At 38.6% G+C, this 57671-nt stretch carries 52 protein-coding genes and 1 tRNA gene (1 of these 53 running past the window's edge); 19 read left to right on the plus strand and 34 right to left on the minus strand.

Annotated elements, in window-relative coordinates; genetic code table 11:
* Positions 1-684 precede the first annotated feature (684 nt).
* From B3317_RS05430 to folK, 6 genes are all read left to right on the plus strand, one after another.
* Positions 685-1488 (plus strand): cell division protein FtsX, encoded by an 804-nt coding sequence (locus B3317_RS05430; RefSeq protein WP_291109397.1) that lies wholly within the window; start codon positions 685-687, stop codon positions 1486-1488.
* 4 nt (positions 1489-1492) lie between these two features.
* Positions 1493-1750 carry a DUF3098 domain-containing protein gene (locus B3317_RS05435; RefSeq protein WP_291109399.1) on the plus strand — a complete coding sequence of 86 codons (258 nt, stop codon included), beginning with the start codon at positions 1493-1495 and terminating at the stop codon, positions 1748-1750.
* 20 nt (positions 1751-1770) lie between these two features.
* On the plus strand, positions 1771-2622 hold the full coding sequence (locus tag B3317_RS05440; RefSeq protein ID WP_291109402.1) for an undecaprenyl-diphosphate phosphatase: 852 nt from the start codon (positions 1771-1773) through the stop codon (positions 2620-2622).
* Entirely contained in the window at positions 2622-3311 is a 690-nt protein-coding gene (gene truB / locus B3317_RS05445; protein ID WP_291109404.1) for a tRNA pseudouridine(55) synthase TruB, read from the plus strand. Before B3317_RS05440 ends, truB begins: the two co-directional genes overlap by 1 nt.
* A gap of 67 nt (positions 3312-3378) precedes the next feature.
* Positions 3379-4428, plus strand: coding sequence for a tRNA preQ1(34) S-adenosylmethionine ribosyltransferase-isomerase QueA (gene queA, locus B3317_RS05450; protein ID WP_291109406.1), 1050 nt, complete (start codon positions 3379-3381; stop codon positions 4426-4428).
* Positions 4429-4914, plus strand: a complete 486-nt coding sequence (folK, locus tag B3317_RS05455) for a 2-amino-4-hydroxy-6-hydroxymethyldihydropteridine diphosphokinase (protein WP_291109408.1) — start codon at positions 4429-4431, stop codon at positions 4912-4914. It begins immediately after the preceding gene.
* Here the strand turns inward: folK and B3317_RS05460 are convergent.
* Together B3317_RS05460 and B3317_RS05465 are read right to left on the minus strand one after the other, a co-directional pair.
* Positions 4911-6362 carry a glycoside hydrolase family 10 protein gene (locus B3317_RS05460; RefSeq protein ID WP_291109410.1) on the minus strand — a complete coding sequence of 484 codons (1452 nt, stop codon included), beginning with the start codon at positions 6360-6362 and terminating at the stop codon, positions 4911-4913. The genes folK and B3317_RS05460 overlap by 4 nt on opposite strands.
* 3 nt (positions 6363-6365) lie before the next feature.
* Entirely contained in the window at positions 6366-7685 is a 1320-nt protein-coding gene (locus B3317_RS05465; protein WP_291109411.1) for a TldD/PmbA family protein, read from the minus strand.
* A 519-nt stretch (positions 7686-8204) separates the two neighbouring features.
* On the opposite strand from B3317_RS05465, the gene coaA reads away from it, so the two are divergent.
* Complete coding sequence (coaA, locus tag B3317_RS05470; protein WP_291109413.1) at positions 8205-9146, plus strand: type I pantothenate kinase; 942 nt, start codon at positions 8205-8207, stop codon at positions 9144-9146.
* Positions 9147-9224: 78 nt separating this feature from the next.
* Here coaA and B3317_RS05475 read toward each other — a convergent pair whose 3' ends face one another.
* Together B3317_RS05475 and B3317_RS05480 are read right to left on the minus strand one after the other, a co-directional pair.
* The gene (locus tag B3317_RS05475; protein ID WP_291109414.1) at positions 9225-10520 is read right to left on the minus strand and encodes an inositol-3-phosphate synthase; all 1296 of its coding nucleotides are present in this window, start codon (positions 10518-10520) and stop codon (positions 9225-9227) included.
* A gap of 222 nt (positions 10521-10742) precedes the next feature.
* Positions 10743-11468 carry an HAD family hydrolase gene (locus tag B3317_RS05480; protein WP_291109416.1) on the minus strand — a complete coding sequence of 242 codons (726 nt, stop codon included), beginning with the start codon at positions 11466-11468 and terminating at the stop codon, positions 10743-10745.
* A 333-nt stretch (positions 11469-11801) separates the two neighbouring features.
* On the opposite strand from B3317_RS05480, the gene B3317_RS05485 reads away from it, so the two are divergent.
* Positions 11802-12338, plus strand: a complete 537-nt coding sequence (locus B3317_RS05485; protein ID WP_291109417.1) for a hypothetical protein — start codon at positions 11802-11804, stop codon at positions 12336-12338.
* Between the two features lie 122 nt (positions 12339-12460).
* Here B3317_RS05485 and B3317_RS05490 read toward each other — a convergent pair whose 3' ends face one another.
* The 14 genes from B3317_RS05490 to lysS all read right to left on the minus strand — a co-directional run bounded on the left by B3317_RS05490 (position 12461) and on the right by lysS (position 25511).
* Positions 12461-12922: a hypothetical protein gene (locus B3317_RS05490; RefSeq protein WP_291109419.1), complete on the minus strand. Its 462-nt coding sequence runs from the start codon at positions 12920-12922 to the stop codon at positions 12461-12463.
* A 157-nt stretch (positions 12923-13079) separates the two neighbouring features.
* Positions 13080-13907 (minus strand): lysophospholipid acyltransferase family protein, encoded by an 828-nt coding sequence (locus tag B3317_RS05495; RefSeq protein ID WP_291109421.1) that lies wholly within the window; start codon positions 13905-13907, stop codon positions 13080-13082.
* A 43-nt stretch (positions 13908-13950) separates the two neighbouring features.
* On the minus strand, positions 13951-14886 hold the full coding sequence (locus tag B3317_RS05500; RefSeq protein ID WP_291109423.1) for a phosphatase PAP2 family protein: 936 nt from the start codon (positions 14884-14886) through the stop codon (positions 13951-13953).
* A gap of 4 nt (positions 14887-14890) precedes the next feature.
* Positions 14891-15637 (minus strand): CDP-alcohol phosphatidyltransferase family protein, encoded by a 747-nt coding sequence (locus tag B3317_RS05505; RefSeq protein WP_291109425.1) that lies wholly within the window; start codon positions 15635-15637, stop codon positions 14891-14893.
* Between the two features lie 54 nt (positions 15638-15691).
* On the minus strand, positions 15692-16252 hold the full coding sequence (locus B3317_RS05510) for a GtrA family protein (protein WP_291109427.1): 561 nt from the start codon (positions 16250-16252) through the stop codon (positions 15692-15694).
* The gene (locus tag B3317_RS05515) at positions 16237-16710 is read right to left on the minus strand and encodes a phosphatidylglycerophosphatase A family protein (RefSeq protein ID WP_291109429.1); all 474 of its coding nucleotides are present in this window, start codon (positions 16708-16710) and stop codon (positions 16237-16239) included. The genes B3317_RS05510 and B3317_RS05515 overlap by 16 nt, the downstream gene beginning before the upstream one ends.
* Before the next feature lie 122 nt (positions 16711-16832).
* The gene (locus tag B3317_RS05520) at positions 16833-17702 is read right to left on the minus strand and encodes a hypothetical protein (RefSeq protein WP_291109431.1); all 870 of its coding nucleotides are present in this window, start codon (positions 17700-17702) and stop codon (positions 16833-16835) included.
* Positions 17689-18399, minus strand: a complete 711-nt coding sequence (locus B3317_RS05525) for a sugar phosphate nucleotidyltransferase (protein ID WP_291109433.1) — start codon at positions 18397-18399, stop codon at positions 17689-17691. Before B3317_RS05525 ends, B3317_RS05520 begins: the two co-directional genes overlap by 14 nt.
* A gap of 60 nt (positions 18400-18459) precedes the next feature.
* Positions 18460-19542, minus strand: a complete 1083-nt coding sequence (pdxA, locus tag B3317_RS05530; protein ID WP_291109434.1) for a 4-hydroxythreonine-4-phosphate dehydrogenase PdxA — start codon at positions 19540-19542, stop codon at positions 18460-18462.
* 8 nt (positions 19543-19550) lie between these two features.
* The gene (locus B3317_RS05535) at positions 19551-20216 is read right to left on the minus strand and encodes a hypothetical protein (protein WP_291109436.1); all 666 of its coding nucleotides are present in this window, start codon (positions 20214-20216) and stop codon (positions 19551-19553) included.
* Positions 20213-21241 carry a 23S rRNA (adenine(2503)-C(2))-methyltransferase RlmN gene (gene rlmN / locus B3317_RS05540; protein WP_291109438.1) on the minus strand — a complete coding sequence of 343 codons (1029 nt, stop codon included), beginning with the start codon at positions 21239-21241 and terminating at the stop codon, positions 20213-20215. Before rlmN ends, B3317_RS05535 begins: the two co-directional genes overlap by 4 nt.
* 75 nt (positions 21242-21316) lie before the next feature.
* Positions 21317-22663 carry a glucose-6-phosphate isomerase gene (locus B3317_RS05545; RefSeq protein WP_291109439.1) on the minus strand — a complete coding sequence of 449 codons (1347 nt, stop codon included), beginning with the start codon at positions 22661-22663 and terminating at the stop codon, positions 21317-21319.
* A gap of 10 nt (positions 22664-22673) precedes the next feature.
* Positions 22674-23672, minus strand: a complete 999-nt coding sequence (locus B3317_RS05550; RefSeq protein ID WP_291109441.1) for an NAD(P)H-dependent glycerol-3-phosphate dehydrogenase — start codon at positions 23670-23672, stop codon at positions 22674-22676.
* Between the two features lie 93 nt (positions 23673-23765).
* Positions 23766-25511, minus strand: a complete 1746-nt coding sequence (gene lysS / locus B3317_RS05555) for a lysine--tRNA ligase (protein WP_291109443.1) — start codon at positions 25509-25511, stop codon at positions 23766-23768.
* Positions 25512-25787: 276 nt separating this feature from the next.
* On the opposite strand from lysS, the gene B3317_RS05560 reads away from it, so the two are divergent.
* Both B3317_RS05560 and B3317_RS05565 read left to right on the plus strand, forming a co-directional pair.
* Entirely contained in the window at positions 25788-27158 is a 1371-nt protein-coding gene (locus B3317_RS05560) for an MATE family efflux transporter (protein WP_291109445.1), read from the plus strand.
* Positions 27155-28585 (plus strand): TldD/PmbA family protein, encoded by a 1431-nt coding sequence (locus tag B3317_RS05565; RefSeq protein WP_291109447.1) that lies wholly within the window; start codon positions 27155-27157, stop codon positions 28583-28585. The genes B3317_RS05560 and B3317_RS05565 overlap by 4 nt, the downstream gene beginning before the upstream one ends.
* 62 nt (positions 28586-28647) lie before the next feature.
* Here the strand turns inward: B3317_RS05565 and B3317_RS05570 are convergent, their stop codons facing one another.
* Complete coding sequence (locus B3317_RS05570) at positions 28648-30954, minus strand: TonB-dependent receptor (protein ID WP_291109449.1); 2307 nt, start codon at positions 30952-30954, stop codon at positions 28648-28650.
* Between the two features lie 508 nt (positions 30955-31462).
* Positions 31463-32116 carry a PAQR family membrane homeostasis protein TrhA gene (gene trhA, locus B3317_RS05575; protein WP_291109451.1) on the minus strand — a complete coding sequence of 218 codons (654 nt, stop codon included), beginning with the start codon at positions 32114-32116 and terminating at the stop codon, positions 31463-31465.
* A gap of 279 nt (positions 32117-32395) precedes the next feature.
* Between trhA and sufB the strand changes: the two genes are divergently transcribed.
* From sufB to B3317_RS05595, 4 genes are all read left to right on the plus strand, one after another.
* On the plus strand, positions 32396-33853 hold the full coding sequence (sufB, locus tag B3317_RS05580) for a Fe-S cluster assembly protein SufB (RefSeq protein WP_291109452.1): 1458 nt from the start codon (positions 32396-32398) through the stop codon (positions 33851-33853).
* A gap of 224 nt (positions 33854-34077) precedes the next feature.
* Positions 34078-34830, plus strand: a complete 753-nt coding sequence (gene kdsB, locus B3317_RS05585; RefSeq protein ID WP_291109454.1) for a 3-deoxy-manno-octulosonate cytidylyltransferase — start codon at positions 34078-34080, stop codon at positions 34828-34830.
* A 155-nt stretch (positions 34831-34985) separates the two neighbouring features.
* Positions 34986-35627 (plus strand): TetR/AcrR family transcriptional regulator, encoded by a 642-nt coding sequence (locus tag B3317_RS05590; protein WP_006801401.1) that lies wholly within the window; start codon positions 34986-34988, stop codon positions 35625-35627.
* A 13-nt stretch (positions 35628-35640) separates the two neighbouring features.
* A complete protein-coding gene (locus B3317_RS05595; protein WP_291109457.1) occupies positions 35641-39888 on the plus strand; it encodes an acyl-CoA dehydratase activase in 4248 nt (1415 codons plus the stop codon).
* A gap of 105 nt (positions 39889-39993) precedes the next feature.
* Here B3317_RS05595 and B3317_RS05600 read toward each other — a convergent pair whose 3' ends face one another.
* The gene (locus tag B3317_RS05600) at positions 39994-40626 is read right to left on the minus strand and encodes an ExbD/TolR family protein (protein ID WP_291109459.1); all 633 of its coding nucleotides are present in this window, start codon (positions 40624-40626) and stop codon (positions 39994-39996) included.
* A gap of 362 nt (positions 40627-40988) precedes the next feature.
* Here B3317_RS05600 and B3317_RS05605 point away from each other — a divergent pair, with 362 nt between their 5' ends.
* The 4 genes from B3317_RS05605 (at position 40989) to B3317_RS05620 (ending at position 44602) form a co-directional block, all read left to right on the plus strand.
* Complete coding sequence (locus B3317_RS05605; protein WP_291109461.1) at positions 40989-42809, plus strand: LTA synthase family protein; 1821 nt, start codon at positions 40989-40991, stop codon at positions 42807-42809.
* A gap of 84 nt (positions 42810-42893) precedes the next feature.
* A tRNA-Arg gene (locus B3317_RS05610) sits at positions 42894-42965 on the plus strand.
* Positions 42966-43136: 171 nt separating this feature from the next.
* Entirely contained in the window at positions 43137-44033 is an 897-nt protein-coding gene (locus tag B3317_RS05615; protein ID WP_291109463.1) for a tyrosine-type recombinase/integrase, read from the plus strand.
* The gene (locus B3317_RS05620; RefSeq protein WP_324354276.1) at positions 44030-44602 is read left to right on the plus strand and encodes a DUF6642 family protein; all 573 of its coding nucleotides are present in this window, start codon (positions 44030-44032) and stop codon (positions 44600-44602) included. The genes B3317_RS05615 and B3317_RS05620 overlap by 4 nt, the downstream gene beginning before the upstream one ends.
* 256 nt (positions 44603-44858) lie before the next feature.
* On the opposite strand, the gene B3317_RS05625 is transcribed toward B3317_RS05620, so the two are convergent.
* The 3 genes from B3317_RS05625 to B3317_RS05635 are packed head-to-tail and all read right to left on the minus strand — an operon-like array spanning position 44859 to position 47001.
* On the minus strand, positions 44859-45854 hold the full coding sequence (locus B3317_RS05625; RefSeq protein WP_291109467.1) for a hypothetical protein: 996 nt from the start codon (positions 45852-45854) through the stop codon (positions 44859-44861).
* A 39-nt stretch (positions 45855-45893) separates the two neighbouring features.
* The gene (locus B3317_RS05630) at positions 45894-46763 is read right to left on the minus strand and encodes a DUF7687 domain-containing protein (protein WP_291109469.1); all 870 of its coding nucleotides are present in this window, start codon (positions 46761-46763) and stop codon (positions 45894-45896) included.
* Positions 46741-47001 (minus strand): helix-turn-helix domain-containing protein, encoded by a 261-nt coding sequence (locus B3317_RS05635; protein ID WP_291109471.1) that lies wholly within the window; start codon positions 46999-47001, stop codon positions 46741-46743. The genes B3317_RS05630 and B3317_RS05635 overlap by 23 nt, the downstream gene beginning before the upstream one ends.
* A gap of 84 nt (positions 47002-47085) precedes the next feature.
* Here B3317_RS05635 and B3317_RS05640 point away from each other — a divergent pair, with 84 nt between their 5' ends.
* Complete coding sequence (locus B3317_RS05640) at positions 47086-47952, plus strand: DNA adenine methylase (protein ID WP_291109473.1); 867 nt, start codon at positions 47086-47088, stop codon at positions 47950-47952.
* Between the two features lie 64 nt (positions 47953-48016).
* On the opposite strand, the gene B3317_RS05645 is transcribed toward B3317_RS05640, so the two are convergent.
* The 10 genes from B3317_RS05645 to B3317_RS05690 form a co-directional block, all read right to left on the minus strand.
* Positions 48017-48583: a hypothetical protein gene (locus B3317_RS05645; protein WP_291109475.1), complete on the minus strand. Its 567-nt coding sequence runs from the start codon at positions 48581-48583 to the stop codon at positions 48017-48019.
* A gap of 6 nt (positions 48584-48589) precedes the next feature.
* Positions 48590-49420 (minus strand): PD-(D/E)XK nuclease family protein, encoded by an 831-nt coding sequence (locus B3317_RS05650; RefSeq protein WP_291109476.1) that lies wholly within the window; start codon positions 49418-49420, stop codon positions 48590-48592.
* Positions 49421-49426: 6 nt separating this feature from the next.
* On the minus strand, positions 49427-49906 hold the full coding sequence (locus B3317_RS05655) for a hypothetical protein (protein WP_291109478.1): 480 nt from the start codon (positions 49904-49906) through the stop codon (positions 49427-49429).
* Between the two features lie 13 nt (positions 49907-49919).
* Positions 49920-50468 (minus strand): hypothetical protein, encoded by a 549-nt coding sequence (locus tag B3317_RS05660; protein ID WP_291109480.1) that lies wholly within the window; start codon positions 50466-50468, stop codon positions 49920-49922.
* Positions 50469-51464: 996 nt separating this feature from the next.
* Entirely contained in the window at positions 51465-51716 is a 252-nt protein-coding gene (locus B3317_RS05665) for a helix-turn-helix domain-containing protein (RefSeq protein WP_291109482.1), read from the minus strand.
* Positions 51670-52983, minus strand: a complete 1314-nt coding sequence (locus B3317_RS05670) for a site-specific integrase (protein ID WP_291109484.1) — start codon at positions 52981-52983, stop codon at positions 51670-51672. The genes B3317_RS05665 and B3317_RS05670 overlap by 47 nt, the downstream gene beginning before the upstream one ends.
* A 279-nt stretch (positions 52984-53262) precedes the next feature.
* On the minus strand, positions 53263-54144 hold the full coding sequence (folD, locus tag B3317_RS05675; RefSeq protein WP_291109486.1) for a bifunctional methylenetetrahydrofolate dehydrogenase/methenyltetrahydrofolate cyclohydrolase FolD: 882 nt from the start codon (positions 54142-54144) through the stop codon (positions 53263-53265).
* Between the two features lie 115 nt (positions 54145-54259).
* On the minus strand, positions 54260-55372 hold the full coding sequence (locus B3317_RS05680) for an Mrp/NBP35 family ATP-binding protein (protein ID WP_291109488.1): 1113 nt from the start codon (positions 55370-55372) through the stop codon (positions 54260-54262).
* Positions 55365-56126, minus strand: coding sequence for a tRNA (guanosine(46)-N7)-methyltransferase TrmB (trmB, locus tag B3317_RS05685; RefSeq protein ID WP_291109490.1), 762 nt, complete (start codon positions 56124-56126; stop codon positions 55365-55367). The genes B3317_RS05680 and trmB overlap by 8 nt, the downstream gene beginning before the upstream one ends.
* A 41-nt stretch (positions 56127-56167) precedes the next feature.
* Positions 56168-57671 carry the 3' portion of an ABC transporter ATP-binding protein gene (locus tag B3317_RS05690; RefSeq protein ID WP_291109492.1) on the minus strand. It continues 326 nt past the right edge of the window, so the window shows 1504 of its 1830 coding nt (coding positions 327-1830); its start codon lies beyond the right edge, outside the window; the stop codon is at positions 56168-56170.

Consider the following 57671-nt stretch of genomic DNA (forward strand, 5'->3'; position numbering starts at 1 on the left):
CCCGTCCGTGAAGCATACGGCGCTTGCTGACGCGTATTTATTCATCAAAGGGCTTGGCTTACTAAGGCGTCAGCGGATGCGCATTAGTGACGCAGGCGGGCACCTGTCCGGTGCAGTCGGCGTGGAAAGGGACTGGGCGATAGCCCGTTTGTCACTTTCAGCCGGCAAACCGTTGACAGGTCGCCGAGGAACGGAGCGCTAGCCTTTTGGTTCGTTTTGGGCAATGCCAAAATGAACATTCAAACGCAACGAAGTGTAGTCGATAATAATCCAACTTTTTTATCCTACAATAATCACTTCAACTACTGATTGCTATAAGTAGTATAAAAATAAGCTTAATTGCCGAAACAAATAAGCTGCTTGTGATGTTTCCTAAAAGGTATGAAGTTGTATATTTCGGTAAAAAGAAGTCTTATTTATTAAAAAAAACAAAAATAGTTCTAATACATGCTTTTATTTTGTTTCTTTGCAGCGAATTTGGGTGCGTTGTGCCCGCATGTAAGGACTGTTTCGAAATGAGGGCTATTTATACAGCATCATTTAATAATAACTGAGTTGTTACATGCAAAATAACAAATAGGTCTGTGACCTTTAATTGTCTCTGTACAGATGTCTGATAAACGGCAACCTAGAACAATATCTTTATTTACTTCAGGAGTAATATCTACTATAAGTATCACTCTTGTGCTTTTTTTATTGGGGCTGACGATATTAGTAGCCTTCACCGGAAAAGGCCTGGCAGCATATTTTAAAGAAAATATGGGTATGTCCATCGAATTGACCGGAAATATGGATGCAACTGCTATTCAGAAAACAAAGGAGAAAATAGAAGCTAATCCTTATGTTAAATCAACGACTTACATAAGTAAAGAGGAGGTAAAGAAGCAACTGGTAGATGATTTGGGCGGAGATCCCGAAGAAGTGTTAGGCTATGATCCCTCCCGGAGTTATTTCGATGTGTTCATCAAATCGGAGTATGTAAATACAGACAGTATAAAAAAAGTTGAAGCCAGCTTTAAGGATTTCAAATTGACCAAAGGTCTGTCTTTTAAAGAGGAAGATATTGCATTGGCTAATCAAAATCTCTCGAAAGTAGGCTCTATCCTTCTCATACTGGCTGTTATACTTATTCTTATATCTTTTACATTAATAAGGAATACAATACAATTAAATATATATTCGAAACGTTTCTTAATTAATACAATGCAACTCGTTGGAGCAACGAATGGTTTTATCAGGCGTCCGTTTATAATGAGCACGGTTGTTTCGGGTATAATAGCTGCTATCGTGGCTAATGTGGCCATAACCGGGGTTATATATTACTTTACGAATGAGTATCCCGAACTGATATCGATTGTAACCATGACAGAATTGTTAATTGTATATGGGCTTGTATTGATTTTGGGGATATTAATTACCGTTCTTGCTACCATATCTGCAGTGAACAGGTACTTAAGAATGACAACAAATAAACTTTATCACGTCTAAAAATATGGATAAGAAAGATTTTGCATTTGGCAAACAGAATTACATCATTTGTGCAGTATCTGTCGTTCTCATCATTGTAGGATTTATATTGATGACAGGGCCTGCATCGAGTGTTGAAGGAGGTTTTGAACCGGATATTTTCAGTACAAGGAGAATTGTTGTAGCGCCGATGATTTGTTTTGCAGGCTTTCTGCTCATGATTGTGGGTATTCTATATCCTCGTAAGAAAGAATTAACAGACGAGAAGAAAGAGCGCAACTAATCACAAAACTATAATTTATAATGAGCATTATTGAAGCAATTATTATTGCTATTGTGGAGGGCCTGACCGAATTTCTTCCTGTGTCTTCTACCGGACATATGATTATTGCCCAGAGTCTTCTGGGTGTTGAGAGTAACGAATTTGTAAAAGCTTTTACCGTAATTATCCAGTTTGGAGCCATCTTGTCGGTAATTGTATTATATTGGAAGCGTTTTTTTCGTTTCAGGGAAGTTCCCGTATCTGAGAATACTGGCTTATTGAAATATGTTTTATATAAATATGAGTTCTACTGGAAACTGTTGATGGGATTCATCCCGGCTGCCATCTTAGGATTCATTTTCAATGATATGATAGACGAACTGCTGGAAAGTGTATTGGTTGTATCCATTATGCTTGTTTTGGGAGGTATCCTTATGCTGTTTGTGGATAAGTGGTTTAACCGTCCTGAAGAAGGCCGGCAGGAAATTACATATAAGAATGCCTTTGTAATAGGTTGTTATCAGTGTATAGCCATGATACCGGGTGTATCTCGTTCTATGGCTACTATTGTAGGGGGTATGAGCCGCGGGCTCAGTCGTAAGAATGCGGCCGAATTCTCATTCTTTCTGGCTGTTCCTACTATGGCTGCCGCAACAGGTTATAAATTGCTGAAGCTGATAATGTCCGATACCGGATTCGAATTATTAAAAGATAATATAGGAGTACTGGTTATCGGTAATGTGGTAGCATTCATAGTCGCATTACTGGCTATCAAGTTCTTTATCGGTTTTGTAACTAAATATGGTTTTAAACTGTTTGGCTGGTATCGTATTATTATTGGTGGCATCCTGTTGGCTCTATTGCTTTCAGGACATGAATTAACTATCATTTAATGGATTTTATTTCAGGAGAGGTCTTATACATAAACAAACCGCTTAATTGGACATCGTTTGATCTGGTACGGAAATTGCGGAATAAGCTTTGTCGGAGACTGGGCGTTAAGAAATTGAAAGTAGGTCATGCCGGAACGCTTGACCCGCTTGCTACAGGAGTAATGATTATCTGCACCGGGAAAAAAACCAAGCTGATAGAAACATTCCAGTATCAGACCAAAGAATATATTGCAACCATAAGATTAGGGGAAACAACTCCGTCTTTCGACTTAGAGACAGAAGTAGACGCAATATATCCAACGGAGCATATAACCAAAGAGTTGGTTAATCAGATATTGACACAGTTTATCGGAGAGATTCAGCAGGTACCCCCTACATATTCTGCCTGTAAGGTGGAGGGAAAAAGGGCTTATGAATTTGCACGCGAGGGGCAGGAGGTTGAATTAAAGCCTAAACTGCTGGCAATAGATGAAATTGAACTTCTTGATTATACTATGCCTGAGATAAAGATCAGGGTAGTATGCAGCAAGGGTACATATATAAGGGCATTGGCAAGGGATATCGGTTTAGCATTAAACACCGGAGGGCATCTGACGGCATTGGAACGTACCCGGATAGGGGATATTACTCTCGACCTGTGTGTTGCAGGGGAACAGATAGAAGAAGTGGTGGACGCCCTTTTAGATTAGGATATCAGGATATATCCTTGTATGTTTGCAGATTATAATAGAAACTAAATTAATTTATATATAGAATATGAAACTTTCTCAATTCAAGTTTGATTTGCCTGAGGAATTGATAGCCTCTCATCCTGCAAAAAACAGGGATGAATCCCGTTTATTGGTTGTCAATCGCAAGACTGGAGAAGTTGAGCATAAGGTTTTTAAAGATATTATCGAATATTTCGATGATAAGGATGTATTTATCTTTAACGACACAAAGGTTTTTCCTGCCCGTTTATACGGGAATAAAGAAAAGACCGGAGCTACTATCGAAGTGTTTTTACTTAGGGAACTGAATGAAGAATTTCACCTGTGGGATGTATTGGTAGATCCTGCTCGTAAAATCCGTATCGGGAATAAACTATACTTTGGCGACGATGACTCAATGGTGGCCGAAGTTATTGATAATACAACTTCGCGAGGGCGTACACTCCGTTTCTTATATGACGGGCCTAGCGAAGAGTTTCGTAAGGCTCTTTATGCATTAGGTGAAACTCCTATACCTAAATATCTGAACAGAGGCGAAGAAGCTGAAGATAAAGACCGTTACCAGACTATCTTTGCCAAGAATGAAGGAGCTGTGGTTGCTCCTGCTGCCGGACTGCATTTTAGCCGTGAACTGCTGAAGCGTATGGAAATCAAAGGTATTGATTTCGCTTATATAACATTACATTCAGGTTTGGGTAATTATCGGGATATCGATGTGGAAGACCTGACCAAGCATAAGATGGATTCGGAACAATTGCAGATTACCGAAGAAGCTATTATTCATGTAAACAGAGCAAAAGATGCGGGGCACCGTGTTTGTGCAGTGGGTACATCTGTAATGCGGGCAATAGAGACGATTGTTAGCACAGACGGGCATTTGAAAACCAATGAGGGCTGGACAAATAAATTCATATTCCCTCCATATGATTTTGGTATTGCCGACTCAATGGTAACCAACTTTCATCTGCCTCAATCGACGCTATTGATGATGACCGCCGCTTTCGGAGGATATGACCGTATTATGGATATATACGATATGGCAGTGAAAGAGAAGTACCGCTTCGGTACATATGGTGATGCAATGCTTATAATCTAAATGTTACTGGATAAAGAGATTCAGCATGATGTATTCTTGGGCCTGGGCTCCAATATGGGAGACAGGGGAGAGAACCTTAATCATGCGATAAACAGAATAGAAGAGCGGATTGGTGAAGTTATTACCACTTCCGCTTTTTACGTTACCGAACCGGTAGGCTTCGAATCGGAGAACCGCTTCCTGAATGCCGTATGCGAAGTAAAGACCAGATTGCGGCCAATGGAGTTACTGCAACGGACTCAGGAAATCGAAAAAGAAATGGGACGTACAACCAAGTCCGAGAACAGGGTTTATGCCGATAGGATAATAGATATCGACCTGTTATTGTTCGACGATAAAGTGTATGCTAATGAAAAACTTATCCTGCCGCATCCACATTTACACGAGAGAGCCTTCGTCTTATTGCCTTTAGCAGAGATCGCAGGTGATTACATCCATCCTGTTTTACATAAGACAATCAATCAGCTCAAGACCGAATTGGGTTAATGTTCTTCTTCGGAATGCACGAAGTATGCGGGGAACGACTGTACACTCTCGTTGTGATACCTGTCGGAGGCTGTAACAAAGTAGTGGAACCCGAATTCACCAACCGTTACCGGAAATGAATAGCTGTTGGTATGTAATCCCGTAACCAGTATGTTGAGGGAATTGTTTATATCTATTTCTTCTGTTGAAGAGGCGTATATATTGTAGGTATAAGTTTCGTTATTATCGGGTGCATCCCATTTTATATTAAGATAACCTTCATCTTTATACACCTGCGTAATAACCGGAGAGTTAGGGGATATATTATCCAGCCAGGTCAAAGGTGGTAATTTAGCGGGAGTAGGGTAGTAGGTCTGAATAGAATCTCTGATACCTTTCAGGTTGCTTAAAATATTTTCGGTACGGAAGTACGCTTGTCCTTTTATATTATTGTCCCGTGTATATTTCATCTGGTTCAGGATATCCTCTAACGACCAGTTTTGCTCATCCATCTGATAAACGCCTAGTCCCGGCACAACAATCCGCCCGTTACTGTTTGCCACCCAATCGTCGAGAAATGGATAGAAACGGTGTTCTTTATAATACATCATAGGGAATACAAGGTCATGTTTTCCGCTTTTCATCCAGTGACCCGCATCCTGAAAAACTGTTTCATAAGCTGTCCAGCCATCGTTTGGTGCTACGTGCTGTAATACCCGGTACCGTCCCAGAGGAGAGCTGCTTATCTGCACCCAGGGCTTAACTGCTTTCACATTGTCGTAAATATCTGTAACCAATTGGTTTATGTTGTCTCTGCGCCAGTCGTGCAAGCCTTTCCCATTACCATATTTTTTGAAGGTATCATCGTCGGGAAACTTCTGAGTATTGCTGGGATAGCGTATATAATCGAAATGTATGCCGTCGACATCATAGTTCTTCACTATTTCGTCTACAATAGATGAGACTAACTGTTTTGACTCAGGTCTTCCGGGGTCCAGATACCATGTTCCGTTGACTTCTTTGTAATAATCGGGTTTATCTTTGACTACTGTCCCTCTCCGTCTTTTACCTTTTCCTGTATATTTCATCTTTGCTTTATCCATTGTATAGGTCACAAGCCAGGCATGACATTCCATGCCTCTTTTGTGGCATTCCTCAATGGCGAAGGCCAATGGATCGAAACCTTCCGACTGATTAAAATAGGTACTCAAAGGTTCTATTTTAGACCTGTAGAACACATAGCCTTGTGCCCGCGCTTGAAATAACACGACATTGAAATGTTCTTCTTGCAACTGGTCAAGTATATCTCTTAATTGTTTTTTCTGTGCTTCTACGCTGGTTCCTTGTTTAGGCCAGTCCAGTCCCCAGTTGGTAGTAAGCCATACGGCCCTTACTTCAGTGGAGGGTACTTGTGTAAAGATCGATAATGGAAATAAGAAGAATATGGAGAGTAATCTGAATAATTTCATGCTTTATAATCCGCTAAAATTTACATCGCTGAATAAAAGAGATGGTAACCGCCATGGCGAACTTTCACGCGGGTCATTCCCTACTTCTGCAAGATTTTTCCATAGAACAAGTATATTGCCTGTAATGTTCATCTCGTTTACCGGAGTAGTTGCTATTCCGCCTTCGATAAGGAAGCCCTCTATACCAAACGAAAAGTCGCCTGTTGTAGGGTTACTGTTGCCGCCGTTGAAGCCTGTTATCCAGACACCTTTTTGTACAGATCGTAATATTTCATCAGAATTTCGACTGCCCGGGGTAGTTTGTATAATGGATGGTGAAGCTATTGTAGGCTCTATATCCATTTTTAGCGAGTTGTATGTATCTATGAAGTATGTTTGTAATATGCCTTTGTCTATAATGACACGTTCTTTGGTAGCAACACCTTCACCATCAAACCATCTGGCACCGAACGCACGGGCAAGATGGGGGGTATCTGTGATAGTCAGCTTGTCGGATGTGATCTGCTGTCCCAGTTTGTCTAACAGGAACGAATTCTTTTGTTGCAATGCTGTTCCGTACATTGCACCCATTATTGGGGAAAACAAACGTGATGCAGTGGTGTTGTCGAGCAGCATATCGTATCTGCCCGATTTAATTTTTTGCTGGCCTATTTTCCGCAAAGCCCGTTCGAGAGCTATCTTCCCTATTCCGGTCTTTTTCAGATCATCCCAGTAAACAGAACTGTCGAACCAATACGATTCGGCCCGTGCATCGCCGTCTGTTTTCAGGGCTACTTCTATTGTCAGGTTGAAGGCCGAGTCTATGCTTTCCGCTTCAAATCCGTTACTGGCAATCATGTATTCGGCGCCTACCCCATCATCGTAAGATGAAGTGATGGAAATAATGCGCTTATCCGATCCGTATATTTCTTCAACCGCTTGCCGGGTGATATCCAGTTTCTTATCGGTACTGATATTATCAAAGGAGTTATCATATAAGTCCAGCCCCCTGCTATCACCTTTATAATACCTGTCAGAATTTGGAAGTTGACGGAAAGTATCCTTAGCCAGATATTTGGTAGATATGATTCCTTCTTTGATGAATGTTTCCAGCCCTGCCTTTTCTATGCGGTTGGTAGAAAATGTACCATATTTGCCATTAACAAATAGCTCTATATACAATTTGTTCTCGGAACTTTGATGCAACTTGTCCAGTTGTGTATTGCGGTATTCAAACGAATTATTATTTGCCGTGATAATCGAAACCCGGGCAGCCTGGCATCCGTTTTGCAAAGCAAGTTGCATAGCCCATTGCGCAGTATCTTTATGTTGTTCAGTAATCATATTGTAATGTTTTCGCATGCAAAAATACACAGAATAAGAGAAAGCAATTAATAATTAAGAATGAAAAATTAATAATTGGCTTGTCAGTTATCAGTTAACAATTAGAACTTCTTTATACTTTTTACTCAATACTTACTATTTTGAAAAGGTAACAAAGGTAACAATAAAATCAGTTAGCAGTTAACAGTCATCAGTCAACAACTTGCATCTCGTATCCCGTTTACTTGTAACTATTTTCAAAAAAGTAACAAAGGTAACACTTTTTTCAGTGAATAGTTAACAACTGGTATCCCGTGTCTTGTCTACTTGTAACTACTCCAAAAAAAGTAACAAAGGTTACAGCTTTTACGCATTTTAATTATTGAATCCTTAAACATTAAATTTTTAAATCCTAAATCCAATACTTCAAAGAACTCCAAAGCCATAAGCTTTACCTATAGATAAAATACTCATGTTATAATAACTCATAACTTGTAAGTTTTTCTACCTTTGTAGCATTCTTATTCTAAAAATGAAAGAATGGAAACATTTCCTTCGAGTCCTTACATTCAGTTTTCCCGTAATCAATGGGCTGCTCTTCGCGACTCGGAACCTATGACGCTCACATACGAAGAGTTATTGACCCTGCAAGGTATCGACTACGAGCTTTCTATTGATGAAGTAGAAGATATTTACCTTCCCCTTTCCCGTTTATTAAGTTATTACTTCAATGCACGCACCAGTCGCCAGTCGGTATTGACAAAGTTCCTCAATCAAAAATCGATGAAAGTACCTTTCATCGTTGGTATTGCAGGTAGTGTGTCGGTGGGTAAAAGCACCACAGCACGTGTATTACAGGCGTTACTTAGCCGCTGGAAAGAAAATACCCGTGTATCTCTGATAACCACTGATGGATTTCTATATCCGAATGCGATATTGGAAGAAAAGGGTATCATGCTCAAAAAAGGGTTTCCCCAATCATATGATATCAAGACATTATTGAAGTTCGTTACGGATCTGAAGGCAGGGAAAAGAAATATAAGGGTACCCAAATATTCGCATCTCATTTATGATATTATCCCGAACGAGTATCAGGTTATAGACCAGCCGGACATACTTATATTGGAAGGCCTGAATGTATTGCAGAGCGGGATGGACTATCCGAATGAGAAACCCCGCATATTTGTTTCCGATTTTGTCGATTTTTCCATATATGTAGATGCCGATGAGCAGAAACTGGAAGAGTGGTATATCTCTCGTTTTATGAAGTTCAGGAAAGGGGCATTTACGAATCCTGATTCGTATTTTCACAGCTTTGCCAAACTGGCTGACAAGAACGCGGTCAACACAGCAAAAACCATCTGGAGGGAAATAAACCGCAAAAATCTGCGTAAAAACATCCTCCCTACCAGAGAACGTGCCAGTTTGATACTACATAAGGGAGAAGGGCATGCCGTGGATTATGTGAGGCTAAGAAAATAGATTATCATTATAGGGTTAATACATAAAAAAGGAGACACCGGTATCGGTGCCTCCTTCTCATTTTATCCCGGGTAAAAATTAGTCGATAAAATCTACTGTTTCTTCTCCAATCATCTGACGAAGTGTATTTTTTAACTTCACGTATTGGATAAACAAGTCATGCTCCGCAACCTTATTAGGCTCGTGCATAGGGCTCTTGAAGTAGAATGACAACCAGTCCTGTATCCCGCTCATCCCTGCACGTTTAGCCAGGTCTGTAAACAGAACAAGGTCTAAGCAAAGAGGTGCTGCAAGGATAGAGTCTTTACAAAGGAAGTCAACTTTCATCTGCATTTTGTAACCTAACCATCCGAACAAGTCGATGTTATCCCATCCTTCTTTATCGTCGTTACGAGGCGGATAATAGTTGATACGAACCTTGTGGTAAACATTACCGTAAAGTTCAGGATAAAGTTCAGGTTGAAGAATATTATCAATAACCGAAAGTTTTGATTCTTCTTTTGTTTTGAATGAACCCGGATCGTCAAGAACTTCGCCGTCACGGTTACCAAGGATGTTTGTCGAGAACCATCCGTTAAGGCCAAGCATACGGGTCTTGAACATTGGAGACAATACAGTCTTCAACATTGTCTGACCTGTCTTGAAGTCCTTTCCGCATATCGGCGTCTGAGTCTTCTCTGCCAGTTCCCACATTGCAGGTATGTCTACAGTCAGGTTAGGAGCACCATTGATGTATGGTATTCCCATAGATACTGCTGCATATGCATAAACGTTTGAAGGAGCAATGTCTTTGTGGTTTTCTTTCAACCCTTTTTCTAAAGCGGCAAGAGTTTTGTGTACTTCACCCAGCGGAGTAAACACTTCAGTACTACCACACCAGATAACTACGATGCGATCGCAATTATTTTCTTTCTTGAAGTTTTCGATGTCTTGTTTTACTTGTTCCATCAATTCCCATTTTGTAGGGGCTGATTTTACCCAAGTGCCATGCAAGCGTTTCACAAAATCCTGATCGAATACAGCTCTCATCGGTTTGATAGCCTGCATTTCATCTTTAACCTTATCCAAGTCATCTTTTGTTAAAACATCTGCATGTTTTGCAGCCTCATAAGCGTCTTCTTCAAAAATGTCCCATCCACCGAATACGACATCGTTAAGATTTGCCAAAGGCACTGCATCTTTAATTTTAGGGAAGCGGTTTTCTTCTCTTTTCCCTAAGCGCATTGTGGCCAATTGAGTGATCGACCCTACAGGAACACCTTGCCCTTTACGTGTTAACAACGTTCCTGCCATGAAAGTTGTAGCAACAGCTCCAACTCCTACTGTAAGAATACCAAGTTTACCCTTGGCTTCTCCTACTTGTACTTTTCCCATTTTTAATTAAAATTTTAAGTTATACTGCAACCCGCAGCTTACATTAAATTCTGCTGTCTCATTAGACAACATATAATAGAATAGCATCAAGTGTACCCTCACTATCATTTTATTATCCCAACCCGATATTTTCCATCACAAGACATTTGTCCGGCAACTTCCATTATTGGTAGCAACAATACAGCTGGCACTATAATATCATCAAAAAACAAGGATTTCTTTTCAATCTAGCTGAAAAGCTGATTTCAACTCTATGAAATCGTCTATAATCAGGTCGGCTGTTGCACCTTCAGCATCTTCTTCCCATCCTGTACCTTTGAGCCAAATAGTATGGCAGCCAAGGCTGCGGGCGGGAACAATGTCTTTTGTATAAGAATCTCCGATAATCACTACCGAAGAAGCCGGAATACCCAGACTTTCAACTCCTAATCCAAATATAGCAGGATCGGGCTTTCTTACACCAACAACAGCAGATTCAATTATATCATCAAAATAATTCAGTAATCCAAAATCACTAAGTACTGATTGTACGTTTCCATAAAAATTAGAAACCAATACCATAGGATAACGACCCTTTAAAACTTCGAGTAAAGGCTTCTCCTTTTCTATTAAGCCCTTGACAAAGGTATAACATTGTGTCGAAATAGCAAGGCTATAGTCCTTTGTTTTATCATTTTCGTGTAAAAAACCTTTATTAATTAAGTAATTTACATGTAAATCTATCTTTTTTCTAAGTAAAACAAAAAAGTTATCTCCCGCTTCGATAACAGGATGTGTCGCCAGATAACGCTCTGCATATACATAAGCTTCGCGAAATTGTTCTTTCGAAACAGGTACTTTATTATCCGCATACGCATCCCAAAGCACTTCGGCCCAATGTTTACCATTGCTGTCGATAGTACCTCCGTAGTCGAAGATAATTCCTTTTATTTTACTTGTATCCAACATTCTTTTTCAAATCTTAAAAGGTAACAAAGGTAACACTTTTTTCAGTTAACAGTCAACAGTTATCAGTTAACAACTTGTAACTGCCTGCAAGGCGAAGTAACTTATAACTATTTCAAAAAGGTAACAAAGGTAACATAATTAAAGTCTTTTCAGAGTGTTACTTTTTAGTGAATCCCGTTGCTTTTACTTGTTCGATAATATAGATAAAGATAGATGGAAAATAAAGCAGATAATCTGATATTTATTTTGTAGCTCGAGTCCGGATTACTCCACGAAATAAATCCTCAGGCAGAAATGTTGGGGATTTTTATTTTATCTTTGGAAAAAAATATCATGGAAATACAAGATTGGTTTGTTGCAATTAGTGCTTTTGCTACTTTACTTATGGCGTTTGCCACGTTTTGGAGTTTAAGACAAAACAAAGAACAAGTTTCTGAGTTAAAAAGGCAATGGGAAGAACAAAATACCCCTAAAATAGTACCATTAATCCTAAGACAAAACAGATATATTATTTTGCGATTTAAAAACATATCTAATGTTACAGCTCATGATGTTATTCCCAAGATAAAAATTAAGACTCCACCCAATGAGCTTGAATGGCATTTTAATGTAGAAGAAAAAATAAATAATGAAATAAGATTATTAATAGAACCAAATGGATATAAAGATGTCATCATAAGTCAATATTGGGCGGAAACAAAATATCAAGGTAATATAGATGTTGAAATCCTTTATATGAATAGAGTACCTGAAAAGTTCAATATATCACTTACAGAACTAAATATAGTCCAAGCATATCAGGATATTGATGCTATATCTACAGAATTACGAGGAATTGCAGATGAGATACAACGTAAAAAAATTATATGATGTACCTATAAATTCTCCATAAAGCTAACAATTTTCTCAAAATCCTCACAAAAAGGATTCGATACTTTGGTGCTGTGCTCCATGAAATTTTAAAATCCTCAGACAATAATGTTTGAGGATTTCTATTTGATGGGTATTAAAGAATATTGTTTAGTATTTGAATTATAAATTATCTGATATGATGTCCCATCCATCAAATTAAGATAAGAGTAATTATTTCCTTTCCTTGATACTGAGAATTCTATTACATTTATAATCACTTTACCTTCTTCCCATTGTGCAGGTCGTACAGCTAATAAATTGATAGACTTCTTATTTTTTGTTTTTTCCTTGATATCTGACAATGATAGAACTTGAATCTTATTTTTATCAACAAAATCAGGAAATCCTTTAGTTGTAATAAAATCCTCCTCAATATAATATATACTTGCCATTCTCCATAAATCAGGACGTTTGCCATGTTGCTCCTCAATATATTCAAAATGCGATTTCAGAGTTTGATAGTATATGTTTTGTTTGTCAAATTCTTGGGCAAAGGAATGAATAGACATGAAGATAAATATACAAAAAAATAAAAGTCTCATAATTAGAGATTTAAAGTTTTGTAAATTTAGCAATTTTTTCAAAACCTTTATGAAAAGAGCTTGATATTTTGACATTGCATTTAACCAAAAGAAAAGCACCTGATTTCTCAGATGCCTTTATATCTTAATGTCGAAGAGTATGCCGGAATACGTTCAATTATCTTTTCTTCTTCATAGCATAAGTCTGTGCTTTCAGAAATTCGCCAAACTCTTTTATATCTGTGAATTTGGCTTGCTCCTCAACCGAAATCGGTTTACCAAAACGTACATAAATAGTCTTACCTCTTTTGTTAGTCGTTTCATGTAATAGACGTACAGTCCTTATTTTCCAGCTTATAAATCCTAATGTGCGATATATCCACGAATTGCTTCCATCTATATACATAGGAATGACCGGGACCTTTGCTTTCTTTATCAATTTAAGAACAGTTGGTTGCCATTCACGATCTTCGGTCTTAGTCAGATGATTGGTTGATACACCTCCTGCCGGAAACAGCCCCAACGGATGTCCGTCATGCAAATGTTCCAGGCATTGCTTTACACCTCCCAGACTCGATTTCAGATCTTTCATCTTATTTCCTTTAGCATAAGGATTGACTCCGATAAAATGCTCGTCCATCGTGTCTATCTGGCTCAGCATCCAATTTACCATCATCTTGTAGTCGCGGCGTTTACCTGCTACTGTACTAATAGCTATTATTCCATCTATATGACCTATTGGATGGTTCGAAACTGTGATGAACGGTCCTTCTTTAAACTGGTCGAGAACTTCATAATTCTCATATTTGCGGATGATCCCCATTTTGTCGAGCATATCATTCACAAATTCAAGACCTGTATACTGTTTGGAGGCATCGTAAATAGCATTTACCTTATTTAGTCCTCCCACACTAAATACAATATTTGTAAGGATGTTTCCAAAGCGTCCTCTGAATATAGGATGCAGGCTTTGTATCATATCCCTGCTTATTAATTTCTCTTTCATACGCCTTTTTTCAGTTATCAGCCGGCTGTGAACCTCCCGTAACTTACTTTATATAATTAAGATATTTGCTGTAAAATGATTTAAACCCGTTCAGCTTCATCAATACAAATTCGAACAAGGCAATCCCCACAACTGCGCAAAGGATACCTAGCAATACATCTATGATATAATGATGAGATGTATATACTGCTGTAAACCATATACCTACTAAGAATATTGTGACAACGGACAGAATGCCCCAGTTACATTTCTTCTTTACTGCATAAAAGAGCACCACTACCAGATATGCCGAATGCAGGGACGGAACTGCCGCAAATACATTAGCATTACGTCCATAGATAGAATTAAATAAAGGGAAACCTATCAGTTCATCGAAACGAACCAGGCCGGCCATGTTGCCGGGTGTATTCAATATCGGCTCAAATCCGTAATTCATCGCATACCAAGGTGGTGCCGCGGGATGAACATAGTAACAGGCAAAGCCAAGCAAATTGACAAAAAGGAAGACCATCGCAAAGCGGAGAAACATATCCCTGTCTTTTTTGAAATACAAATACAGACCGAATGCGACAGGTACAGGCACCCAGCCGAGATAAAAAATTCCCGCTAAAAAATCGGCTATTGCACTCGTATGCAGAGTAAAATATTCGCAAGGGATAAGGACTGCCCCATCCACAGTGATACCAAATAGGGCTTTTTCCAGATTATATAATCCTTCCACATCTATCGGGTTCACGAGATAATTGGGATATACGCGCATCCAGTCGTAAGAAATACCGAATATAAGAAAAGGTAATAATCCTACAGCTAATTTCCTGGTCTTGGTATTAACAAAAAACAACAAGAGAAAAAGGGCGATCAATAGAAAATGTTCGGGACGAAATCCTATGAATATACTTGTCAAAATAGAAAATAGGATGGTTATCCCAACAACAATAATGCTCTCTCTCAGAGTAGGTAAAGAAATCTGTGACTTCATCTAGTTATTCTCCTGCTTTTTCTTTTCGGTCTTGTTCCTGTAACACTCTTTTGCAATGTCTCAGGCGGTTAATAGCTGTAATATTGGAAAATATGGCAACAAAAGCAATCGGGATGACCATAATTAATATCGGTTCAAACAAAGGAATACTTTCTTTGTGAGGCACTGCAACACGATAATCAGGGAAGAAATATCCGAACAGTCCGCAAAGTATACATCCTACGGCGATAGTCACCACACGTTCGGGGCGTTGCATAAATCCTCCTTTGCATTCTATTCCCAATCCTTCGGCACGGGCTCGTACATAACTGACCATCATGGAGCCGATAAGAGCGATAAAAGCAAATAATGAACTAAAGAAGTATCCTTGCAGAATCAGATAATAACAGATACCGAACAAGACAATCAACTCACTGTAGCGGTCGAGTACCGAATCGAACAGTGCTCCGTAGCGGGAACTCATTTTTCCAATACGGGCAACCTGTCCGTCCATCATATCAAACAGTCCGGCAAATAAAATAACGAATCCACCCCAACCAACAAATGACAGGTCACCTGCATGGCCATAGGTGTGCCCGAAAAAGATTTTCCCCCGCATTGCCCCGCAAATAAAAATAATGCAGGCTACGATATTCAGAATCAGCCCCGTGGCTGTAATAAAATTGGGTGTAATACCGATCTTTACCATCCCTCTGACGAGAGGATCAATAATTTTATAAATTATCTGTTGAGCAATATCTCTAGCTTTCATTCTTATCCTTCCCCTTTTTTTAGATTTATATATATCACATACAGTGACACCTTTCTATATATCATCTGTATGTTTCTTTTCGCTTTCTATAATTTCTTCTTTCTTGTCGTTTTGTGTATTTTTTTTAACAAAATACTTTTTGAAATCCCTGTTCTTGTATACAAAAAGACGCTGCATATTGTAGTTCCATCCAAAACCAACAATAAGAGATACAATTATCTTCGGTATCAGGAACACATTATTGGCTATAATCTCCGGCAGGCTCTCCATCGGAAGCCATCTGGTTACCAGTTCTGTAACCAGTACAGTCCCTTCCCTGTTCAGGAACAGGTTGACCAGCCAAACCATCACGTATTTAATAGCAACGTGTTTTATCTTGCTGTCCTGAGCCTTGAATGTCCATTTATAGTTTATAATACAATTGACTACTCCTCCCGAAATATTACCGAAAAGGGTAGCATTGCCATAAAAGACACCAAAAATATTAGTGAGTAATATGGTTACCGTAAAGTCAGTCAAACTAGATATCTGTGAGGAGAACTGCGCCCGCACAAACATGAAAATCCCTCCTTTTTCAGAGACGGTTTTCGTGACCTTCTTTACCCAATCAGCCATTTTCCTCCAAATAATATTATAAAGCCGTACACTCCTGCAAGCACATCATCCATCATTACACCCCACCCGCCTTTCAGACTTTCCATCTTGCGGATACCCAATGGTTTCCATATATCAAATAACCTGAACAAGGCAAATGCAATCAGGGCATGATATATATTTCCGGCATCAGCAGCCAGAAGGGTAATCCATACACCTACCATTTCGTCGATAACAATCCGTGAAGGATCTTTGCCCCATGAGGGTTCAAGTACATTTGACGACCAAACGCCAAGCACTGTAAATATGATAATTAATGCAATGGTTATCAGTAATAAGGGGAGGGGAGAAACAAGAAAAGAAATGATAATCCATATAAGAGTAGCTAATGCTGCGCCCGCTGTACCGGGTGCAAACGGGGAGAAACCCGTACCGAAGCCTGATGCGATAATTATATGAAAGAGATTCTTTTGTTTCATTTTTTCAATAAAGGCACAAAGTTATCAAAAAATGCATTGATATCAAAGTGGTTAAAAATATATAATTTGGCTACATTTAATTTCTTGAAAATGGTTGTCCATACAACACTGTTTACATTTTATCAATGTGACATATTCGCTGATATCTTTTGCGAAATACGTTCTGCAATATACGGAACGGATGCTTCGCGACAAGGTGCAAAACTAGGCCAGTCATTAAAATCGATTATTTTGAATGAACCGTCGGCCGCAATGATGCAATCCCCGCCATATATATCTACATTCAGTACCTCTCCGGCTTTACTGCAAGTCTTCTTCAATGCGTCTAAATCGAATGGAAATTCTTTTGCATTTCCGTTTACAGCTTCCAATCCGAATTTGGTAAGGCTTAGATCGAAAGGATAGAACCAATAAAAGAAATCAGTACCATATACTCCATAAAACTTCACTAAGTCTCCGACAAGATGTTCGTTTATCACAGCATTGGGTATATCACGCAATGCAAATTCCTGCAAAATAGATTTTGCTTCCTCTATATTACGGGCATAGGTGACATCCTCACGATGAATCGTATGTGAATCGCCTCTTTTTATCCAGAAAGCACCGGCGTTCATTTTCTCCAGTTCTTCGGTAGGGTCGTCGGTCACATCTACGATTATACTTTCAGGATGTGGTATACTGTTATCCATCAGCAAACGTGTCATAGTAGTGCGGGTACAGTTTTCGATGCCAGTTCCGGGATTTATGATTATCGCACCGTCTGCCTCACATTGTTTCAACCGTTTGATTGTACTTTTATCGCGAGCCATATTAAAAATATACCTTTCGTTCTCCTCGCTCAGTACAAACTCGGATTCTGTATATTCCCTCACCTCATACCCCATACTACGCAGATATTCGGCCGTAAGATTGAATATCATACCATCGTTACCAATATGGTTCGGAGAAAATTTAGTATTCCTTTTGACTCCTGCTACTCTAATTTTTGACATCTTTATTCTTTACAAATTGCTCTGCCTTCTTTATATCTTCTGCATGATCTACATCAACAATCTTAACAAAAGGAAATGCTTTCAGATTCAGGTTATCAGTTACAAGTTGCCGCTGGAAATTACGCATCCGCGACTGTCCTGCTTCGAGGCAGGATTCTAATGTATCTATTGCTTTTGGGGTGAGTCCGTAGATTCCACCCGATATATACTTACAATTATCCGAATTATCAAGAAATCCCTTTATATTCATTTTACTGTCAACTTCCACATACAATGGTTTTTCATCGTCGATATAGTCCGTTACAGCCATCATTCCGTCATTATCCTCATCTGAGGTAAAAGCCTGTATAAAATTGCCGAATTCCTCTTCTTTGAATATGGTATCGACTGTTGTCAGGCAGAATTTTCCATCCCGTAGAAAATTTCGCAGTTCAAAAAAACTATGCATCGAACTGGGAGTGGATTTCACTACGACATTAAGCGGAACATCAAGCTTCAATCCGGATATATAATCCTGAACCTGTACCATTTCCTCGTTAATAATAATACTTATCGAAGAAGCATCATTTTTGAGGAAAATATCAATCAAACGGCGAATCATTTCCTTTCCATTTAGCTTAACCAAAGGCTTCGGCAAAGTAACACCTTCTTGAACCAGTCTGGAGCCTTCTCCTGCTGCTATTATAGCATAATTCATAAATATTAATATTTTTTGACTAAAGTCAATCAAAAAGGTTTAATCTGAAGGTGAAAAAAATTATTCTTCAGCAGTCAAATCGAGTACTTCGTTATCGCCGCCTCTTTCAACGTACAGCTTTTTCAATGGGTTCGCATGAGCCTTATCAAATTCCATCCTGTTGCCGAATGTATCTATGGCCATATAAACGGCCTGACGGAAAGACTCTTCCGATGCTTCATTTTTTCCGGCTATGCCATAGGCTGTTCCGTGAGCCGGAGATGTACGTATAATAGGTAATCCGGCTGTAAAGTTAACGCCGTCTTCCATAGCCAGGGTCTTGAAAGGTGCTAAACCCTGATCGTGATACATTGCCAGTATACCGTCGAATTTGGCAAATTCACCTGCACCGAAAAATCCGTCGGCAGGGTAAGGACCAAAACAAAGTACCTTTCTATCTTGTAACTCCTTTATGGCAGGAGTGATAATATCATTCTCTTCTGTTCCCAGCAAGCCGTTTTCTCCTGCGTGAGGATTAAGAGATAGTACTGCGATACGTGGCCGTCCAATTCTGAAATCGCGTTTCAGGCTGGCTTCGAAACGCATAGCAGCATCCATTATTTTTTCTTTGGTCAATGATTTCGGAACATCGGCCAACGGAATATGCCCTGTTACAAGAGCAATGCGAAGCGAGTCCTTGATCAGAATCATCAGGCTTTTGTCTCCGTCTTTACCGAAGCGCTCTTCAAGATATTCGGTATGCCCGGGAAAATGGAAATCTTCGCGCTGAATATTATGTTTATTGATAGGGGCTGTCACCAGAACGTCAATCAACCCGTTTTTGAGGTCGGCAACTGCTTTTTCAAGGGATTTATATGCTGCTTCCCCTGCGATCGCGGTCGATTGCCCGATTTCAATTTTAGTATCTTCATTAATACAGTTGATGATATTCACTTTGTTTATCACCGCATCTTTCGCATTATTTATCTGGTTGAAAGAAACAGGTTGTAACTCCATTGCTTTGCGATGGAAGGAAGCTACTTTTGCCGAGCCGTAAATGACAGGAATACACATCTCTGCCATACGAATATCTGCAAATGTTTTCAGAATAACTTCGTATCCTATCCCGTTTATATCACCTTGTGTTATACCTAATTTTATCATAGTTTGATTTAGTTTTTAGATTCTATTACCTGCAACCATTGTCCGGCTAGGATTTCGACAAAATCGACAAAGGTCGGGGCTTTATCGTATTGATAAATTGTACATAACGGATGACCTTTGTGTGGTGTGATCCCGAATGGTGAATAGTCGTCATGTAAATAAACGAAAACTTCTTTTGTTTTATGATTATAGAAGGTCGTATTTCCATTCGCTTCGAGAGCAAAAGTCAGAAAGTCGGACGTATCCATAGGTTCTATGCCCTGCGACTTGCATTCATCCGCATAATTCTCCTCCCATCCTCCGATGCCGACAGTAGAATCTACCAGGGAAAATGTAAACTGATTGTTATCTATGAAGCTTTCCGCCTCCATTGTATTGTCTTCGAGCCAATATTCTACTATTCCTCCCATATTTTGGGATAACAAAATATGTTCGGGTATAATATTACGTCCCTGAGGTACACAATGTTCCAGTTTACAAAGCCAGCCGATGGTATTTCCGCCGTTGAGAGTCCATATATACTGCCTGAACCGCTGATTGCCGTTCAGTGTAAATTCTATTTTATATGCTTTGTCTAATAACCGGGTCATTTTTGGGAAAAGAGTAGCAAATTCTTTCGGAAAAGTTATCTTCCCATCATGAATCCCATTAAATATAACCTGATTATTCTTCATTCTTTTTTACTTTTCATTGTCGACAACATACCGCAAGCCGCAAATATATCTTCACCACGCGATGCGCGTATGGTCGAAGTAACACCTTTACTAGTCAGATAATCCCTGAATGTTTCCATCTTTTCCTTTGTCGATGTTTTCAGATCCACATTCGGTATCGCATGGAAACGTATAAGATTTACCCTGCATTCGATTCCCCTGAGCATCTGCGCCAGTTCTTTGGCATGCACGAGTGAATCGTTGAAATTATCAAACATTATATATTCAAAAGACAAGCGCCGTTGCTTTGTCCAGTCATATTCTCTTAATAAGTCCATCACCCCGGCTATAGGGAAAGCCTTCTCGGCCGGCATAATGGATAACCGCTGTTCTTTCTCCGGGCTATGGATGCTGATTGCCAGATGGGCATTACTTTCATCCAGAAAACGCTTCAACTTGGGTGTAACACCGGTTGTAGAAACGGTTATACGCTTGGGACTCCATGCCATGCCATAATCGGCGGTCATAATTTCGAGTGTCTTTTTCAATTGTTCATAGTTATCCAAAGGCTCACCCATTCCCATAAAGACAACATTCGTCAAATCTTCGGCTTCACGAACCGAATAGAGCTGATTCAATATTTCGTTAGCAGTAAGATTGCCGTTAAATCCCTGTTTCCCTGTCATGCAAAACAGGCAGTTCATCTTACAACCAACTTGTGAAGACACACAAAGTGTAGCCCTGTCGTCTTCGGGTATCATCACGGCCTCGATAAGTTTATCGTTCTCCGTTTTGAATAAATATTTAACAGTGCCATCTACAGATTGCTGAAATTCGAGGGGGATATATCTTCCCACATCGTATTTCTCTGACAACAAAGCCCTGTTTGCGACCGAGATGTTTGTCATCTGGTCTATCGATGTTACTCTTTTCTTGTATACCCAATCGGCGATTTGCTTTGCTGCAAATCTGGGTAGACCGCACTCACCTGCCACTCCATAGAATTCATCCATGGTCATACCCAGTAAGTGTTTTTTTTCTATCATAAGTTGACAAGTAAACAAGATACAAGATACGAGTCCTAAACTTGTCTACTCGTATCTTTGTATCTCGTATCTATATTATAATCTTTTCTTAATAGTCTCGCTATCTTTTTCAAAACCCGGTTTGTCAAGAAGGGCGAACATATTTTTCTTATATGCTTCCACGCCCGGTTGGTCGAATGGATTTACACCTAGTATATATCCGCTGATACCGCATGCTTTCTCGAAGAAGTATAGCAACTGTCCGATACTGTATGCATCCAGTTTAGGCATCTCCACCTTGATGTTCGGTACACCTCCGTCAACGTGAGCCAGTTGTGTGCCCAACTCAGCCATTTTGTTTACAAAGTCCACACGTTTACCTGCAAGGAAGTTCAGTCCGTCAAGATTTTCTTCATCGGTAGGTACTGTCAATGTTTCATTCGGTTGAGCTACTGATATAACAGTTTCGAAGATAGAACGTTCACCTTCCTGTATCCATTGTCCCATAGAGTGAAGGTCGGCAGTAAAGTCAACAGCAGCATTGAAGATGCCTTTGTTTTCTTTGCCTTCGCTCTCTCCGTAAAGTTGTTTCCACCATTCTGCAATGTAGTGCAACTTAGGGTTGAAGTTGGCCAGGATTTCTATTTTCTTACCTTTTTTGTATAATTCATTACGTGTAACGGCATATATTTCAGCAATATTCTTTTCGAAAGGCACAGCCGGGGCAGTTTCTTTTTCCATATATGCAGCACCTGCAACCAACTGGCGGATATCGATTCCGGCCAAAGCTATCGGAAGTAATCCTACCGGAGTCAATACTGAATAGCGTCCTCCTACATTATCAGGAATTACATATTTCTTATATCCCTCTTTTGTTGCCAGTGTAAACAGTGCACCACGCGCAGCATCTGTAATAGCTACAATACGGTGTTTCGCTTCGTCCTTACCTACTGTTTTTTCCAGTTCGGCTTTAAGGATACGGAAAGCCAAAGCAGGTTCTGTTGTTGTTCCCGATTTGGATATATTGATGATACCGAAAGATTTACCTTTCAGGTATGCAAGTAATTCCACCAGATAGTCTTCACCGATATTGTTCCCAGCATAAAGGATTACAGGAGTTTTACGGTCACGTTGCAACCAGTCGAAGGCATTCGACAGAGAATCGATAACAGCCCTTGAACCGAGGTAGCTGCCGCCGATGCCGACAAGTACAATTACTTCGCATTTGGCCTGTAATGCTTTTGCTGTATCTTCTATATCTTTCAATTGAGCATCTGTAATAGATGAGGGTAAGTTCAGCCAACCCAAAAAGTCGTTCCCTTTACCTGAACCATCATGCAATACCTCATTGCATTTCTTTGCCAAAGCAGCCTGATTGTTGATGTCAGCCTGATTAATAAAACCTAAAGTCTTGCTAATGTCTAATTTGATAACCTTATCCATTGTTCTTTATTTATTTTAATATTTGTTCTCTCAATACCTTAACTCCCTCCCGCGCTGATGCATTTTCATATAATACGCGATACACCAGATCTGCAATAGGGATATTCACATTATATTTTTCGTTCATTTCCCTGATACATTTTGTACCATAATATCCTTCGGCAATCATTTCCATCTCTATCTGAGCGGCTTTTACGGAATACCCCTTTCCTATCATGGACCCGAATGTACGGTTACGGCTGAAACTTGAATAACAAGTAACCAATAGATCTCCGAGATATGCCGAATCCTGAATCCGTCTTTCTATCGGAGATACAATGTCTACAAAACGTTCCATCTCGGATATTGCATTCGATACCAACACCGCCTGAAAATTATCTCCATATTTCAGTCCGTGGCAAATACCAGAAGCAATGGCATATACATTTTTCAGCACAGCCGCCAGTTCGATACCTGATACGTCGTTCGATACAGATGCCCGTACAAACCTGTTGTTGAATATTCCGGCTATGGTACGTGCTTTTTCAATATCAGGACAAGCAATCGTAGGATATGTGAGACGCTCTAAGGCTATTTCTTCAGCATGGCAAGGCCCGCCGACGATAGCCATATTTTCGACAGGGATATCGTAGAATTGCGTCAGATAATCGGTAACCAGCAGGTTCTCGGGTGGGATAATCCCTTTGATGGCCGAAATAATAAACTTGTCGCTTATTTTAATTTTCAGTTTATCCAGATGGCTTTTAAGAAAAGGAGACGGGACAGCTAAGATCAGCGTATCGGAATTCTCAACAACCTGAGTAATATCAGAATAGAATGAAATTCTGTCCAGATTAAATTCAACTGTCGATAAATAAGAAGGGTTATGCCCTGTCTTTTTGAAGTCCTGTATCTGTTCCGGACGGCGCATGTACCAATTGATATGCTTTTCGTGATTCAGCATAATCTTGGCTAATGCGGTCGCCCATGTTCCACCACCTAAAATTGCAATCTTACCGGGAAAACTCATATATTTAACCACCCCTTCCTAACCTCCCCCAAAAGGGGAGGAAAAGGAAGCAGGAATTTTATTTGTTTTTAATATTCATGACTCATGGCTTGTTTAAGCCCCTCCTTTTGGAGGGGTTGGGGAGGTGAACCATCCCTCAATCACCTCTACCGATGGTAGAGACAACTCCAGTTTATGCTTTTTGTTGATATCTCCTAAATCCTGTCTTATCTTCTGCGGATTTACATCTTTCATTGCTTCCACAGTAAGGTATCCGGCTTTTTGGAGGATAGGAACCAGTTCTTCCGAAACTCCCAGTTCTGTATATTTTGCCACAGGATCTTTTTTTGCTACTTTTTCGGGGCGCATCTGAGGGAAAAACATCACTTCCTGAATACTTTCCTGTCCGGTCATAAACATTACCAGACGGTCCATACCGATACCGATACCGCTTGTCGGCGGCATGCCGTATTCCAACGCACGCAAGAAATCCTGATCGATAAACATCGCTTCGTCGTCCCCTTTTTCCGATAATTTCAGCTGGTCTTCGAAACGGGCACGCTGGTCTATCGGGTCATTCAGCTCCGAATAAGCATTTGCAAGCTCCTTACCATTTACCATCAATTCGAAACGTTCTGTAAGCTCCGGATTATTACGGTGTTTTTTTGTCAGCGGCGACATTTCTACAGGATAGTCTATAATGAATGTAGGTTGTATATAGTTGCCTTCACATTTGTCTCCGAAGATGGCATCTATCAGTTTTCCTTTACCCATCGTTTCGTCCTGTTCCACACCAAGCTGCTTGCAAACATCGCGAAGCTGAACCTCATTCATTCCGCTAATGTCTACACCTGTAAAATGCTTAATGGAATCTATCATAGTCACACGCGGGTAAGGCGCTTTGTAATCAATCTCATTTTTACCCATTTTCACTTTGGTAGTTCCATGCACATTCATACAGATTTTCTCCAGCATACGCTCGGTGAAATCCATCATCCAGTTGTAATCCTTATATGCTGCATAAAACTCCATTACCGTAAATTCGGGGTTGTGTGTCCTGTCCATACCTTCGTTGCGGAAGTTACGGGAAAACTCATACACTCCGTCGAAACCTCCGACTATCAGACGTTTCAGGTAAAGCTCGTTTGCGATACGCAGATACAATGGAATATCCAGTGCATTATGATGAGTAATAAACGGACGGGCAGTTGCACCTCCCGGTATGCTTTGCAGTACCGGAGTATCCACTTCTATATAACCGTGTCCGTTCAGGAATTCACGCATCGAATTGAAAACTTTTGTACGCTTGATAAATGTATCTTTTACACCCTCGTTGACGATCAGATCGACATAACGCTGGCGATAACGTTGTTCCGGGTCGGTAAATCCGTCGTAGGTAACCCCGTCTTTCACCTTCACTACAGGAAGCGGACGAAGCGATTTTCCTAACACCGTCAATTCTTCGGCATGAACAGAGATTTCACCCATTTGTGTACGAAACACAAATCCTTTAACGCCGATAAAGTCTCCTATGTCCAGTAACTTCTTGAAAACTGTATTATAAAGTTCTTTATCTTCGGTCGGACATAAATCGTCACGTGATATATATACTTGTATGCGTCCTTCCGCATCCTGCAACTCCACAAATGAAGCTTTACCCATGATACGGCGACCCATGATACGGCCGGCAATGGTTACCGGACGACGTTCTGCTTCGTCTTTGAAGCTTTCTTTTATCTCTTTTGAATATGCATTTACATCATACAGCGCTGCCGGATAAGGTTCTATCCCTAACGCTCTCAACTCTTCTAAACTTTGTCTACGAAAGATTTCCTGTTCGCTTAATTCTAGTATATTCATTATCAATCTATCTTCAGATTTTTTAATTTCAAAAATAAAAATTGGTTCGTATGTGAATAACCACGCAAAGTTAAAAAATATAATCACAAATACACATTTTGTATCCGGTTTAATAGACACCACACCTGAAAGCAGTACTCTTTTTAACAAAAAAACAAAAATTGCTATAAACAAAATCGGAGACCTTTACACATGAAATAAGTAATATAAATTGTACCTTTGCACCCTCAAAGATGGGAGGGCTACACTCCTTAACCGCATTAGAACAGATTAAAAATGTTGAAAACCGCAAACATAGATGAATTAGAGAACAAAAAGATAAGTAAACTACTTTGGCAATACGCGCTCCCGGCTATCGTGGGAACAATGGTCAACGCGCTATACAATATCATCGACCGTATATATATCGGCCATGGTCCCAATCTGGGAGACCATGCTATCGGAGGATTGGGAATCGTTCTGCCTATTATGAACCTGACTGCAGCCGTAGGTATGTTGGTCGGAGCCGGCTCGGCAAGCCGTATATCTATCTGTCTGGGTAGGGGCGATAAGGAAACCGCCGAGAAAATAATAGGCAACTCTTTCCTGATGACCATCTTATTTACAGGGACACTTGTAACATTGTTATTTATGTTTCTTGACCCTATCCTGATGAGAATAGGTGCAACAGAAGAAACCTTCCCTTATGCAAAAGAATTCCTTTTGTATTATTTGCCGGGAAACATCTTCCTTACTATGTGCTTTAACTTCAACAGTATGATGCGTGCGTCAGGGTATCCGACCAGAGCAATGTACACTATGTTGATCGGGGTAATAGCAAATATCATCATTGCGCCGATATTTATATTTGTACTGAAATGGGGGATTAAAGGAGCTGCTATCGCAACTATCATTTCCATGTTCATAGGGTTATGCTTCGTTATGCATCACTTTATGAATCAGAATAGTATGCTCCGCTTACGCAAGAAAAATATCGGGCTGAATTCAAAAATAGTATGGGCGATCGCCAGCATTGGTTTATCCCCATTCTTTATACAGGTAGCGGCATCGGTTGTTGTGTTTATGCTCAATAACAAGCTGAAAGTATATGGAGGTAATGTGGCTATAGAAGCATATGCTATTGCCAATACCCTGGTAATGATCATTATCATGATATTGGTAGGACTTACGCAAGGCATGCAGCCGATAGTGGGATATAATTATGGAGCCAGAAGGATAAACAGAGTGAAAGAAACACTCAATTATACAATTAAAGTAGGGGTATGTATAGGTATTGTAGGATGCGCAATAGGACTGCTGTTACCTAATGTTATAGTACAGCCGTTCAATCCTTCTGCCCCGCTGGCGGCCGAAGCATCGAAAGCCTTACGCATTATAACAATAATGTTGCCTTTGGTCGGTTTCCAGATTGTGGTTACCAATTTCTTCCAGTGTATAGGGATGGCGGCGAAATCGATCTTTCTTAGTCTGACGCGCCAATTCCTTCTGCTTATCCCTGCTCTTATTATATTGCCGCATTTCTTCCAACTGAATGGTGTCTGGTTCTCATTGCCCGTTGCAGATAGTTTGTCAACATTGTTGACCGCGGCGATGTTTATATGGCAGATAAACAAATTTAAGAAAATGGAGACTTCAGAATTATTATGATAGATAATATAAACAGACAGAATATACTACAACATTTCTCCGTCACTGAAAATGACTTACTGAAAGTGATCTCCGAAGCCCTGAGTAAAGGAGGGGATTATGCCGATATATATTTCGAGCATACATTCAGCAATAGTATCTCGCTCCGGGACGGAGAAGTTAACCGTGCCGCTTCGAATATCGATTACGGTGCGGGAGTAAGGGTGGTGTCGGGAGATCAGACCGGATATGCCTATGTGGAGAACACAGATATTAAAGATTTGCTGAAAGCGGCCCGCACAGCGGCAAGTATCGCGTCAGTGCCTGTCAGGACAAATAACGCGGTTGAAATAAGAGAACGCCATTTTCATAACTACTATAAAATAGAAAAGCCCTGGCTCGATGTATCGGTAGCCGACAAAAAACTATTTGTACAGAAATTGAATGACAGGATATTCGAACTCGATACCCGTGTTATCAAAGCGTCAGTCAGCCTCAATGATGCTACATCATATATCCTTTTTTTCAACTCGGAAGGTATATTGACCTGGGATTACCGCCCGATGTCGATCTTGTCGGGCTCCTGTACGATGGAGCAGGACGGTAAAATAGAAAACGGCTATTGTTCACGTGCTTACCGGAAAGGATTTGAGTTCCTGAACGAAGAATTAATTGAAACGATTGCCAGGGAAGCAGTAGCACAGACCTCCCTCATGTTCGAAGCCATAAAGCCTAAAGGTGGTGAAATGCCTGTGGTTATGGGAGCGGGAAGTTCGGGCATCCTGCTGCACGAAGCTATCGGACATACTTTCGAAGCTGACTTTAACAGGAAAAATGTATCCATATTTTCCGATCAGTTCGGGAAACGGATTTGCATGCCCGGTATCAACATTGTGGATGACGGCACGATAGAACATGCCCGTGGCGCAATCAATTTTGACGATGAAGGCGTAGAAAGCCAAAAGACATATATAGTAAAGGACGGCATTCTCGAAAGTTACCTGCACGACCGTATCAGCGCAAAGCATTATGGTGTGGAGCCAACAGGAAACGGACGGCGTCAATCGTTCCGGTATGCGCCATTACCACGTATGCGGGTAACTTATATGGAAGAAGGGAATACGCCGGAAGCCGATATTATAGCATCCGTAAAACAAGGTGTGTATGTGGATAATTTCACAAACGGACAGGTACAGATCGGCGCCGGAGACTTTACTTTCTTTGTAAAGACAGGCTACCTGATAGAAAACGGAAAACTAACCCAACCAATAAAAGATATAAACATCATAGGTAATGGCCCGAAGGCTTTGGCCGACATCACCATGACAGGCAACAACCTGAAAATAGACGAAGGAGCATGGACCTGCGGCAAAGACGGGCAGGGTGTTCCGGTCGGACAGGGTTTACCATCGGTATTGGTGAGTAAGCTGACTGTGGGAGGGGAATGATTGTTATTTTAAGATTTCAAAATTCAGGAGAATAATCTTGAAGTTTTGAAATCTTGAAATCCCTATAATATTCCCTTATCCGTATCGGCATTATCCAGACTTTTCTTCCCTGCCTCATGCTTACGCCCGAAAGACATATTCCATGAAAAGCGCAGGTAAAGCATATGCCCGTTCTCTTTTATGTACGACCACGATTTTGTCGGCTTTACAGATGAAATATTTCGACTGCCGGCACTCCAGTAATCTTTGAACGGATATGACATCCCCAGCGATAATTTAGCCTCTTTGTGTTTATATCCGGCTTCTATATAGTTCCAGTCTTCCCCGTAGTAAATAGATTCTCCCCATAATTCCTTATAGCGGGAATTCAATCCTATAACAAAGCTGAGATTTTTATACAGTACATTTGAACGGAATCCTCCATAAATAGAATTATAAGTATGGTTTATCCCGGTGTTTGCATTGAAGATATCCCGTTGCAGGCCAAACCAGCCGGTCAGAGTCCAGATGTCCTTTATTATTTTAGCGGTAATATCTCCCGACCAGTAGAAGTAATGCTGCCCTTTATGATTGTCTGAATACGACACGATCTTATCCCCCTCTATGCTGTATGTATTGACAATAACTTTATCGAAATACATATATCCGAGTGTAGTGCTGATGTCAAAGATTCCTTTGTTTACATTGAATATCAACTTGTTGTTATATGTATTGGTAAGTTTCAAATCCGGATTGCCCCTGCTGAGCTGATAAGCATCCACCTGTTGCTCCACACTGCTAAGCTGGCCTAACGACGGGGTTCTGTTGCTCACTACAAATGAATACTTTACCGACAGATTGTCATTGAACGGATAATTTAACTGCACGGAAGGGCGGATTGTATAAAATGCCGCATCATTCTCTCCCTCCTTAAACCAGATGCGCGAGCCGCCGAGCCCTAAAGTATAACCCAATTTTTTTGCTATCTTACCTTGTATCTGTACAAAAGCATACGAATCGGAGTTTTTCATTTCCGTTTTTGTATCCGTATTCCCTCTGTATGTATTATCAGCGAACCCCTGCGTATGTTTCGCCCCGGCGCTAAAGATCAGGTTTTCGAACTGTTTTTCATAAACAGCTTCACCGATAACAGAATATTTATTACCGTCTACCTTGTTGTAAATCTCTGTCTGCGGTACGGATTCCTCCGATTCCAAATAATTGCTTTCACTGTCCGAATTGATATATGTACCCACTATATTAACAGCCAGCGATTGCTTACCTTTCAATTCCTGCTTATAGTATATATCCAGAACCGGAGTGTACTCGAAGCCATTTCGCCTCGCGCTGGAATAAGTAGGGGTAACCCTGTCGGAGTAGAAATTGTTGAAGTCTGTTGTATTATCGTAATTATAAAGCTGATTCTTAAAGGCCACATTAAACACATATTTATCTACGGATGTCAGGTTATATGTCAGGTTGAAGCGATGATACTGGTATTCCATCGGAGCTTCGATTCCCCTTTGTTCCCGGGAAACCGGATTTGTCGGGAAATTCAGTAATTCGCTTTGCTCTGTCCATCGTTTGTCGTAAGACCTGTAATTTATATAATAATTAAGCCCGAACTCCGATGCTTTATTATTCATCTTGAACGTAATATTATCGTCACCGAATCCTACATAAGGAGAATTGCGCCCGTCTACGGATACATATCCGCCATAATTCTTCTGCCTGTCCACAATCAGGTTTACGACCGCGCCTACATTTTCGTTACCGAAACGCACACCGGGGTCTTCAAAATATTCCACACGCAGAATGTCTTTCGAGCGGAGAGCAGCAACTTCCTGTACGGTAGCACGTACACCGTTGATCCGTAACTGTACTTCTTCATTACCTACTTTTATTGTCTGATTTACAGGGTCGATATTCAAGCGGGCAAGTGACATATTACTTAGCAGGTCGAAGGCATTGACAGAACTTTTTATCTGCATCGAATCGGGAAGGATTATCTGCCTGTCCACTTTATTTATTATTCTGTTAGCTGTCACTGTCACTTCGCCCAGTGCTTTCGATTCTTCAATCAGTTCGATATCACCTAAATCGAGGTGAGACGACAGGTTGCTTATCTTTATAAATGCAGTTCTGTACCCCAGGAAGGATGCTTTCAGAAGATAATCCTGTTTCTGGAATTGTCCGGCCATTGCAAATAATCCCAATGTATCCGTCTGGCAGCCGGTAATATATGTGGAGTCGGTCTTTAGCAATACCATCGTTACGAACTCGACAGGCTTCTTTGTATTTACGTTTATTATACGTCCTTTCACATCAATTGCCTGCAAAGAAATACTAAAGAGGGAAATAAATAATAAAATGATCGCGCTTCTCATCATTAAGCTTAATTTATGTAACATCCATTTTACTATTATGACGGAAGAAAAAACGGGGTGTTACAATTAATTTTAAAAAGCAGGACTGATTTACATATAAACTTTCGAATAATTTATCTATGTAATAAGAGCTAAGAGCTTTTAGCTGATAGTTCTTTGAAGTATTGGATTTAGGATTTAAAAATTTAATGTTTAAGGATTCAATAATTGAAATGCGTAAAAGCTGTAACCTTTGTTACTTTTTTTGGAATAGTTACAAGTAGACAAGACACGAGATACCAGTTGTTAACTATTCACTGAAAAAAGTGTTACCTTTGTTACTTTTTTGAAAATAGTTACAAGTAAACGGGATACGAGATACAAGTTGTTTACTGATGACTGTTAACTGCTAACTGATTTTATTGTTACCTTTGTTACCTTTTCAAAATAGTAAGTATTGAGTAATAAGTATAAAGGAGTTCTAATTGTTAACTGCTAACTGTTTACTGTTAACTGAAAAAAGTGTTACTTTTTACAAAAGGAAATAAATTGCAATCATATGACAGATGCTTCCACCCAGTACAAAAAAGTGGAAAACAGTATGCATATACTTCTTCTTTGTCCAGGAATAGAACAGAGCTCCCACGATGTAGGAAACCCCTCCTGCTATAAGCAGATAAAGGGATTCAATGCGTCCGTCGGCAGATAAGGCATCCGCCAGAGGTTTGAAGGCTACGAGTATGGCGCAACCCATTAGAACAAAGCAGATCGTTTCGAGATTACTATGATCTTTTAGTTTGGCGAAGCTAAGTATCAGGCCTGCTATGGCAGCCAGCCAGATGAAAATGAAAAGCGACCAGCCCCATGCACCTTCGTTACGCAGTACCAGTAGTGTAAATGGAACATATGTACCTGCTATATGCAGGTAGATGGCAGCATGGTCGCATTTACGGAGTATATTTTTCCTCCGGTCGTGCTTACAGCCATGATACCATGTAGATGTGATATATGATGCCATCATACCGAAAAGGTAAGTGATAACACAGCCGATAGCCCATCCGCTACCGTTTTCGATAGCAGTAGCAAGGAGGATATATCCACCGGCGATACCGAGCAGAATACCTATTGCATGGGACATGCTGTTAGCAATTTCTTCCTCTTTTGTATAGAATTTACTTTTACCCACTTTGTCTTGGATTAAGGAATACAAAAGTACGGATTAAGTTTTTAAGAATGGCGAAAAAGAGAAATACATCTGCTTGCGGCCTGTTTTAATAATATTATACTAAAAACGGATAAGTCCTTATAAAAATGAAAAAGAGCAAACAAAAGCCTGTTATATCTGTTCTATGAGTGATGCAAAATATTTATATATGTATTTTAAGTGCGTGGAATATTGTATCTTTGCAAACTGAAAGAGCTAACAGCCCGATAGCAGGGTTGTCGGCTAAATAATTAATTACTCATGCAAGAAACTCAAGATAAAATTTTAGAAGATGTTACCTCCGGTGATTATAAGTACGGATTTGTAACAGACATAGAAACAGAGGTTATTCCGGTAGGACTCAACGAAGATGTTGTACGCCTGATTTCGGCAAAGAAGAATGAGCCCGAATGGCTGCTCGAATTTAGGCTTAAAGCATACCGTCACTGGCTGACAATGGACATGCCTGATTGGGCACACCTGAATATTCCTCCGATAGATTACCAGAGCATCAGCTACTTTGCCGCACCGAAGAAGAAAGACGGTCCGAAGAGCCTCGATGAGGTAGATCCCGAACTGTTGAAAACATTTGATAAACTGGGCGTGCCTCTTCACGAGCGTGAAATACTGGCAGGTGTAACAGGTATGGCTGTAGACGCGGTAGTGGATAGTGTTTCGGTGAAAACGACATTTAAAGAAGTGCTGGCCGAAAAGGGGATTATATTCTGCTCGTTCAGTGAAGCAGTACAGGAGCATCCCGAACTGGTGAAAAAATACCTCGGATCGGTAGTGCCATATCGTGATAATTTCTTTGCGACGCTCAATTCGGCTGTATTCAGCGACGGGTCGTTCGTATATATTCCTAAAGGTGTTCGTTGCCCGATGGAGTTGTCGACATATTTCCGTATCAATGCTGCTAATACAGGGCAGTTTGAACGCACACTGATCGTTGCTGACGATAATTCGTATGTGAGTTACCTCGAGGGCTGTACGGCACCTATGCGTGACGAAAATCAGTTGCATGCGGCTATTGTAGAGATTATAGCCCTCGACCATGCCGAAGTGAAATACTCGACTGTGCAGAACTGGTATCCGGGCGATAAGGAAGGTAAAGGCGGTATTTACAACTTCGTGACTAAACGGGGTGTCTGTAAAGGCCGTGGTTCTAAGATATCGTGGACGCAAGTGGAAACCGGTTCAGCCGTAACGTGGAAATATCCTTCATGTATCCTTGCCGGGGATGATTCTATCGGCGAGTTCTATTCGGTAGCCGTAACGAACAATTTTCAGCAGGCCGATACAGGAACGAAAATGATTCATATAGGTAAGAATACCCGCAGCCGTATCGTATCGAAAGGTATTTCGGCCGGACAAAGCCAAAACTCGTATCGTGGACTGGTAAAGGTATCTCCGAAAGCGGAGGGTGCACGTAATCACTCACAATGTGACAGCTTATTGCTGGGAGATAAATGCGGTGCGCATACTTTCCCATACTCGGATATTGCCAATCCCAGTGCAATCATCGAGCATGAGGCTACAACGTCGAAGATCAGTGAAGACCAGATATTATACTGTAATCAGCGTGGTATAGGCACGGAAGAAGCCGTCGGCCTGATTGTAAACGGATATGCAAAAGAAGTGATGCAAAATCTGCCTATGGAGTTTGCGGTAGAAGCCCAGAAGCTATTACAGATAAGTCTGGAAGGTAGTGTGGGATAAATGGATATTATTCTTCAGTATTTAAATATAAAAGACAGTTGATAAGGCTGTCTTTTTTTGTGGAGAATATTCTATGAAATGTATTTTCAGAGATAACTTTATCTATACATACGGAATACTGCTATTTTATCAAGAGGCAGTAAATAATATTTTACAGATTCTTGTTGTTAATTAATAACAAGTTTATTTCTTAAATTTGTACATTATTATATGATAAATTCAATATGAAATTTATAGCTATTATTCCCGCGCGCTACGCTTCTACCCGCTTCCCGGGAAAACCTCTTGCCGATATGGGCGGGAAACCGATGATACAACGTGTCTATGAGCAAGTAAAGAAGGCTGTTGACGATGTATGGGTGGCAACGGACGATACCCGTATTTTCGAAACGGTGGAATCTTTTGGAGGTAAGGCCGTAATGACATCCCCGGACCACAAAAGCGGTACGGATCGTATACAGGAAGCCTATACTAAGATCGGAGGAGGATTCGATGTGGTAATTAATGTACAAGGTGATGAACCGTTTATTCAGCCCGGACAGATTGAAGCGCTTAAAAACTGCTTCGATAGTAAAGAGGTTGAACTGGCAACTTTGGTAAAACCATTTAAAAAGGAAGATGGTTTTGATGTGCTGTTTAATCCTAATTCGCCTAAAGTAGTTATAAATAAAATGAATGAAGCAATTTATTTCAGCCGCTCCATCGTTCCTTATATCCGGGATGTACATCATACCGAATGGCTCGATAAACATACTTTTTATAAGCACATTGGTATGTATGCTTACCGTTCCGATATTCTGAATGAAATAACCAAATTGCCTCAATCTTCATTAGAGAAGGCGGAATCGTTGGAACAGCTCCGCTGGATAGAAAACGGATACCGCATTCGAGTAGGATATACAGATGTGGAGACCATTGGCATAGATACGCCGGAAGATATGGAGAAAGCGCTGGTATTTCTTCATAACAGAGAATAAGCTATCTTTCAATTTGTAAGAGTCTGCTTAAATTTTACAAAAATATTTTCTTACACATCTATAAGACATTGGATTAAAATACTATTGAATACTTAAACACTTGTTTAGTTCGATAATCTTTTTTATTTTTGTAACTAAACAATCGTTTAGAACACATGTTTAACAATGAAGATTCTTCGGAAGTCAGGAAACGGATTCTGAAAGAGGCGCAGGTGCTTTTTATCAAAAATGGTTTTAAGGGAACCAGTGTCAGGGATATAGCAAAAGCCTCAGGGACGAATGTGGCTATGGTAAATTATTATTTTCAATCGAAATATAATTTATTTGAGATCATATTTGAAGATGCCCTCGATGTATTCACTAAAAGAATATTTGAGACAATAACATCCGACCTGCCATTTTTTGAACTTATCGAAACATGGATACATACTTATTATGAAATCCTTTTCGAATATCCGCAAATCGCGGCGTTTATACTGAATGAAGTAAGCCTTAATCCTGCCGGTCTGACTAACAGGATAAAAGCCCGTAATCCATATATATCTTTCAGTAAGGTTGAGGAACGCATAGAGGAAGAGATCAAAAAAGGTACGATAAGAGAGACTCCTGCCGCCGATTTTTTACTGAATATATTATCGCTGTGTATGTTCCCTTTTATGTTTGGAAATCTGGCTATGACATTGATGGAAATTCCCCGGAATATATATGATGAGCTGATTGCCAATCATGAGAAATATGTAATAGAATTTACGATAAACGCATTGAAACCGTGCGATAAAGAGTTCAAGAAAAACTAAACTACATTATAATATGAATAGAAGACAACAATATAAAATGGGAGTTGACGTAGGTTCGACAACTGTGAAGATTGTCGTTTTGGATAATAATCAGCAAATTATACATAAGTCCTATTGTCGCCACCAGGCTAATATACAACAAACTCTTGTCGCTGAACTGCAAAAGGTAGTTGAACTATATCCCGGTACCACATTCAATATCAATATTTCGGGCTCGGCCGGTATGGGTATCGGAGAGCGTGTAGGGATACCGTTTGTACAGGAAGTAGTTGCGGCTGTTGAGGTAGTAAAGAATGTTTATTCTGCCGCTCATACGCTTATCGATCTGGGTGGAGAAGACGCCAAGATGGTGTTCTTTAATGAAGGCCGTCATCCCGATATTCGTATGAATGGAAGTTGTGCCGGAGGTACAGGCGCTTTTATCGACCAGATGGCCAGTTTGATGAATATATCGGTCAATGAACTGGGTGAACGGGCTTTGACTTATGATAAGATATATCCTATTGCATCCCGTTGCGGCGTATTTGCCAAAACAGATGTGCAGAACCTGATAAGCCGTAATATTCCTGTTTCGGATATTTCTGCTTCTATCTTACATGCTGTAGCCTTGCAGTCGGTCACAACGCTTGCCCGTGGATGTGATGTGGTACCCAAAGTGATTTGTATCGGCGGGCCGTTGACATTTATACCTGCACTTCGTAATTCTTTCCGCGATGTCTTAAAGATCGAAACTTCAGATATTATTGTACCGGATAATGGGGAGTATTTCCCTGCCTGGGGTGCAGCCTTATATGAAGAAGACAGTGTGAAGAGTTTTGACTTGAACAGTTTGATAGAAAAGCTGAACGAGTCCACATCGTCCAACCACAGTGAGGCATTACCGGCTCTGTTCAAAGACGAACTGGAGTATATAGAATGGGACGCTAACCGCAATGTAAAGGCTTTGCAGTTTAAAGCATTGGGAGAAGAAAAGTATGTAGAATGCTTCTTAGGTATCGATTCAGGTTCCACAACCTCGAAAGTGGTAATAATGGATACTGATGCGAATATTATCTATAAATTTTACGGAAATAACGAAGGTAACCCTCTCAAGAAAGTGATGGAAGGGCTGGAGTTGTTCTATAAAGAAGCTGAAGAAAAAGGTGTTACGGTTAAATTCCTTTCTTCCGCGGCTACCGGATATGGTGAGGACCTGATGAAGTCTGCACTCGGACTTGATTATGGTATAGTAGAAACTATTGCCCATCTTTCGGGGGCGCAATATGTAGACCCGAATGTATCCTTCGTACTCGACATCGGCGGGCAGGATATTAAGTCGATATTTATCAGTAACGGGCTGATATCAAATATAGAACTGAACGAAGCATGTTCGGCCGGTTGCGGTTCATTCCTACAGAATTTTGCAACCACAATGAATATGGAGTTGGCAGACTTTACCCGTGCTGCCTGTCTTGCCAGATATCCGAGCGATTTGGGATCACGCTGCACAGTCTTTATGAACTCGAAGGTGAAGCAGTCGCTTCGCGAGAATGCGGGGAATGACGATATTGCTGCGGGACTGGCTTATTCCGTAGTTAAAAATTGCCTGTTTAAAGTATTGAAAATATCCAATCTGAATCAGCTGGGCGACCATATTGTAGTGCAGGGTGGAACATTCCGCAACGATGCTGTTTATCGAGCCTTGGAATTGTTGTCGGGTAAAACAGTAAGTTCTACCGACCATCCCGAACTGATGGGGGCTTTGGGTGCTGCTCTATATTCGCAACGTTTATGGCAGAAAGGGCAGCAAGAAACTACTTTTGCAGGGGAGGAGGCTCTGTTCGATGTAAGTATGATAGACTCGAAAGAACTTACCTGTAAGGGTTGTACAAATCTTTGTTCGGTACTTCGGTTCAAATTTAACAATGGAAATATCAGCTATGCAGGTAATAAATGCGAAAAGGTATTTTACAACAAAAGCAATGACCGAAAAGCTGGTTATAATGCTTTTGACAAGAAAAACGAGATACTTTTTGCACGTCCGGTTAATGCAGACAATATAGAAAAAGGAAAAACTATCGGTATCCCTCGTGTACTGAACATGTTCGATAATTATCCGTTTTGGCATACATTGTTATCAGAGTGCGGATTTAATGTCCGTTTATCACCCGAATCTACATTCCCTCTTTATCAGAAAGGGGTAGGAGGGGTGATGTCCGACAATATATGTTTTCCTGCCAAACTGGTTCACGGGCATATCCTTGCTTTGATAGAGCAAAAAGTAGACAGGATATTTTATCCGATAGTACCAAAGGAGGAAAAGGAATTCGGACAGGCATCCAACTCATTCAACTGTCCTGTTGTCAGCGGCTATCCGGATGTAATTCAAAGTTCGATCGATCCTTCGGGCCGTCATGGTATCCCATTCGACGAGCCTGTGATTACTTTCAGTAATGATAAAGCTCTGGCGAAGGGCTGTTTCAATTATTTATCAGGACTGGGCGCAACCAAATCTGATTTTGAGAAAGCCTTCCAAAAAGCCTTGGAGGTAAAGAACGGATTGAAAAAGGAACTGTATGATTATCAGAAAGAATTGTTAGATAAGGCAATAGAAACAGGAGAGCTGATTTTTGTTGTTGCAGGCCGCCCCTATCATACAGATCCCCTGATACATCAGAAAGTTGGACAAATACTCTCCGACCTCGGAGTTATCGTATTGACGGATGATGTCTTTCGTAAGCCCGAAAGTCATGGCTTTGGAAAATTAAATATCATATCCCAATGGTCATATCCTAACCGCGTGGTACAGGCTGCTATGGAGGTAGCGAAACTGCCTCAGAATGTACAATTGATACAGCTCAATTCGTTCGGTTGTGGCCCCGATTCATTCTTTATGGATGAGACACGGGATATACTGAAGGCCGTTGGTAAAAATATAACAGTGCTTCGTATCGACGAAATTGCCAGTCCGGGCTCTATCCGTTTGCGTCTTCGTTCCCTGGTGGAATCGCTGAAAGCCGTGAAATCATTCGATGTAACTACTGCTCACGAATACAAGGGCTATTCTGTTCCATACAAAAAGGCTAAGGATGGTAATAAAACAATCCTTATTCCATGGCTTTGCGATTTTATATCTCCGTTTGCTCCTGCATTGGGTGAAATATTGGGTTTAAAGGTGGAAAATCTGCCCAAATCAAATAAATTATCTGCCGACTTGGGTTTGATGTATGGTAATAATGAAGTTTGCTATCCTTCTACCCTTGTTCTGGGGGATATCATCAGCACCCTGCAATCCGGAAATTACGATGTAAAGGATATTGTTCTGGCAATAACCCAAACCGGAGGACAGTGCCGGGCAACTAATTATATAGCGCAAATCAAGACCGGACTGCAAAATGCCGGGTTTAACGATATCCCCGTCATAGCATTAAGTTCGGGAGATACCTATCAAAACGGAGAAAGTGAATTTACTCTGGAATGGAAAAAGATTGCGAAGCTGGCTATTCCACTGGTACTCTATGGCGATGGCTTACAGCAAATGCACGGAGCTATATCGGTCAGGGAAAAGAAAGAAGGTGCTTCGCAGGAAGTATTTGACTTCTATATCGAACGAGGAATAGATGCCGTTAGGTCAAAAGATGTGAAAACATTGTTTCGTTTATTGAAAGAAGCTGTCGAGGATTTCAATAATGTGCCGATTTATGATAAGGAATATTCTAAAGTAGGCCTTATCGGGGAAATCTTTGTGAAGTATAATAATTATGCGCAGGCAAATATCTCGGAGTGGCTTCGCTCTAAGAATGTAGAAGTTTCCACGCCTCCGCTTCTCGACTTCCTGATGCAGTTCTTTGTGAACAGCAAGGTGAATGTAGAGAATGGATTGACCGAGGAAACGATCTTCTCAAAAACATTGAAACCATTGATTTGGTGGTATATTAATGGTAAGGTAAAGAAATCGGAAAAGATTCTGAGCAAATTCAAATTCTATGAAGCCTCAGAATCCATATATGCCAAAGCAGAAGCTGCATCAGAAGTCCTCAACCTTTCCAATCAGTTTGGGGAAGGCTGGTTGATACCCGGGGAGATTGCCCACTATGCCCGTAAAGGAGTGAATAAGGTGGTATGTTTGCAGCCGTTTGGTTGTATTGCAAACCATATTGTGGCAAAAGGAGTGGAGAAGCGTATTAAGGAAATTTATCCGAATATGAATATCCTCTATCTGGACATTGATGGCGGTATAGCTGAAGTGAATTTACAGAACCGCCTGCATTTTATGATTTAGAGGGAATAATAATGTGCCATAGTCTAATGTGCCGATATGCTAATATGCCAATGTGCCAATGATGCAAGCGACAATAAGACATTGGGATATTAGATCATTAATTCTTTATTTTGGCCTTTCGGCCATTGCGGTCAGCGCCCCTTTTTGTTTCAGGTTTTCCATCAGGAAGTTATCTTCTTCTTGCAAGTCAACGATAGAGTATTTATCAACCCCGCATATTTGCATCTCATCGAGAACATCAACAAGATTTTTATAGTTGGAGTCTTTAGTCGCTTTAATAACGACATTCAATCCTTCATCAGACTTTTTTGCTTCAGAGATCAGGCTTTTCAACTGATTTTCATTTATTTCTTTTCTATAATATTTCTTTTTCAAATCCTGTATCTTGGAAGCAACAAAGCTGTTCCGTTCCAGAAGCATCTGCCGCAGACCCATATAATCGGTTTCTTTCAGCGATGTATAATCATCATAATTGGCAACGTCCGCATAATAATATATCTTATCTTGTTCTCCCAGGATAACAGTGACAGATTTTGATCCGGGAATCTTTATTCCCCCTTCAGGTGCAGGTAGTGCAATATCCATTACTTGTGGTATGCTGAGGGTGGTGCAAAACATGAAAAATGTAATAAGTAGCATATTCATATCCACCATCGGGGTAAAATCCACTCTTAAAATTCTCCGTTGAGGTTTTCCTTTCTTATCCTTTCCTCCGCTGTTTGTATCTATACTGGCCATAATATTTGATCTTTAAAGGATTAAACTTCTATTTTTACTTAATAGAGCAATATTGTGTTGAAATTCCATAAAAGGATCGTACTTTTTTCCGATAAATTTTATCTTTGTGTTTTGTAAGCGGTCAATAACAACTTTTTAGACGGAAAATAAAGTCGTCTGTAACGTATTAAGGAAATCTTTATCTATATAGGACGTACTAATTGTATTCTTCAATATAAGGTCGAATAATTTAATAACCAGGGGAAATGTGACAGTGGTAAGAATAGAGGAAAAAGTGTAACTTTTGTAACTTTTTTTAACTATTGAGTAGTGATCTCCTGTCAATCTTTTTAACTATAATATATAAAAACATACTTAATCTGATGAAACAAAGAATATTACTTCTTATCACTATATTTGTCTATTTTATATTTATATTTTGTATAGAGAAACTGTCTTTCATGTTGATGCATTCTTCTGCCGAAGGAGGAATTACGTTTTCTGAAATATTTCAAGTACTGTATCATGGCTTACCACTCGATATGTCTATGAGCGGATATCTTACCGCTATTCCGGCACTTATACTTATTTCTTCCATCTGGATCGAACCTAACATCATAGCTAAGGTATTGAATGTGTATTTTGGAATAATTCTTTCACTGGTAGTAATTATAGCGGTAGTTGACCTTATTGTATATCCGTATTGGGGTTTCCATTTCGATTCCACAGTATTCCTTTATTTACAAAAACCTAAGGAAACTTTTGCAAGTGCTTCTGCCTTGGAGATTATCCTGGGATTTTTCGCTGCAATAGTGTTCTGTATACTTGTATATATTGGTTATGTGTTCATAATTCGTAAGCAGATATTGAAATTAACCGTACCGAAGTCTATATGGAAAGCTTGTCTGGTTATGATCTTTTTGACAGGTGCTCTGTTCTTACCGATACGCGGCGGAGTTACTGTTTCCACAATGAACGTGGGCAAGGCCTATTTCAGTGATAATATGTTCCTGAACCATGCGGCTATCAATCCGCAATTCAATTTGATGTATTCTTTCTTCAAATCGGATAACTTCGGCTCGCAATACCAGTTCTATGATAAGTCCCAAGCTACGGCTATTTTTGATGCACTAATGATACAACCGCCTGCAGACAGTATTCCGCAATTACTGAATACTGACCGGCCCAATATAATATTGTTTATTCTCGAGAGTTTCTCTGCTGAAGCGGCTCTGGATTCCGTTATTGCACCTAATATGAGCCGTTTTGCAAGAGAGGGCGTCTTGTTTGATAATTTTTATGCAAATAGTTTCAGGACAGACAGGGGGTTGGTTTCCGTTCTCAGTGGTTATCCCGCCCATCCAACGGTTGCTATTATGAAGTATCCGCAAAAAACAGAGAATCTGCCTACTATTCCAAGAACATTGAAACAGGCAGGATATGAGAACCTTTCATTTTATTACGGGGGTGATGCAGACTTTGCAAATATGCGGTCGTATTTTGTTGGAGCATGTGCGATGAAAGAAGTTGTTTCGGATAAAGATTTTCCGCTAAGTGAGCGAATGACTAAGTGGGGAGCACCGGATAAGTTTCTTATAGATAGGACATATAAAGATATAACGACACAGGAGCAGGAAACACCGTTTATGAAAACAGTGTTGACACTTAGCAGCCATGAGCCGTTCGATGTTCCTGTGCATAAATTTAATGAGCCATTCCTGAACGCAGTGTCTTATACCGATGAATGTCTGGGTAGCTTTGTAGAGCGGCTGAAATCAACAGCCTTATGGGATAATACACTCCTTATATTTATTGCAGACCATGCCATGCAGTCTTATCCCGTAGGTCTGAACAATAGTGATCCCAGGAGATTTCATATTCCTATGATTTGGTTGGGTGGAGCAGTAAAGGAACCAAAGGTTGTGTCTGATTTCGGATCGCAGAACGATCTTGCAGCCACTTTACTGTCTCAATTAAACTTAAAATACACTGACTTTAGATTTAGTACGGATATGCTGAATCCGGATAGTCGCAAATTTGCTTTTTACTCCTATGTTAATGGCTTTTGTATGACAGATTCTACAGGAACAATTACTTATGATAATGACAGGCAGGAGATTATTCACCAATCGGGAAATATAGGACTGGAAAAGAGCGCAAAGGCATTCTTCCAGAATATGTATATGGATTTAGGAGAGAGATGAAGTTTCAGCCTCGTTTGTGAATTGTTTTACAGGTATAATATTAAAAACTGAGAATATTTTTATATTTTTGTGTCGCCAATGAATGGCCCTGTAGTTTAATGGATAAAATAAAGGATTCCGGTTCCTTAGCTGTGGGTTCGATTCCCGCCAGGGTCACAGAAAAGAGTGTTATAAAACGTTGTAATCAAATAGATTGCAGCGTTTTTTATTTTCAGTTGGTGAAACATAGGTGAAACAATTAGCTAAAAACCTTATAATTAGATGTTTATATATTGCAAATGTAAGATATTTTTAGTAACTTCATAGTATGTTTAAATAAAAAAGACTATGGAGTTAGTAAATTACAAAGATGTATCACAATTAAAGAATAGTATTTTTAATTGTATAGATGTAACCGAAAACACACGGAAAGAGTACCTGACCCGAATTAAGCACTTTATCCATTTTGTAAAACTACATGGAATTAATTCCAATACTTATTTAGAGTATAAACGCTATTTAAGTTCTATCGACACACTAAGTGTTTCCACAAAAAATAAGTATTTAATTTCTGCTAAGATTTTTATTGATGGGTTGAATAACTTACAGCAATTTCCTTTCCAGATTAATACAAAAGTAAGAGGATTTAAACAAAGCAAGCTGCATAAGAAAGACGGTCTTTGCGATGAGGATATTTCTAAGATTGTAGATTATTGTTTTTCACTTGAACCAACAATTCAGAATCTACGGTTAAAGTCTATTTTATCATTGCTTATTTTTCAAGGTTTACGCCAAGTGGAAATTACCCGCTTAAATGTAACCGATATTAATATGAAAGATAAAATCGCTTTTATTATCGGAAAAGGACAGGACGATAAAGAGCTTATACATTTGCATCCCTCAACCATTAAAGTTTTAAAAGAATATCTACACACAAATAGAATCCGAGAGGGCGCATTATTCCGAAGCGGAAGTAATTTCTCTTCGGGTAGTCGGCTAACGACTAAATCCATACGAGAGATAATAAAGAAAGTCCTAAACGAATTAAATATTGACGGAAGTACCCACGGCTTCCGTCATTTTTTTATAACCAAATTAATAAAATCATATAAGGGTGAATTACTGACTGTTTCTAAATACAGCCGTCATAGAAGTATTCAAATGTTAGAGGTCTACAATGACGAGATAATAAGAGAGCAGGATTTGCCGCGTTTTTATGACGTATTTAGCGATATTACACTATGAGTGACACAAAGATATACGAAAGGAATATTTATTGTTTAGAGGGCAACTGGAATAAGAATCCACGAAGCCATCAGAGTGTAAAACCGATGCTTGAATTACTTCGCACTTTTGCTAGTATCAAATATGTATATTATAAATGCGATACTAAAGAAGAGTTCTACAAACGGCTACAGCAATTCACAAAAGGAACGTATAAAAACTATCCGATATTATATTTTGCATTTCATGGCCGACCTAATCGCATAATTGTAGAAAATCAATACATAACACTAAAAGAGATTGCAACAGCTTTAGAGGGCAAATTAGCCAATAAAATAGTGCATTTCGGGAGTTGTCATACTATGCGCACTTCTGAAAAGAGTATCCAACACTTTTTGGCAACTACAAATTGCCAGTTTATTTCGGGTTATCGCAAAGATGTAGATTATATTGATGCTTGTGCGTTTGAGTTGTTGTATTTTGATTTGCTGCAAAATTTTACATCCGTAGGAAAACTATATAGAGAGTTGTATTGTGCGGATAACAACCTTAATCACAAACTAAAGTTTGAACTTTGTTATGCGCTTTAGCCTCACTTATGGGTATGCCTAAGAGAATATCAATTTTTAAATAATTTCTTCTTCTGATATTATAATTTCATTATATAATGCATCTATACGTTATAACCGAATATTTTAAAATGTATTCACATGAGTTATCTAAGATAACTTTTGCATACCCATAAGTTTGGCTAAAGCTACTATTTTTATGTTATACCCTGGTTATAAGTGTTTTGTTTATTTTCTATGTAAATTTTCCTACTTATTGGATTTAGGAATACCTTTATTAGAATAAAAGCAATTTTTCTATTTCAGAACTACTTAATTTTGCACCCATCATTTCAGACATAGTTTTTTCAAATATCTCTTTTAGTTCTTTTTCGTACTTACTGTTTTTTAAAGGTTCGATCTTTTTCAAGAAAATATCATTTGCCCGCATTTCCTTTCTGAATTCCTTTTCTCCTTGATATTTTTTGAGATAATCCAGATAGTATTGATAATCTTCTGACATTGCGAATATATATCTTTTAGCTTCTTCGGGAGAAAATTTTGTATAATCTGTTTCAATGTCATGAAATGAAATTTTGTAGAAGGTATTTCGTAATACTCTTATAAACCTTGAATAAAAGCGAGGATTTAACAAATGTTCTGCTGTAAGAGGATATTTCGTTGCCCTGTAAGGTTTAAAATTCTTAAAGCCTAGCATAGAGGATTGCTTTGAAGATAATCCTATTTCATAACGGAGAATGTTATCACGAACTTTATCTCGTTCCACTTTACTCTTTCTATGCTTAGAGTGAAAAGTTTTATCATAGAATTTGATCTCGTATTCAGAAAGGCTACAGGAAATTCCTTTTATCTTACTTGTTTTATATAAAGGCTTCATCGGTATGAAGCGATATGTATCTTCGTAATATCGTATAGTGTTTATATAATTCATAGGGTCTTCCGGCATTCGCATATTAACCCCTATTTCGATATTGGTAACGATAAAATTAGCTAAAGGAATCTTTAGAGTCTTATATATCTCAATTATTGCTTTCTGTGCTTCTTTGGGTGTAAATGGGTTGTAATTGTATCCACCTTGCTTAAATTTATGTAATGAGTTCTTAAGCCATAAGTCTCCACTTGACGCAAGAGTAAGGCTGAGATTCCTCAAATGTGTACCTTTATTGATCTCTCCTGTTTCTGGGCTTACTGACATTGGTTTGTCTAAAGGCAATCGTTTTTTTAATTCTTCTAAATCATAGTCTTTGATTTGGAATGTGATACGGTCTATCATATGATTATGGAATGAATCTCATAAAAGGGTAAAAAAATATTAAAGAGAACCCTTCTTGTTAATACTTTTCCATTCCTCGACAATTACCGGAATTCGATCAATAACTTCTCTCCCAAAGAGAACTTCTGAAACAAGCCCCATATGCATAGAATCAATAAGTCTACAGAGATATGATTTACCACAATCCCACCACGTATAATAATCATCAATTATAAGGTAGTGTTTAATTTGACGGCCTAAATTAGTATATGCTTCCCACAACTCCCATCCATCAAGTTGCGTCTCATATACACCATCAGCAACTCTACTACCAAAAGTTGTTGTGTAATAATACTCCTTGATCTCCCAAATAGCAATAGGGTCTTTTGTCGATGGGAAAGCTCCATCAACCCTCCTTGATAATGTTCTCACTGGATAGCCGTCAATAGTTAATGATGTCAATTCTCGAGGGTCATAATCACATCGCTGATCTCCTATATTAGATTCAATAAGCATATTGACCAATCCTGTTAAAAAAGAAAAATCTTTTTTATCCCCTTTCTGCTTATTGTAGGGGAGAGGACATCGAGAGTTTAACTCTCCTTTGATTTTTTCGAAAAGTGCCTTAGCTTGATCCTTATTCATTAGATTTGGTCGTACATATTGTTCTAAGACATACCCTCTATACTGCATGTATTGAATGAGGAGTTCTCCCAATTCTGTTAGTTGCATGTGATCTTTTACTAGTCGCTCATAGGAAAGATTCTCTTCCCTAAAAGTGAAGATAATATCTCTAACAGAAGGTATGACAAATCCAGATTTAGGATTGTTTTTTGTTTTTCTTATTGTGTACCCTAATTTTTGATTCAAAAGCTTCACATTTGCCCAGAATTCAAGGTCTAAGTTTTTAAATTTTGGATTTGGTATCATCTAAAGTATTTTGATATTCAATTATAAAATCGACTAACGTCATACCCATACATTCCACAAGCATTTTTAATTCTACAATATCAATTCTTCTTTCTCCTGTCTCTATTTTACTTATAAAAGATTGAGGAACATCTAGTTTTTCAGATAATTCAGCCTGCGATAAATTACTTCCAATCCTTAAGCGATAAAGGGTTGTAAGAAGTATTTTATATTCTTTTGAGTGATGACTCTTTTTCATACATCTAAGATATATCCTAAAATAGAATATCCCAAAATAGGATATAAGAACAAAATGATTAACTTTGTTGAAAATTAGAAAAAAGTGAATTGTCGTAAACTCTCCAGATATACTCCTCCAAGATCACAACTCTTAAAATGGGTTGGTAACAAGCAGAAATTTGCATGTGAAATAACAAATTTATTTCCTAAGTATTTTAATACATTTTATGAACCATTTTTAGGAAGTGGAGCTATTTTAGCGACTGTGTCTCCTACAAAAGGTGTCGGATCTGATGTATTTACTCCATTAATGGAGATATGGCAAACTTTAAAAGATAATCCAAATGAATTAATAGAATGGTATGCAGAGAGGAGAAGCCGATTAGATGAAGAAGACCGTGTAGAGGTTTATAATGATATCCGTACTCAGTTTAATACAAATCATAATGGTGCTGATTTTTTATATTTGACACGTGCCTGTTATGGCGGTATAATACGATTCAGAAAATCCGATGGTTTTATGAGTACTCCATGTGGAGCTCATACCCCAATCCCTGTAAATACATTCAAAATACGTGTCCAAGAATGGGAAGAGAGATTGAAGAATGTAGATTTTCTAAATGCAGACTATAAGAATATATTTGAAATGGCAAGACCAGGAGATTTAATTTATTGTGATCCCCCATATAGCCATAGTCAGAATATACTATATGGAGCCCAATCTTTCAAGTTAGAGGAACTATTACAATGTATTGAAAATGCAAAAAGAAGAGGAATATATACTGCTCTTAGTATTGATGGGAATAAAAAGTCTGGAGACTATATCTGTGATCTGCCAATTCCAGATGGTTTGTTTGAGCAGGAACATTTTATATCTATAGGACAGTCTATGCTAAAGCGCTTTCAGATGGAGGGTCAATCTTTAGAATCTGAGAAAGTTTCAGATAGATTGCTTTTAACATATATCTAATAAATGTTTTCAACGTTTGATAAATGTAATTACAGAACGTAGAAATTTTAAATAAAAAAGGCTCTTATTCGAGCCTTGATAATATTGGAGTAAGAATATAATTTTTAAAATCTTCTGTATAATCATTGATTTTTTCTTCGGAAAAAGAGTTGTCGGGAATAAACTCAATACCTATATAATATTCATCTTTTGATATTTTCCATTTATTGGGAATACTTTGCTCCAATTCATTTATAAATTCAGTAGATAATATATTTTCAGATTCTTCTCCAATACCGAAATATATTACATTTTCTTCTTCATTACATAAATAACCACATTCTATAAAGAATGAGATAGCACTTTTCTTTTTATTTTCAGATAAAGTAAATGAATAAGGAATATGTAATATTGGCTTTAGTTCATATGTGGGTTTTCGTCTATTACCATCACTGAAAATATTAATTGAATTATTGTCTATTAGAGATGTATATAAATGAGAGTTTGAAAAATGGGTTTCTATAAATGAGTTAAGTTTTTCTCCTTCTTGCTCTATTAAAGCCGTTATTTTATTTGCAGTTATTGCTATTGATTCTAATAGCATCGACATATTTTCTAAACACTTGGTGTTTAATTCTGTGATTCTTTTCATTGTTATTTATTTTAGATGTTTTATTGTTTCACGATAAAATTGGTATGACTTGTATAAAGAATTGCCAATATCTTCTTGTGATATGTTATGCGGATATAATAAGCTAAATAGAGAAGATAAATAATCCTGTACTATCCGTGTGTCGGAATTTGTTTTTATTAAAGACAGAAACACATTATTATATGTAGTGTATTTCCAAGGTTCAATAGCATTTTTTTTATTATTCCTATGGCTAAGTAAAATATAAAATTTATCTGTGTACTCTTTTAATTTTCTTTCTCCGTACTGATAATAATATTGTAGCTGAGTTTTATTCTCCGATGATATACTTACGCTAGCTTCAATTTTATTTTCAATTATAACAAACCACTTTTTAGCATTATCCGTAATAAGCAAATCAATCCGTTTTTTATTATTCTTGATTGTATGTTCTTCCTCGATAGAATAATTACCCTGTATAATATATTCTTGAAGTTTTATTTTATCACTTGTCGAAATATCATCTATTGTAGTAATGAAATTTGCCAATAGTTGCTTACCATGTTGAGGATTCCATAATTCTTTTAAGATGAGAGAATGGAATGTCTCATATTTCAATTTATTGATAGCTTCTAAAATAGATGGAGTTTGCAGAAATGAATATTTATTTGTAAAAGGTATTATACATTCCTTATAGGTATATTCTGATTCCCTTTCATACAAAAAATTAATTTCATCAATAATGCGATCTAGCTTATTGGAATATTCTTGTTGCGAATTTTTGTTGGTTAGATTTTCTTTAAAATAAATATTTTTTAGGTTACCAATTAAATATACGAAATCTTCATTTTTTTCCATTGCCTCTTATTTTACTATATGATAAATTACAATTCCAGAATAAAATATTTGTGCTCCGAAACCTTTATATTTATAATCAACCCTATATGTATTATTAAATTGATTTTTATATAATTTGAAATATTGCTTATTGTTTCCTACAAGATGTAGCATACCTAAGTCATATCCTAATGGTTTTGGGGTAGGAAAACGCACATGAATGAGTTTTCCTGTTTTCTCATTGTAGTTACACCTGATAGCAATAGGAATTTCTTCGTATTTACTATTTACTTCATAGACTATAAATCCATCTTCTTCTCCTACTGGCTGACCGACTAATTTTTCAAATTCTTCTTTGTTTACTTTCCCTAAGTAATTAATCATATTTTTAGGCGTAAGGTCAAAAATCTTATTTTCTATACATTCAACTTCATCTACAAATAATTCTTGTGCTTGTAATGTTGTATAGATTAATAGAGCTGCAAATATTGTCAAAATTTTTCTCATATGATGTTATAACTTATTTAATAATATTCTCCAAAGAAGCCATTGACCTACCGCCATCCCCTATAAAACTTAGATAATATTCAGATTTATCTGGAATCTCGAAAATGGCATAAGCTCGCTTTGAGAAGCCTTCGGGTACGACCAAAAGCTCAAAATGCTCATATTCGTCTTTCATCTTTGCAGAGAATGAATCTAAATATTTTTGAACTAATCCATCAGAATTAACAACGTGCATACCTATTACATTTGAGACAGCTCTATACCTTGAAGATTCATTTTTTACAATAAATGACATTACCAAAAAATAGCCATCGGCATATATCTTATCATCAAAAATTGCTGGCAATTCAGTCGCTATATTCGCAGACTCTATTTTTATATCAAATCCAGCAATTTTTAAATTATCTCCGATTTCTAAGATATGGCTACTCTTAAAGGATTTTTCTTTTTCCTCTTTTGGATTGTCAGACACAGTTTGTTCTTTCTCATTTGGCGATTTAATATTATTTCCACATGAAAAGAATATCAAAGGAAATAAAAAAAGTAAAATTAGTTTTCTCATAATACATTGTTTTAATTTATAGTTATTACATAAAAAGTGCGTGAAACTTTATCATGCTCACTATTGAGGTATCGCCAAACACCCGACAAACAAACAAGTAAAGTCCACGCACCATGCGTGAACATTAAAACTTGTTATCCCTGTTTGTCTTAAAAATTGGCGATTTTCAATAGCAAGAATAAAAAGCTAATGCTTTATATCAAATATGTATGTTTTAAATCTTTTTTATAGTTATTACTTTTTAATTGGTTTATATGCAAATGTAGTAAAAAGTTTATATCTGTATATTTAATATGTCCGTATTCTGAAAAATCTTATTCTAATCTAAGCATACTACCCGAAGCTATCTAATATATAAATCCCATTTAAGGGGTACCCCCTATTTGTGTAGAAGTATTGTAAATTCTATCTGTCTCGTTCTAATTCTTCTTTCTATTCTACTCTTATACCCACCTTACCTAAACGCCACTATGGGATAGGTTTGGATAATCTGTGTTATATGATTGTATTAGTCTGTATAGTTATATGTATTGTTAGATATAATAATAGGAAAAATATTTATCCGCGAATCTGTTTAATTTTTATGACTATCCACACATCTTTTTATGTGCAACTTCACTATTTAGACATAAGTACCCCTTTTTTGGTGTTTTTCTCTCACTTAGGCTACCTTAGTGGAATGGTTTAGTTCTCATGTAACTGTTTTGTAGAAAGACTTAGAAGCTAGTTTTATTTCTAATTTCAAAAAACGCTGTTTTTCGCTAAAAAATAGGATAGAAAAAAATACAAAAATCCACTTGGGCTAGGTTTGAAGTAATTTTTGTGGGTAAAAGTTTAATAACTTCTGTTTAATTCATCTCTAAATAATAATCTCAAATAAAAAAGGAGTGTCAAATAACAACTCCTTAATTAAAGTAATAAAATCTCAAATTTAGACCTATATACTTTTAGATAAATGAGTTATCCTAGAAAACTAGAAAACGAAAGAATATGACTTTACTCTAATTGGATGAAAGAATTTGCATATTTCTCTAATTTCTCTTTTAAATAAATTGAAGAATTGCTATTTCTCATCAAAGTAACAACATCAGATAATCGGTAAAGAATATTCTTTTTACTAATCTGGTAAAATGGAAGCTTTAAGTCTTTCCTATAATTATGAATTGTTCGAGGACTAACTCTAAATATATATGCAACCTCTTTAGTCGTTAGAAATGGATTCTTCGGCTCTTTTTCGTTTTCTACCATAATGTTGAATATTATTAGATTTATCAAATATACTATTCCACAAATTGTTTGTGTTTCTTTTCGAACTTTCTACAATAGAAACATATCGTTCTGTCATTTTTAGGCTACTATGCCCCAGTAAATCTTTTACATAATGAGTATTTCCTCCCAAGGAAACAAGCATTGTCGCATAAGTGTGTCTTCCGACATGCGTTGATAGATTTTTGTTTATATTTACTTCTTCTGCAATCTTTTTTAATCTTCTATTTATTAATGCAGTTGCGGAACTTATCGCATTTAACCCTTCTTCTTTACTTAAGTTAGTAATATCTTTTTTCAGAAAGCCAAATATGTATTTCCCTTTTTGGATTTTTCCGTAATCCTGTTTATGATTTTTCAATTTTATATTTAATATATTAAAAGCTAAATCATTCAAAGGATGTATTGTTTCTTTTTTTGTTTTTCTTACTATATAATGTAGTTCTTTAGTCCCGACATGAAAGTTTTCCCATTTTAATTCTAAAATATCTCCAATTCTCATACCACTAAAGCACTCAAAAAGAAATACTTTTTTTACTTCATTCAAAGGATTCATTGGGGTATAAGACTTGTTCATTATGCTTTTAATTTCTGATATTTCTAGAAATGTTGGATTAAATTCTTCTGGCTTCATCGAATAATGAGTAAAAGGACTTTTTATCAAATCAATCTCATGTTCTATATAAAACTGGTTCAAATAAAAAGAAAGAACCTTCATGTTTGAAGTTACAGTAGATTGATTGTTTTTTAAATTGCTTATCAAATGGGATTCAAATTTTCGTATAAGTTCTAACTTAAACTCTCCAATAGACAATCTCTCTTTTTTGTAAAAGCCTTTAAATTTATTAATGACTGAAACATATCTTTTATAAGTTGAATATGATCTTTGCGTATATAAATCTTCATTTAATTTTTGAACAAATTCAAAAAAGTCTGTTGACTGGCTTTTTCTATTTATTCTTTTTCGGAATTCTTCAATTTTATCTCCTCCTTCATAATAAACTTCAATCTCATTCACTATTTTTTGATACGTTGCTTTGCCGTTTGTTATACGTGTATTTAAAATTGCATGATTAGGATGAGATTTTCGGACTTCTTGTTTTTCGAAATTCCAGTCTTCTTTTCTTATTTTATCAATAGTGCAATATGCATGTTTTCTATCAATAGTTACTCGTATAACTAAAGCAAATTCTTCTGTTCTTTTGTTTATTCTGTCTTTCCTCAATATTGGTGTAATTGAATATGCCATGATTTTAATATTTAGTTCAATTATTATTTCAAATTAGTTTACAATTGGTATTATTCATGTTTTATTTTTGGTAAAACATTGGTAAAACAAAATTTGATTCTGTTTTTACTTAATATAAAAAATTAAATGATAACTTCCAAATCGGACTATTTGAAAATCAGAGGGGTAATAAACTAAAATTAAAAAATAAAGAAAACAACGGAAAGAGTGATTAAAACCGCCAGGGTCACAGAATTTAAATACTCCTGTAAATCAATTGTTTACAGGAGTATTTTGTTTTTAACCATATATCTCTTTCTTTCCTGCCAGTAATGTATTCCGCATCAATGAGATGATAGTCATAGGGCCTACCCCCCCGGGAACGGGAGTGATATAAGATGCTTTAGGTGCAACTTCGTCGAAAGCCACATCACCTTTCAGTCTGAAGCCGGATTTAGTCCCGGTAGATGGCACGCGGGTCGTACCTACGTCTACAACAACAACACCGTCTTTGACCATATCGCCTTTCAGGAACTCCGGAACACCAAGGGCGGCAATGATAATATCGGCGCTCAAACATACTTCCTTGATGTTTGGCGTACGGCTGTGGCAGACCGTTACGGTGGCGTCGCCCGGATAACCCTTCTGCATCATCAGATTGGCTACAGGTTTGCCTACTATATTACTACGGCCAAGAACGACGCAATGTTTCCCCTGAGTTGGTATTTCATATCTTTTCAGCAGTTCCAATATACCTGCCGGAGTAGCCGAAACAAAGCAAGGCAGGCCGATGGACATCCGCCCCACATTGATAGGGTGGAAGCCATCCACATCTTTACGGTAATCTATCGCTTCAATCACTTTCTGCTCCGAAATATGCTTTGGCAGAGGTAGTTGAACTATAAAACCATCTACGTCAGCATCATTGTTCAACTTATCGACACAAGCTAGTAACTCCTCTTCACTAACATTCTCTTCGAAGCGGATAAGGGATGATTTAAACCCTACTTCTTCACATGTCCGTACTTTACTGGCTACATAGGTTTCGCTACCGCCATCATGTCCGACAAGTACTGCTGCCAGATGTGGGGTTTTTCCTCCTGCGGCTTTTATTTGCGCTACTTCTTCTGCTATTTCCTTTTTCATCTGCGCCGAAATGGCTTTTCCGTCGATTAGTTGCATAGATATTGGTTTAGTAATGTATGATAGTGCTTCCTGAATGCAAATATACAAATATGAATATAATAGAGTTAATGATCTAAATGAAAAGAGGACATCCCTGTGCCCTCCATTCCTGTTATTTGTTGCTTACCTCCACTTTCTTTGTGGGTGCAAATTGACTGTTTCGTTTGTCTACCGAAGCTATAAAGTTATCGGCCAGATGAGCGAATGCCATGCCTGTTATCGTATTCTCATTCAGGGCCACGGGTACACCTTTGTCACCTCCTTCGCAAATGCTCTGGACGATAGGTATTTGCCCGAGTAAAGGCACATTCATATCTTCCGCCAGATTTTTAGCTCCTTCTTTACCAAAGATGTAATACTTGTTTTCCGGTAGTTCGGCAGGAGTGAACCATGCCATGTTTTCTACCAGTCCTAATATTGGCACATTGACCTTATCATTGGTAAACATATTGATTCCCTTGCGCGCATCGGCCAGAGCCACTTCCTGAGGTGTACTTACCACTACCGCTCCCGTAATAGCCAGTGTCTGCACCAATGTAAGGTGTATATCACTTGTGCCGGGAGGAAAGTCGATAAGGAAATAATCGAGGTCTCCCCAATTTGCATCGGCTATAAGTTGCTTCAAAGCATTTCCCGCCATTGCGCCACGCCATACCACAGCATCGTTCTTGTTTACGAAGAATCCTATGGAAAGCATCTTTACACCGTATTTTTCAACGGGAATAATATATTCCTTGCCGTCTATAGGCTCTAAGTATGGCTGAGACTCTTCTTCATTAAACATTTTGGGAAGCGACGGGCCGAATATATCGGCATCCAGTAGGCCTACCTTATAGCCTTTTTTAGCTAATGATACAGCCAGATTTACAGATACGGTACTTTTTCCCACGCCGCCTTTGCCTGATGATATGGCAATGATATTTTTCACCTGAGGAAGAAGTGTCGCAGGCTTTGGTTGCTCTGCCTGTTTGGTTCTTACTTCTATATTGCCTTTAATTTCAATGTCAGGGTCTGCATAAGTAAGTATAGCTGTCTCGGCTGCTTTTACAACCGATTTGATAAATGGATCGTTCGGTTTGTCAAACATCATGGAGAAACTAACCTTCATACCGTCGATATGTATATCGTCGGATACAAACCCCATTTCTACGATATCTTTCCCTGTACCGGGATAACGCACGTTGCGTAGTGCGTCGATAATCAGTTTAGGATATATATTAGCCATTTTTAGTTGATTGATTTAATTCGTTACTGCGTCCGTAACTGCGATACGGGTCTTTTTCGATTTCAGTATCCGGTTCAGTCCAGTTATCACGTCCGGCGCACTCAAATTTTATATACTTGATATTTAAACCACGGGAAAGCCATTGTTGTTCATAGAATGTCTGTATTTTAAGAATATCATCTACGAGTCCCGAATGGTATAAGTCAGCAGACTGGAACAATACAGGCAGTGAATTAGCCTTCACCATTTCACAGGTATATGTAAACATGAAATTGCTATCGGTCTTCAGGTGTATGATACCATTGTCAGACAGAATCTGGCGATACAACTTCATAAAACGGGTCGAAGTCATCCGTTTGTTTACCTTACTCATTTGCGGGTCGGGGAATGTTATCCAGATCTCGGAAATTTCCCCTTTGGCAAAGAAATGGGTAACCAGTTCTATGTGCGTACGCAGGAAAGCTACATTGGCCAACTTTTCTTCGAATGACTGTTTTGCACCTGTCCACATCCTTGCTCCTTTTATATCTATTCCGATGAAATTTTTATCAGGGAACAGCTTAGCCAGGCCTACTGTGTATTCGCCTTTGCCGCAACCGAGTTCAAGAACAATCGGGTTGTCATTTTTGAAAAACAACTCGTTCCATTTGCCTTTCATCGCAAACCCTTTTTCTTGCAGAACTGCAAACGGATACTGGAATACGTGCGGGTATTCCTCCATGTTGGCAAATTTGGCAAGTTTATTCTTTCCCATTACTTTAAATTAGCAAATTAGTATATTGACAAATCAGCATATTAGAACTGTTGCATATCACACAGCTTCCTGTAATATCCGTTCATCTCATACAGTTCGTCATGATGTCCGCGTTCTACAACTATACCTTCGCTCATTACGCATATTTCATCCGCGTTCTTGATTGTGGATAAGCGGTGAGCGATAACCAGCGTTGTACGGTTCTTCATCAGTTTTTCCAAAGCATCCTGTACAAGACGTTCCGATTCAGTATCCAGGGCCGATGTAGCTTCGTCCAGAATCAGTATCTGAGGGTTTTTCAGTATCGCGCGGGCAATGCTGACCCGTTGGCGTTGTCCACCCGACAGTTTGCTGCCCCGGTCTCCTATACTGGAATCATAGCCTTTTTCAGTAGCCATGATGAAGTCGTGAGCATTGGCAACTTTAGCAGCTTCGATGACCTGCTCCATTGTCGCATTTTCCACCCCGAATGATATATTATTGAAGAATGTATCGTTAAACAGGATAGCTTCCTGATTCACATTGCCCATCAGTGCCCGTAAGTCGTGTACATCAGCATCCTTAATATTGGTGTCGTCGATGTAGATACCTCCTTCGTTTACATCATAGAAGCGGGGCAGGAGGTCGGCCATTGTTGATTTACCGGAACCGGATTGCCCTACAAGTGCCACGGTTTTTCCTTTTGGTATTGTGATGCTAACGTCTTTTATTACCCAGTTTGTTTCATATCTGAACAATACATTCCGGTAGGTTATCTCCCTGTTGAAAGGTATTGGTTTCGGATTAGCCGGACTCTTGATGTTATTTTCAGCCTTGAGTATTTTGTCTATACGTTCTACCGAAGCCATACCTTTTTGAATGGCATAGGCCGATTTAGACAAGTCTTTTGCCGGATTGATAATCAGATAGAAAATAGTCAGGTAATATATGAACCTGGACGCATCCATGTACCCACTGCCTTCCAGAATGAGTGATCCTCCATACCATAGTACTAAAACAATGGTTATCGTCCCCAACAGTTCGCTCATCGGATGGGCCAATTGTTGCCTGCGGGCAATACGGTTCGACATATTACGGAATACATTACTTGTTTTATCGAAACGTTCGATCATTTTTTCTTCGGCGTTAAATGCCTTAATGATGCGTAATCCGCCCAGTGTTTCCTCTATCTGTGACATCATACCGCCCCATTGATTTTGGGCTTCTACGGATTGTCTTTTCAGGCTCTTACCCACTTTGCCCATGATATATCCGGAAATAGGTAACAGAATGAAAACAAATATAGAAAGCTTCCAACTGATGAATAGCAATGTACCCAGATATATCATAATCATAATCGGGTTTTTACTAATCATATCCAGGGAACTCATTACAGAGTTTTCCACCTCACCCACATCTCCGGTCATACGCGCCATGATATCACCTTTGCGTTCATTGGAGAAGAAACCCAGAGGAAGAGACAAGACCTTATCATTAATCTGCTTGCGTATATCCCTTACCACCCCCGTGCGTACATCTGTGATGAAATAAGCACTGAGATAGGTC

It is taken from the genome of Dysgonomonas sp. UBA7710 (assembly GCF_002482385.1).
GTDB lineage: Bacteria > Bacteroidota > Bacteroidia > Bacteroidales > Dysgonomonadaceae > Dysgonomonas.

Coding starts and splice junctions, on each gene's coding strand:
- B3317_RS05670 (WP_291109484.1), bottom strand. CDS start 52,983: ATGGCATATTCAATTACACCAATATTGAGGAAAGACAGAATAAACAAA.
- B3317_RS05515 (WP_291109429.1), bottom strand. CDS start 16,710: ATGAAACAAAAGAATCTCTTTCATATAATTATCGCATCAGGCTTCGGT.
- B3317_RS05465 (WP_291109411.1), bottom strand. CDS start 7,685: ATGATTACTGAACAACATAAAGATACTGCGCAATGGGCTATGCAACTT.
- B3317_RS05635 (WP_291109471.1), bottom strand. CDS start 47,001: ATGAAAAAGAGTCATCACTCAAAAGAATATAAAATACTTCTTACAACC.
- B3317_RS05650 (WP_291109476.1), bottom strand. CDS start 49,420: ATGGAAAAAAATGAAGATTTCGTATATTTAATTGGTAACCTAAAAAAT.
- B3317_RS05510 (WP_291109427.1), bottom strand. CDS start 16,252: ATGGCTGATTGGGTAAAGAAGGTCACGAAAACCGTCTCTGAAAAAGGA.
- B3317_RS05485 (WP_291109417.1), top strand. CDS start 11,802: ATGGAAATACAAGATTGGTTTGTTGCAATTAGTGCTTTTGCTACTTTA.
- B3317_RS05545 (WP_291109439.1), bottom strand. CDS start 22,663: ATGGATAAGGTTATCAAATTAGACATTAGCAAGACTTTAGGTTTTATT.
- B3317_RS05660 (WP_291109480.1), bottom strand. CDS start 50,468: ATGAGAAAACTAATTTTACTTTTTTTATTTCCTTTGATATTCTTTTCA.
- B3317_RS05460 (WP_291109410.1), bottom strand. CDS start 6,362: ATGAAATTATTCAGATTACTCTCCATATTCTTCTTATTTCCATTATCG.
- lysS (WP_291109443.1), bottom strand. CDS start 25,511: ATGAATATACTAGAATTAAGCGAACAGGAAATCTTTCGTAGACAAAGT.
- folK (WP_291109408.1), top strand. CDS start 4,429: ATGTTACTGGATAAAGAGATTCAGCATGATGTATTCTTGGGCCTGGGC.
- B3317_RS05525 (WP_291109433.1), bottom strand. CDS start 18,399: ATGAATTATGCTATAATAGCAGCAGGAGAAGGCTCCAGACTGGTTCAA.
- B3317_RS05500 (WP_291109423.1), bottom strand. CDS start 14,886: ATGAAGTCACAGATTTCTTTACCTACTCTGAGAGAGAGCATTATTGTT.
- B3317_RS05600 (WP_291109459.1), bottom strand. CDS start 40,626: ATGGCCAGTATAGATACAAACAGCGGAGGAAAGGATAAGAAAGGAAAA.
- B3317_RS05435 (WP_291109399.1), top strand. CDS start 1,493: ATGGATAAGAAAGATTTTGCATTTGGCAAACAGAATTACATCATTTGT.
- truB (WP_291109404.1), top strand. CDS start 2,622: ATGGATTTTATTTCAGGAGAGGTCTTATACATAAACAAACCGCTTAAT.
- B3317_RS05505 (WP_291109425.1), bottom strand. CDS start 15,637: ATGAAAGCTAGAGATATTGCTCAACAGATAATTTATAAAATTATTGAT.
- trmB (WP_291109490.1), bottom strand. CDS start 56,126: ATGGGAAAGAATAAACTTGCCAAATTTGCCAACATGGAGGAATACCCG.
- sufB (WP_291109452.1), top strand. CDS start 32,396: ATGCAAGAAACTCAAGATAAAATTTTAGAAGATGTTACCTCCGGTGAT.
- B3317_RS05630 (WP_291109469.1), bottom strand. CDS start 46,763: ATGATACCAAATCCAAAATTTAAAAACTTAGACCTTGAATTCTGGGCA.
- B3317_RS05625 (WP_291109467.1), bottom strand. CDS start 45,854: ATGATAGACCGTATCACATTCCAAATCAAAGACTATGATTTAGAAGAA.
- B3317_RS05665 (WP_291109482.1), bottom strand. CDS start 51,716: ATGGTAGAAAACGAAAAAGAGCCGAAGAATCCATTTCTAACGACTAAA.
- B3317_RS05480 (WP_291109416.1), bottom strand. CDS start 11,468: ATGTTGGATACAAGTAAAATAAAAGGAATTATCTTCGACTACGGAGGT.
- rlmN (WP_291109438.1), bottom strand. CDS start 21,241: ATGATAGAAAAAAAACACTTACTGGGTATGACCATGGATGAATTCTAT.
- kdsB (WP_291109454.1), top strand. CDS start 34,078: ATGAAATTTATAGCTATTATTCCCGCGCGCTACGCTTCTACCCGCTTC.
- B3317_RS05495 (WP_291109421.1), bottom strand. CDS start 13,907: ATGAAAGAGAAATTAATAAGCAGGGATATGATACAAAGCCTGCATCCT.
- B3317_RS05645 (WP_291109475.1), bottom strand. CDS start 48,583: ATGAAAAGAATCACAGAATTAAACACCAAGTGTTTAGAAAATATGTCG.
- B3317_RS05680 (WP_291109488.1), bottom strand. CDS start 55,372: ATGGCTAATATATATCCTAAACTGATTATCGACGCACTACGCAACGTG.
- B3317_RS05565 (WP_291109447.1), top strand. CDS start 27,155: ATGATAGATAATATAAACAGACAGAATATACTACAACATTTCTCCGTC.
- B3317_RS05605 (WP_291109461.1), top strand. CDS start 40,989: ATGAAACAAAGAATATTACTTCTTATCACTATATTTGTCTATTTTATA.
- B3317_RS05535 (WP_291109436.1), bottom strand. CDS start 20,216: ATGAAGAATAATCAGGTTATATTTAATGGGATTCATGATGGGAAGATA.
- queA (WP_291109406.1), top strand. CDS start 3,379: ATGAAACTTTCTCAATTCAAGTTTGATTTGCCTGAGGAATTGATAGCC.
- B3317_RS05590 (WP_006801401.1), top strand. CDS start 34,986: ATGTTTAACAATGAAGATTCTTCGGAAGTCAGGAAACGGATTCTGAAA.
- B3317_RS05655 (WP_291109478.1), bottom strand. CDS start 49,906: ATGAGAAAAATTTTGACAATATTTGCAGCTCTATTAATCTATACAACA.
- B3317_RS05490 (WP_291109419.1), bottom strand. CDS start 12,922: ATGAGACTTTTATTTTTTTGTATATTTATCTTCATGTCTATTCATTCC.
- B3317_RS05440 (WP_291109402.1), top strand. CDS start 1,771: ATGAGCATTATTGAAGCAATTATTATTGCTATTGTGGAGGGCCTGACC.
- B3317_RS05475 (WP_291109414.1), bottom strand. CDS start 10,520: ATGGGAAAAGTACAAGTAGGAGAAGCCAAGGGTAAACTTGGTATTCTT.
- B3317_RS05550 (WP_291109441.1), bottom strand. CDS start 23,672: ATGAGTTTTCCCGGTAAGATTGCAATTTTAGGTGGTGGAACATGGGCG.
- pdxA (WP_291109434.1), bottom strand. CDS start 19,542: ATGATAAAATTAGGTATAACACAAGGTGATATAAACGGGATAGGATAC.
- B3317_RS05570 (WP_291109449.1), bottom strand. CDS start 30,954: ATGATGAGAAGCGCGATCATTTTATTATTTATTTCCCTCTTTAGTATT.
- B3317_RS05595 (WP_291109457.1), top strand. CDS start 35,641: ATGAATAGAAGACAACAATATAAAATGGGAGTTGACGTAGGTTCGACA.
- B3317_RS05615 (WP_291109463.1), top strand. CDS start 43,137: ATGGAGTTAGTAAATTACAAAGATGTATCACAATTAAAGAATAGTATT.
- folD (WP_291109486.1), bottom strand. CDS start 54,144: ATGCAACTAATCGACGGAAAAGCCATTTCGGCGCAGATGAAAAAGGAA.
- B3317_RS05520 (WP_291109431.1), bottom strand. CDS start 17,702: ATGTCAAAAATTAGAGTAGCAGGAGTCAAAAGGAATACTAAATTTTCT.
- B3317_RS05620 (WP_324354276.1), top strand. CDS start 44,030: ATGAGTGACACAAAGATATACGAAAGGAATATTTATTGTTTAGAGGGC.
- coaA (WP_291109413.1), top strand. CDS start 8,205: ATGGAAACATTTCCTTCGAGTCCTTACATTCAGTTTTCCCGTAATCAA.
- B3317_RS05560 (WP_291109445.1), top strand. CDS start 25,788: ATGTTGAAAACCGCAAACATAGATGAATTAGAGAACAAAAAGATAAGT.